Source organism: Arthrobacter sp. B0316-5-4 (assembly GCF_059090325.1).
Genome location: NZ_JBNHFN010000003.1, coordinates 445,815 through 503,275, shown reverse-complemented (window position 1 = coordinate 503,275; position 57,461 = coordinate 445,815). Strand labels below are relative to the sequence as shown.

Sequence of the window (57,461 nt, the reverse complement as noted above, 5' to 3'; positions counted from 1 at the left end):
AGCCCTGGAGTCGTTGGGGCGTTTGGCCACCAAAGCCGCGGCCATCACGGTTCGGCGCGCGGGCGCCAACCCGCCGACGTCGGACGAGCTGTTGGCCGAACTGCCCGAACACCAACCCGCCATCTGACCACCTCCACCACTCCAAGAGGATCCACACCATGTCCAGCAGCAACTACTACGACGTGACCAGCTGGCACGTCGGCAATCCCTCCGAAGACGTCGGCGAGGTCATCAACAGCATCATCGCCGACATCAAGGAACGCCAGACCGCCTCAAACGTGAACGACGGCGGCAAGCCGGGAGCCGTGATTTACCTCCCGCCCGGCGACTACCGTCTGCGGACACAGGTTTTGATAGACATCAGCTTCCTCAGGATCCAGGGCTCGGGACACGGCTTTACGTCCTCAAGCATCAGGTTCAACGTTCCAGAAGACGAATGGCCCGATCTGCACGAACTGTGGCCCGGGGGAAGCCGTGTCCTGGTTGACCTTCCCGCTGCTGACAGCGCGGACCCGGCGAGTGGAGCTGCGTTCCGTGTGGAGCGGGCCGGCAGCCCCCGGATCAGTTCGGTGGAGTTCGCCAACTTCTGCATCGACGGACTGCACTTCACCCCGGACGGCTCGGACCTGCCCGCGGAAAACACCTACGTCAACGGCAAGACCGGCATCCACGTGGCCAGCGCCAACGATTCCTTCCGCATCAACGAAATGGGCTTCATCTACCTTGAACACGCGCTGACCATCCACAACGCGGACGCCCTCTCCATCCACAACAACTTCATTGCCGAGTGTGGAAGCTGCATCGAACTTCGCGGCTGGGGTCAGGCCTCCAAGATCACGGACAACCTGATCGGGGCAGGCTTCAAAGGCCACTCGATCTTCGCCGAGAACCATGGCGGGCTGCTGGTCACGGCGAACAACGTCTTCCCCCGCGGGGCGAGCAGCGTCAACTTCAGCGGCGTCACCCGTTCGAGCGTCACCAACAACCGCCTGCATTCCTTCTACCCGGGCATGGTTGTCCTTGCAGACAACAGTTCGGAGAACCTCGTAGCCACCAACCACTTCCTGCGCGACCACGAGCCGTGGACACCGTTCCTGGGGATCGACAACGGGTTGGACGACCTGCACGGGATCCTCGCGGTCAGCGGCAGCAACAACTCCGTGATCGGCAACCATTTCTCGCAGATCATCGACTCGGCGAGCGTCCGTCCGGAAGGCGCGACGCCGGTCATCGTCCGGTTGCGCGAGGGGGCCGGAAACTTCGTGTCGAACAACCATGTAGTGGCCATGAACGTCCACTCATCAACGAGCGATGATTGCTTCGAAGCCCAGGTTGACGCCCTGCTGGCCACTGATGACGTAGAGGACCTGGCCGTGACCGCCGTCCTGGTGGATCCCGGCTCAGCGCGCAACACCATCCTCGACTCCGGCACTGACACGCAAGTAGTAGCGGACAGGGGCACCAACGCCGTCAGGGCCACCCCCACTCTCTGATCCGGGGCTTCCGCCCAGCTGATGCCCTTAAGATTCGTTCTTAGGGGCATCAGCTGCCCAAGAAACTCCGAGGGGGAAACGCATGACCGAGACCATCCGCACTGCAACAGCGCACGACGCCGGGAAACTGGCTGAACTGGCAGCCATCACCTTCCCGCTGGCCTGCCCGCCCGGTTCGTCGCCGGCGGACATCCAGGCCCACCTGAACAAGACGCTGAGCGAGTCCAGCTTCCAGGATTACTTCGCCGATGCGAACATCACCATCCTGGTGCTCGACGACGACGGTCAACTCAACGGTTACACCCTCCTGGTTGCCAAGCCGGCCAGCGATCCCGACGTCGCCTCGGTGCTCTCGTTCCTGCCATCCACGGAACTGAGCAAGTGCTACGTCCACCCGGATTACCATGGCCACGGAGCGGCATCGAGGCTGATGCACGCTTCCCTGGCCAACGCCGCGGACAAGGGCGCGGCCGGTGTCTGGCTTGGCGTGAACAGCGAGAACGCCAAGGCCATCCGCTTCTACGAGAAGAGCGGTTTCCAGAAGGTGGGCACCAAGTCCTTCAAACTGGGCAACACCGTAGAGCACGATTTCGTCATGGAACACGAACTCTAGGGAATTAGCCGAACAGCTCCCCGGTCAGGGGCGGCCGCGGATCGGACCTCAGTTCCAGCCCGGCAGGGAGGCCGGTGACACTACCCGAAGATCCGGATGCCTCCACGGTGATCCGCGAACGCCCCAGCAGCACGTTGTCGGCCTTGAAGGTCCCCAGCGAAGCCGGCAGGATCGGTGCCAGATGGAGCACACTACGGGTGAAGTCGGGATCGAACCGCAGCAGGATCCGGGCGAGTTGGACCGGAGCCGCAGCCGCCCACGCTTGTGGGGAACACGCCGTCGGATACGGAACCGGGTTGGTAAAGTCGCCGCGGTCGAAGCCGCAGAAAAGCTCGGGGAGCTGACCGCCGAAGTGTTCGGCGGCGTCGAACAGTCCACCCGCTACCTTGCTGGCCTCCTCCACGAAGCCGTACCGCATGAGCCCGGTGGCGGCGAGCGCGGTGTCGTGCGGCCAGACGGAGCCGTTGTGGTAGCTGACCGGGTTGTAGGCGCCCATGTCCGAGCCCAGGGTGCGGATGCCCCAGCCGGTGAACATCTCCGGCGACATGAGGCGTTCCGCAACCTGCGGCGCTTTGTCCTCGTCCACGATGCCCACCCACAGGCAGTGGCCCATGTTGGATGTGCACGAGTCCACGGGCTTCTTGTCCTTGTCCAGGGCGAGCGCGAAATACCCGCGGTCCGGGAGCCAGAACCGTTCGTTGAAGGCAGCTTTCAGGGCTTCGGCCCGGTCGGCGCAACGACGTTCGACGGCGGTGTCGCCCGCCGCGCGCGCCAACAGCGAACGGCCCACGTAGGCCGCATAAGCGTAGGCCTGCACCTCGCAGAGCGCGATTGGGGTCTCAGCCAAAGTGCCGTCGGCGAAGTTGATGCCGTCCCAGGAGTCCTTCCACCCTTGGTTCACCAGCCCGTGCTTGTTGGCCCGCTGGTACTCGATGAACCCGTCCCCGTCCTTATCCCCGTACTGTTCCATCCAGTCGATGGCCCGGTCCGCGTGGGGAAGGAGGGATTCGATGATGTCTTCACCCAGGCCCCAGCGGCTGAGTTCGCCAAGCGTCGACACGAAGAGGGGTGTTGCGTCCGCTGTCCCGTAATAGGCAGTGCCGCCCAGGGACAGGCCGGCGCTCACTCCCAACCGGACCTCGTGGGGCATCCTGCCCGGTTCTTCCTCGGAATCGATGTCCACTTTGCTGCCCTGCAGGCCGGCCAGGGTTTGGAGAGTCCCTGCAGCCAGGCTCGGGTCGATCATGAGGGACATGTACGAGGCCAGGAGGGAGTCGCGCCCGAACAACGCCATGAACCAGGGCGCCCCGGCTGCGATCGCGGCCCGGCCGGGATGGTTGTCGTCGAAAATCCGGAGGGAGCCGAGGTCGCGCTGGCTTTGGTCCAACACGTCGGTTACGTTCTGGTCCGTCAGCCGGATACGCGGTACGTGCTCTTCCCATTGGACGTAGCGTTGGGCGGCCACGCTGTGGCTCAGGGGCGTGCCTGCGATGAATGGGTTGTCCGGCGCCTGACCGTTGATCAGTGGCAGGGCGATTACGGTGGTGGACCAGTGGCTGCGGGCCGGAATGGTGACGTTGAACGTGAGCCCTTCCTCAGTGGCCGTAGCGCCTTGGGCTTGGAATGAGACTCCGCGCCGCTGCCCATCGGCGTGCAGGGACTCTATGTGGAGGTCGGGGCCCTGGGCCCACCTGACGGTCTCGCTGGCGTTGCTTGCCCGCCCGCCCTTGACGTCGAAGAGGTCGGCCAGGTCCGCGTCGATCAGCAGTTCCATGGCGCACGTGGTGGGTTGGGCGGAGTAGTTCCGGATGGTGAGGTCGTCCCGCAGGCCAGAACCGACCGTGCGCTGATGCTGCACCAGCAGGGGGCTCTCGAACCGGCCATCCTCCGTGCACGCGCGTCCCACGTACTCGGCTTGGAAGGCCGTGGGGTTACGGGCGACCAGGGGTTCGCGGGGCTCGCCGTTGATGCGCAACACCCACCGCGAAACGACCCGGGTGTCCTGGTAGTACGCACCCTGGGAACCGCCTCCGTGAACGTCACCCGAGTGCGAGGAGATACAGAAAGATGAACCTTCGACGACGGTCACGGCGCCGAGCTCGGACGCTCCTGCCTCGGTGTCTTCGTTCCAAGCGGTCACACGTCCTTCTTCCGCAAACGTCCTGGCTGTCGATCACAGGTTGATGGGAGCTTGCCTCTGATTCTCTTGCAAGTTCCCGCCGACGGGAAGCCCTGGCTCCCCGAATTGTTCGATCACCCTGGCGTAGAGTTCCAGATGGTCCGCGGCCATCCTTGCCGCGCTGAAGGACTCCTCGACTTTTTGGCGGCAGGCTGCACGGCTCAGGGACGCAGCCGATCCCATGAATCCGGCCAGCTCATCTGCCGGCGCCACGTAGCCGGTGACGCCGTGGCTCACGATTTCCGGCGCAGCACCCATGGGTGTGGCCAGTACGGGTGTCCCGGTGGCAAGCGATTCAATCATCACCAGGCCGAAGGGTTCTGCCCACTGGATGGGGTTCAGGAGCGCGGTCGCGTCGCCCATGAGTTCGTATTTTTCGGGGTCGGACAGTTCGCCCAGGAACTCTTCGTCAGGGCCCAGTGCGGGCTGCACCACATCACGGAAATACTCCTGCTCGTCGGCAGCCTGCATCTTCGCCGCAATGCGGAGCGGCACCCCGGCTTCCCGTGCGATGGTTAACGCTTCCATCAGTCCTTTGTCCGGGCACATCCGTCCGACAAAGCAGGCATAACCACCGGTGCCACTGCCGACGCTCACTGCGGAGAGGTCGATCCCGTGGTGGATCACGGCGGAAACCTGGAGGTCCTTGACGCGGCTGCATTGGTCGTGGGAAATCGCGATGATGCCGGTGTCCCGGGCCATGTCCCGGTAGAGTCCCGCGGACCGTGGGGTCAGTTGGCCGTGGATGGTGGTGACCACGGGGATATTCGGTGGCCGATGGGCGTAGAGCGGGCCGGCAAGGGTGTGGTCGTGGATGATATCCACGCCCCGCAGCCCCTTGTAAGCCTTGATGACATGGGCCAGTTCGCTCAGGCTGAGGCCCACGTCCTCAGGTTCGCTGGGACCAAATCCCGGAAGCTGGGGCACAGGGCACGTACTGTCCGACGCTGTTGCCAGCAGGACATCGTGGCCGGCATCCGTGAGTGCGCACGCCAAGGCATCAACGACTCGTTCGGTTCCGCCGTACTTTTCGGGCGGGACGGTAAACCAAGGTCCAACAATGAGTCCGATTCGCACGAGGTCTCTCCGTGTAAACGTAAACCCCCCGTGAATAAGGCTGGCTGCACAACCTCCTTCTAAACATATTCTTGGAAGGGCCGCCCGGCAACACTCTTGGCGTGAGTGAGGAAACTAACAGCACGCTCCCGGAATGCCATCCCTCGCCGATGCGTTGCAGCCATCATGAAGATTGAGATCTGGTCAGACGTCGCGTGTCCGTGGTGCTACATCGGCAAGCGCCGTTTCGAGACCGCCCTGGCGCAGTTCCCGCACCGTGAATCTGTGGACATCGAGTGGAAGAGCTATCAGCTGGATCCGTCCGTTCCTGAGCACTATGACGGCACCGAACTGGACTACTTGAGCAAGCGCAAGGGCATGGCGCCGGAGCAGGTCAAGCAGATGTTCGGCCACGTCACGGAGACTGCCAGGGGCGAAGGGCTGGACTACCACTTCGACAAGGTGGTGGTGGCCAACAGCTTCACGGCGCACCGGCTCATTCACCTCGCCGCTGCCCACGGCAGGCAGGACGCCGCCAAGGAGCAACTGCTGAGCGACCACTTTGAGCACGGCAAGGACATCGGCAACACCGAATACCTCACGGAGCTCGGCGCCCGCCTCGAACTGCCGGCCGAGGAAGTCGCCGAGCTGTTCACGTCCGACAAGTACATCGACGAGGTCAACGAGGACATCAACGAAGCCCGCGCCATCGGCGTTTCCGGCGTCCCGTTCTTCGTGATCGACCGCAAGTACGGCATTTCCGGCGCGCAGCCCGCCGAACTTTTCAGCCAGGCCCTGAACCAGGCGTGGCAGGAAGCCAACCCCCTTATCCCAGTGGGCGCCTCCGACGCCGAGGCCTGCGGCCCGGACGGCTGCAGCACCAACTAAGTCAAACGCGGGGTCACTTACGGACCATAAATCCCTTCCGGATGGGCCGTAAGTGACCCCGCGTTGCTTGTGAATGGCCGCTAGGCTTTCACCACATCAAGCTCGACGACGGCCCAGGACAAGGCGGGCAGCGTCAGGCGCAGCTCGGAACCAGTCGCCTTCACACCATCCAGTGCCTTCAAGCCCACGCGGCCCGGCTGGTCCTGTGAGTTGATCGTGAAGCGGTCGCCGCCGTCGGGAATCTCCAGCACCTCGGCGCGAAGGACCTGGCGGGCGTCGAAGCCGCGAAGGGCCACCTCGACGTCGGCCGCTTCTTCCAGGCCGCGGTTCGCGAAGAACAGTGCCACGCGTCCCGTTTCCTCGTTCCAGGTGCCGCTGACATCCACCAGGTCCGTGTCACCGAAGCGATCGTTCGAGTACTTGTCCGAGTCGATGGAGAGCCGCAGGATCTGGCCCTTGGCGAGCTCGGCCATCCGCGCGAACGGGTGGAAGATGGTCTGCTTCCAGGCCGGGCCATTCTCTTCGGAGAGGATCGGCGCGATCACGTTGACCAGCTGGGCCTGGTTGGCGATCTTCACGCGGTCGCCGTGGCGCAGCAGCGAGTTGAGCAGCGTCCCAACCACCACGGCGTCAGTCACGTTGTACTTGTCCTCGATCACGCGGGGGTGCTCGCGCCATCCGGCCTTGGCCACGTTGTGCGGCTGGTCCTCGGTGTCCAGGCCGCGCTGGTACCAAACGTTCCACTCGTCGAAGGACAGGTTGATGTGCTTCTTGTGCTTGCCCTTGGCGCGCACTGCATCCGCGGTGGCGATCACTGACTCGATGAAGTAATCGGTGTCGACGGCGGAGGCCAGGAAGCTGCCGACGTCGCCTTCGTGCTCCTGGTAGTAGGCGTGGAGGGACACGTAGTCCACCTCGTCGTAGGTGTGGGTGAGGACGGTCTGCTCCCAGGCTCCGAAGGTCGGCATGCTGGAGCTGGAGCTGCCGCATGCGACCAACTCGAGCGAGGGGTCCACGAAGCGCATGGCCTTGGCCGCTTCCTGCGCCAAGCGGCCGTATTCGTCGGCTGTCTTGTGGCCGATCTGCCACGGCCCGTCCAGCTCGTTGCCGAGGCACCAGAGCTTGATGTTGAACGGGTCCTTGTGGCCGTTCTTGGCACGCAAGTCAGACAAGTAGGTGCCGCCCGGGTGGTTGGCGTATTCCACGATTTCGCGGGCTGCGTCCACTCCCCTGGTGCCCAGGTTGATGGCTTCCATGATTTCGGTGCCGGCCTGCTTGGACCAGTCCACGAACTCGTGCAGGCCGAAGGCGTTGGTCTCCACGGTGTGCCAAGCTCCGTCCAGGCGGCGCGGCCTGTTTTCGCGGGGGCCAATGCCGTCTTCCCAGTTGTAGCCCGAGACGAAGTTGCCGCCCGGGTACCGGATGACAGTGGCTCCGAGTTCTTTGACGAGCTTCAGGACGTCCTGGCGGAAGCCGTTCCCGTCTGCTTCGGGGTGGCCTGGCTCGTAGATGCCGGTGTAGACACAGCGGCCCATGTGCTCCACGAAGGAGCCGAACAGTCGGCGGGGAACCTCGCCAATGGTGAAGTCGCGGTCGAGGGTGATGCGTGCGCGGGACATGTATCTCCTTGGTTGTGTTTCAGGTCTGGTGTTGGGTCGAAAAGGCGCCGATTATGTACCGGCGAGTCCCGTCGTCGCGACGCCCTTGATGATCTGGCGTTGGAAGAACAGGAAGACAAGGATCAGTGGCAGCGCCGCAAGCAACGCGGACGCCATGTTCTGCGCGTACTGGATGCCGTAGGCGCTCTTGATGGTCTGCAGGCCAACCGGGAGGGTCAGCAGTCCGCCGTCGTTGGTGGCGATGAACGGCCACAGGAAGTTGTTCCACGCGCCGATGAACACGAAGATCGCGACGGCGGCCAGGATGGGCCGGGACAGCGGCAGGATGATCTGGGTGAAGATGCGCAAACGGCTTGCGCCGTCCATCACGGCCGCTTCCTCCAGTTCGCGCGGGATCTGGTCGAAGAACTTCTTCAGCACGAACACCATGGCCGGGTGGATGACCTGCGGCAGGATGATGGCCCACGAGGTATCGATCAGGTTCAGCGCCAGCATTTGGTAGAACAGCGGGATGATCAGCACGGGCGGCGGGATGATGATGGACGCGATGATCACCGTCATCAGCACCTTCTTGCCCTTGAAGTCGATCCTGGAGAGTGCGTACGCCACCAGTGCCGAGATCACCAGGGTGATGGCCGTGATAGCCGCGGATGTATAGAGCGAGTTCCACGTCCAGAGCGGGATGTTGCCGTCCTGGAACACCTTGACGAACGCGTCAGGCGTGAAGCCCGACGGCGGCAGCCAGGTCACGTCCGGAGCCGCGGCATCCGTCTCGGTCTTGAAGGCGGTGGCCGTGGCCCAGGCGAAGGGGATCAGCCACAGCACCGCGAGGAAGCCTGCGACGACGATGGCTGCGATCCGGCCGACCGTCATCTTCTTGCGGGGCTGGCGGATCCTGGGTTTCTTGGCGGGGGTGGTTTGTGGTGCGGGACGGGTGATCGTTGCTGTGGCCATGGTTATGCACTCCTGCGGCGGGTGATGACGAACTGCATGACCGAAACAACCACGATCAGTCCGAAGAAGATGTAGGAGATGGCTGCGGAGTAACCCAGCCGGTAGCCGGTGAAGCCGGTTTCGAAGATGTACTGCACCACGGGCCGGGTTGATCCGGCGGGACCGCCTGCAGTCATCTGGTACACCTGGTCGAAGATCTTCAACGACGCCAGGATCTGGAGCAGCACGATCATCACCGTGGTGGGGGTCAGTTGCGGCAGGGTGATGGAGAAGAACTGGCGCCAGGCTCCGGCACCGTCCAGCGAAGCTGCCTCGTAGTGCTGGGCCGGAATGTTCTGCATCGCGGCCAGGTAGAGCAGGAAGTTGAAGCCCACGGTCCACCAGAGCGTGGCGATGACGATTGCCCACATGGCCACGTTGGGGTCATTGAGCCAAGCAACGCGCGGGAGCCCGATGCCCGTGAGGAACTCGTTGATCAAGCCGAGCTGCGGGTTGTACATCCAGGTGAAGAACAGGGAGACCACAGTTGATGCCAAGAGGTACGGGGCAAAGTAGGAGAGGCGCCACAGCCATTGCGCCGGCAGTCCGACGTTCAGCAACGCAGCCATCACCAGGGCCACAAGCACCAGTGGGACAGTGCTGATCACCGTGAAGTACAGGGTGTTGCCCAGGGAATGCCACATGTCCGCGTCGGCAAGGGCCTCGGCATAGTTGGCGAAGCCGATCAGGCTGTCATTGGCGCCGGTAAGGGACTTGCCCGTGAGGCTCATGTAGAAGCCGTAAAGGATGGGCCAGACAAGGAAAATGAGGAAGAACACCAGGAATGGCGTGGCGAAGGCCCAGCCGCTCAGGTTGTTGTTGGTGCGGCTCAGTGATTTGCGGAGATTCTCCGGCCTCGGCCGGGACAGCGTAGAGGTACTCATAAAGGACTCCTTTGTCGCTCGGTGTGCTGGGTCCGGCTAGACGGGGTTGGGACGGGAGAGGAGGGTGTTGGTGCGCTGCTCGAAGGCGTCCCAACCTACGGATGCCTTGTCCCTTCCAAGGAGTACGTTCTGCACGTTCTCCGCGAAGTAGGTCTGCCAGTCCGAGCCGGAGCCGCTGAACCAGGCTTCGGGATCGTAGGCGATGATGTCCGCCGCGTTGGCGTAATGGATCTGCGGGGTGAGTTCCCGGTAGGCCGTTGATTGCACCACGGGCTGATAGCCGGGAATGTGTCCGGCCTCCGCCCAAGACAGTGATCCTTTGAGGACGTCCGTGACGAACTTGTAGACATCCCGGCGTTTGTCCTCGTTCACGGAGAGTTGGCGAGGGAGAACGAAGGAGTGGGAGTCCGCGTACGACGCCGGAGTTCCGTACAGCGTCGGGATGGTGGCCGCATCGACCGGTATGCCGGCCTTCTTCATGGTGGGCAGTTCCCAGACGCCGCTGAACAGCATTCCCGAGCCGCCGCGTGCGAACTCGGCAATGCCTGTACTGATGTCCCCGGCCTGGGCAGCGATGGTGTCATCGAAGAGCGATGCCATGAACTCCAGGGATTCGATGGCCGCGTCCCGGTCCACCTTCATGGGCTGGCCCGGCGTCAGCACCATGTCCACGCCGTGCTGCTTGTAGAGGGTGTAGAACAGGCGCCACATCTGCGAACCACTGCCCAGGTATCCGAAGGACAAGCCGTGGGCCTTGGTGACCTTCTGCATTTCCAAGGCCACGGCTTTGAATTCCTCCGGCGAGCCCACCTCCTGGAGCTGGCCGTTGCTCCCCAGGACGCCTGCTTTGCCGGCGACATCCGTGTTGTAGAACATGATGAAAGGGTGGGAGTCCAGTGCGATGGAGAAGACCTTGCCGTCGTACTGGCTCTTCTCCCAGATCCTGGGGGCAAAATCAGAGGCCGTCACGCCGTTCTCGGCGAGGAGGTCCAGGTCCCAAGGATCAATAAGGCCGCCCGGTGCATAACCCGGGACCCTGCTGGCGTGCATGATGGCAACCTCGGGAGGCCGCCCTCCTGCCGAGGCCATGGCCAGTTTGGTGTAGTACGGAGGCCCCCAAGCCAGCACCGTGGGGTGGACTTTGAAACCGGGGTTGGCTTGGTTGGCACTGTTGATCATGGCCTGCATCTTGATGCCATCACCGCCGGACAAGAGGTGCCAGAAATCGATGTCCTGCACTGCCGCGGCCTGGGCCGCTCCGCCACAGCCCGTGAGGCCGGTGGCCAGGAGGCCTCCGCCAAGGAGGGCTGATCCTGTCAATAACTGTCTCCGGGACAACTGTTTCCCGGTCAAAGATTCAAACTGCTTCACCCGTCACTCCTTTGGATGGGTCCGCTGAAAGGTCATTGCTTCGCTGCGCAAAATCCGGCTCCGGCGCGTCCCCACTCTCGGGTAAAGGTTGGCCCGGGGGTGACGCAGGTCTCACATTACATCGATGTAATAGCGAGGGCAAGAGAAAATTGTTAGCGCACACAATTTAGGGGACTGCTCTCGTTTCAGCCCCTGCTGCTGTCCCGCTCCACAATGCGGTACTCGATTTCAACGAGCTGCTGCGCATGGGACCGGTCAGACATGCGTTCGGTCAGCAGGCGCAGGGCCTCGGTGGCAATGGCACGTTTGTCGAAGGACACGGTGGTCAGGGACGGCACCGCAAACCGCCCATCAATGACGTCGTCGAAGCCGGCGACCGCAATGTCCTCGGGAACGCGCACTCCCCTCTTCCACAGCGTGTTCAGCGCGCCGATGGCCATGGAATCCGTGAAACAGAACAGCGCCTCAGGCAATGGGTGCGCGTCCAGATACTCCCCCAGCGCTTCGGCGGCCGAAGCAGGCGTCCAACTATCGCACGAGATCAGCAACGACTCATCCCTGGCGATTCCCAGCGCCTGGAGTGCTGCCTCGTACCCACCAGCCCGCTGGAGCGCCGTGGCGGACTGCCTCCCACGGTTGACTCCCAACGCGGCGATACGCCTGCGCCCGGGCCTGGCCAAAGCGAGGGTCATGTCACGCGCCGCCGCAAAGCTGTCCACAAAGACGCGGTCGGCCAACTGCTGCGTGACTTCACCCAGGAGGACCACCGGAGGCAGCGCCACACCCACCTGCACTGCGCTCTCCTTGAGCACCACAGGATTGAGGATCAGCCCGTCAATGAGGTTGGCCCGCGCACGAGTCATCAATTCCTGCTCACGGTGGGGATCAGAGCCGGTTTCCTCGATCTGCACACTCCAGCCTTGCTCGTGGGCGACTTCCACGATGCTCTGGGAAATCTCCGCCGAGAACGGAGTGGCCAGATCGGGCAACGCCAGCCCGATGACACCCGAGCGGCCGTTGCGGAGGCCCCGCGCGGAGAGGTTGGGGACATAGTCGAGTTCCGCCATGGCCTGCTCAACCCTGAGCCGGGTGGGAGCACTGACTGGAACGATTCCATTCATCACGTTCGACACCGTCTTGGGTGAAACCCCTGCCCGGCGCGCTACGTCCTTGACCGTTGCCCGCAACAGTCCCCCTAGAAGATTAGTGTCCGGTTCCCCCGATATTACGCGAGTTTTTGTACACCTCATGGCCTTAAGAAGCCTCCAAAAAAGCATGAGGTGTAGAGAAACCCGAACTACTTAGTGACAGATCGCTGTAAAGTGTCTGTATGCCCAGGATCACGGCCGCCACGAACGCTGCCCAACGCGCCGAGACCCAACGTAGGATTCTGACGGCCTTCGGCGAACTGCTCTTCACCCACGGACTTCCGGGGCTCACCATGACGGACGTCGCCAGGCATGCCGGTGTGGGCCGGACCGCCGTCTACAACTATTACGCGGACATGGAGCAACTGCTCATCGCGTACGCCCTGGACGAGACCGAACGCTTCATTGTGGATTTGAGGGATTCACTGGCCGCACTGGAAAACCCGGTGGACCAGCTCGCCCTCTACGTCCGGGCGCAGGTGGAGGACCTCAGCCGCCGCCACCTGCCGCCGGGGCCTGCCATGGCCGCTGTCCTGTCGCCCGGCTCCTTTGCCAAGCTCGCAGACCACGTGGGCGACCTGAACGTCCTTCTCCAGGACATCCTCCGGGACGGTGTCCAGCAGGGCTACCTTCCGGACATCGACGTCGCACAGCTGGCGCGGCTCATCCACGGAACGCTTTCGGCCAGCGCCGCACGACGCAACCGAACGCCCGACGGCGACACCCCCGCGCCTGCCCCAGCCCCCGACGTCGAGCTTCCAGCCGCGCAAGAGGCGCACACGGAACAAACGGTGCGCTTCATCCAACTGGGAGCGGGAGCGCGCTTCGACGACACCGGAAACCCGGTCCGCCTCGAGCGCCCGGTCCTCGATGTCCTCGCCGGGCAGGAAGCTACTGCGCTGCCGGCAGGGTAGGCACCACCGGCCACTTGGAGTTGTCAGCGATCCGCAGGTCCTCACGCGGGCAAAGGAGCTTGCCGGGCGTCTGGTCCACCAGTTGCGGTTCCACCAGGCCTTCGTAGCCGGGAGTGAGGATCACGTCCACGGAATCGTCTTCGCGGTTGTCCTGGAAGTAGTCCGTCCCCGCCAGGTTCCGCTGGACGTTGAACGCCGCCGCCTGTCCCTTGACGCCGGAGACAACCACGCCCACCCCTGAATAGGCTGTGTTGCTGTTGTCCACCGATGCCACCTTGAACCCACGGGCAGCGAATTCGTCGGCGACCGTGCCAGCCAAGCCGCCGCGCGACGTCGCATTGAAGACGTTGAGGTTCACGGTTTCGTTGGGCACGTAGTCGAAGGTGGTGGTTGGGCACAGGCTGGCGGGGGCCTTGCTTGCGATAGCCGTGGGGACCTTGATGACGCCGTTCATGATCGCCCATGCGCCCACCGCACCAGCGGCAATGACGCCAACCAGCAGGACCAGGACAATTCCATGGAACAGCCGGCGGCCGAAGCTGCCCTTGGGAACCCTGACATCGTCGGCAAACGTTGCCCGCAGTTCCGGTCCGGTCACCACGTGGTGGCCGTGCAGTTGCGTCACATCCTTGGGACGCTTAGGTTTTTTTGGCCGCTGGGTGTCCTGGTCCGAAGCGGCGGGCCTAGCCATCGATCACCAATACGCGGGCGTGGATGGCCGTCCTCTGGTGAAGCGCGGTACGGACCGCCCTGTGCAGGCCGTCCTCGAGGTACATGACGCCCTGGTATTGGACGACGTGCGGGAACAGATCGCCAAAGAATGTGGAGTCCTCTGCCAACAATGCCTCCAGGTCCAGGGTCCGTTTGGTGGTTACAAGGTCATCCAGGCGCACCGGGCGCGGAGGCAGGGCAGCCCAGTCGCGTGGCGCGGAGTATCCATGGTCAGGGTACGGGCGTCCCTCGCCCACAGCTTTGAAGATCACCCTGCAAGCCTATGGAACTTGGCGCCCTAACGGAACTTGTGACCCGCAGCACAGGCAGGTTGTGGCCAAAAGGTGACTATCCTTCGTGGGGCGTCACAGCTGTGATGCAGGGCGCGGGGACTGACAGAATAGGGGCATGACACACCCGCTCCAAGGTACTGACCGGACCGCTGCCCTGGCCACGCCCGAGGTGGCGCTGTTGCTGGACGTCGACGGCCCCATCGCCAGCCCTGTGACGCGCGACGTCAAGCCGGACATCATCGCGGACCTGGTGGCGCTGGCCTCGGCGGGCATTCCCGTCATCTTCAACACAGGCCGCTCGGACGCGTTCATCAGTGAGCAGGTCATGAAGCCCATGATCGCCGCCGGGATGCCGGCACACACCGTGATCCATGCCATCTGCGAGAAGGGCGCCGTGTGGTTCAGCTATACGGCGGAAGGCCCCGGTCCCATCCATGTGGACCACGAACTCGCGGTACCCAAGGCCTACGGTGACGACATCCGCAGGCTCGTCGCGGAAGACTACTCCGCCCACATGTTCTTCGACGAGACCAAGCGGGCCATGGTTTCCGTGGAGCAGCACCTGGAGGTGTCCAGCGAGGACTACCTGGCCGAACAGAAACTGTTCGACGCCGACGCCCTGGACATCATGGGCCGCCACGGCCTGAGCGCCGCGATTTTGGACCACCACGCCCCCGAATCCGACGACGCCGCGGACTACCGCCTGGACCCCACCATCATCTCCACTGACATCGAATCGGTCCGGCTGGGCAAGGACCTCGGAGCGAGCCGCGCCGTCGAACTGCTGGCGGCCCAGGGCATCACTCCCCTGTCATGGCGCACCGTTGGCGATTCCCGCACGGACTATGCCATGGCAGACTGGCTTCACCACAACGACCACGATGTGAAACACGTGGATGTCCGGCCCGCAGACGGCGTACCGGTGAAGCCCTACACCATCCTGACGGCCGCTGACCTTGAACTGGCGGACGACGTGATCCACGACGACGCCGGCGGCGCTTTCCTCCGCAGCTGGCGCGAAGCACTTTCCATCTAGCTCCACCACCCAGACGATTCCGGAGAACAGCCATCACACAAGCACAGGTCGATCCGATCTACCACGGCAGCCCTTCCATTGAAGAAGACACGATCGCCGAGGCGGTCTCGCCTGCCGTCGTCGCGCACCTGAAGCACAGGTCCGACGTCGTCCGTCACCGCGGGCGGTACGCCCTGGTCAACAGCGACCTCACCCCGCAGCAGGCCATGGTGTCCGACCTCCTGGCCGTCCGGGCTGCCTTGGACGCCGCTGGTGTCGACTTCATCCTGGTCCGCGGAAACGACGAGCGGCCCGTCATCGCCGTCGATTGGGAGTCCCGCAAGGTGGTCCGGGAGGCGCTGGTTGCTGCGTTCCGGAACGAGCCGTTCTACTCCATGACCGTTGACGCCAAGAAAAAGACCTCAGTGCTGGTGGCCGACGGCGAGCTGACCACCAACCGGAAGTCCCGCATCTTCAGGCTGTACCGCCCCCGGGTCGAGACCGGCGGCGGCCTCTGGTACGGACCTGCACTGGGTGTGCAGCTTGAGCTGTGGAGGTTCGAAGGCGACCACCTGGAGCTGCCGGTGGAGAATTCCCTGACCCGCCGCACCATGCTCCGGCAGGACGCCGTGCGGGGCACGGTCCAGCGGCACGGCCTCTCCTGGCCCACCATCGAAAACATGTTTGCCGACCACGCAAGCGACATCGACTTCGACGTCGACATCGTCTTTTCCTGGGTTGATGGCAGCGACCCCGAGTACATTGCCCGGCGCCGCGCCCAGCAGGCCGGCGCCGTGCTCGGAGAGGGCGATGACCATGAAGCCCGCTTCCGCCAGATCAACGAACTGAAGTACGCGCTGCGCTCCGTGCACATGTTTGCGCCGTGGATCCGCAGGATCTTCATCGCCACCGATTCGCCCGCCCCGGCGTGGCTGGCAGAGCACCCGTCGGTGACCGTGGTGCGCAGCGAGGAGTTCTTCGCCGACCCCTCAGTCCTTCCCACGCACAATTCGCAGGCCGTGGAGTGCCAGCTCCACCACATCGAGGGCTTGTCCGAGCACTTCCTGTACTCCAACGACGACATGTTCTTTGGCCGTCCCGTGGGTCCGGACATGTTCTTCACCCCTGGCGGCATCACCAAGTTCATCGAAGCGGACACCCGCATTGGCCTGGGCGAGAACGACGCCGAACGCAGCGGCTTCGAGAACGCGGCCCGCGTTAACCGCAAACTGCTCTGGGAGCGCTTCGGCCGGATCACCACCCGGCACCTGGAGCACACTGCTGCCCCGCTGCGCCGCAGCGTCGTGGCCCGGATGGAGAAAGAGTTCCCCGCGGAATTCGCCAAGACGGCCGGCAGCCGCTTCCGCGCAGCTGACAACATCTCCGTGACCAACTCGTTCTACCACTACTACGCCCTGCTCACGGGCCGCGCAGTGACGCAAACCAATGCCAAGGTCAGGTACGTGGACACCACCATGTGGGCGGGCCTGCACTACCTGCCCAAGCTGTTGGCGAAGCGCCACATGGACTTCTTCTGCCTGAACGACGGCAGCTTCCCGGAGGTCGCGTCAGATGAACGTGCGGAACTGGTGACCGATTTCCTGGAGAAGTACTTCCCGGTCAAGGCACCCTGGGAGAAATAAGCGGCAGGGACGAGGTCAGCGTGCCAGGGGAAGTGTGCGCCCCCACCCGGGACTCGTGCGGGATGCGGATGCCGGCTTCGGCCAGCCTCCGCTGCACCTCTGCAGCATCCACGGGCTCGCCAACGGTTACGCCCCCGGACATCGGAACCACTGAGTGGACGATCGTGTGCTCGTAGACATGGATCATGTTGTACGACTGAGCACCATCGCGGCCACGCTGTCCGCCAGCACGCACTGCCAGGTCCTGGGTGTAACAGGTGGCCGAGGCGACTGACACCGGGATGCCGGCGAAGCCCGCCGTCGTGGAGTAATGCAGGTGGCCACCCAGGATGGTGCGAACGTCCGAATTGCGGACGACGGCGGCCAGCGCGGCTTGGCCGCGCAGCTCCACCAAGACAGCAAGGTCCTGGACGCAGGGAACCGGCGGGTGGTGCAACGCAAGGATGGTGCCGTCCGGGGCCGGGGTGGCCAGTTCGGCAGCCAGCCAATCGAGCTGGGATTCGGACAGCTCGCCGTAGTGGTGGCCGGGCACCGTGGTGTCCAAGGTGATGATCCGGAGCCCGTTCACGAAGTAGCTGCGGTCAACCGGGTCCTGGGGCCTGCTGGTCTCGGAAGCGTCCCGGAAGGCTGCACGGAAGTTCGCCCGGTTATCGTGGTTGCCCATGGCCCAGATGGCTTTGGCCCCGAGCGCGTCGCAGACGGGTTCGATCATTTCGCGGAGCCGCTCGTAAGCGTGGAGCTCGCCCTTGTCCGCGAGGTCTCCAGTGAAAATGATGGCCTCAGGCCTGATCCTGGAAGCGATGATCTGATCGCAGATTTCCTGGAGCCTGGCTGCACTGTCCACGGACCCGTGGAGCGTGTTTGGACCACCCACCAGGTGAAGATCACTCAGGTGCAACAGCACATGACCTGGTTTGGGGTATTCAGCCTCGATGAGCTCCATAGCTTGCCTTAGCGTTTGGTGGGAGGCGGCGCCTCCCGTGTCAATCCAGTAGGGCCAATCCAACCAGACAACAAGCCAACATCTGGCTAATTTCCGGCGGAATGTTGGAAAATTACTTTTCCTCCCTTCGGAATTGGTGGCTTTACGCCAACGCTTCTTCCACTGCTTTTATCAGGTCTTCGGAGTCGGGCTCCACTGCGGATGGGAATCGTGCCACGACTTTTCCGTCGCGGTTGATGACGAACTTCTCGAAGTTCCACTTAACTTTGACGGGCTCACCGTCGGCGCCCCGGGTCAGCTCGGTGAAGAGGGGGTGCTGTTCCTTGCCCAGCACGTTTGCCTTGCTGGTCAGCGGGAAGGAGACGCCAAAGTTACGCTCGCAGAACTCGGCGATCTCCTCGTCCGCGCCCGGTTCCTGGCCGCCGAACTGGTTGCACGGCACACCCAGGATCTCCAGCCCCTGCTCCCGGTACTTGCCGTACAGCTCCTCCAGGCCCGCGTACTGCCTGGTGAAGCCGCATTCGGAAGCGACGTTGACTACCAACACGGCTTTCCCTTCGAAGCGGCCGAAATCAGCGTCGGAGCCGTCGTTGAAGGTGAGGGGAATGCTGTACAGGCTGGTCATGGGATTCGCTTCCTGACGTCGTCGGCTGGCGGGATCGCCGCCATCGAGCTTACGGGAGCTTGCCGGGTGGCGAAACCTAGGGCGTTGGAATGATGAGCGTGGACAACGGCACGATCACACCGTCCGGGCGCTGGACCTTGTCCGTCCCGATCAGGATGTACCCAGGCGGAAGGACCACAGCCGGGAGCGTCGTTGGAAGTACGGCAGCCGGCGTGGGCACCGGCGCGACGGGAGCGGCCGGCGCGGGGGCCGGGGCTGGTGCCACCACTGGAGCTGGTGCCGGGGCGACCACTGCCGGGGCTGGCGCGATGACTGCTGGAGCCGGCGCAGGAGCCGCTGGTGCGGGCACTGCGGGAGGCACGACGACGGCGGGCGCCGGGGCTACTGGGACCGTCACCGTCGGCGCCACGGTAGTCGTGGACGGAACAGTTGTTGTCGGCGGCACAGTTGTTGTGGGCGGCACAGTCGTCGGTGCGGGCGTCGTCGGGGTCGGAGTGACCGTCGGGGTCGGAGTGACCGTAGGCGTCGGCGTCGGCGTAGGTGTCGGCGTCGGCGTCGGGGTGACCGTCGGCTTGGGGGTGACCGTCGTCGTCGGCGTAGGTGTCGGCGTCGGCGTGGCCGTCGCGGACGGTGCCGGTGTCTGCGTGGTGGGCGGCGTGCTGGTGCCTGGGGCGCTTGGTGTAGCCGGCGGGGTGGTCACTGGTGGAACGACTACCGGCAGTGCCACGGGTTCTTCGTGTTCGCCGCCGATGACTGCGCGGTTGGTGCCATCGGCCACTGGTACAGCCCACTGCGGGGTGGCCGTGGTGCCCGTTCCGACGCCTGGCTCGTAGCTCACCATGGTGATGGGCTGCAACGGATCAACCTGCTTGATGGGCAAGTAGATCCAGCCGTTCGGATTGGTGTGCAGTCCGTTGACGATCGTCTCGAAGTGGAGGTGGCAGCCAGTGGACCAGCCAGTGGTGCCAACCTCAGCAATGACTTCGCCGACGCGGACCGACTGGCCCTTCGTGACGCCGATCGCCTGCAGGTGGTTGTAGGTGGTCACCAGGCCGTTGCCGTGCTCAATTTCCACACGGTTGCCGCCACCCCAGATGTGCCATCCGACGGCCCGGACAATGCCGGCATCGGCGGCGTACACCCGGGTGCCGCATGCTGCAGCGTAATCCTGGCCCCAGTGGAATTCACCGGGGAGGCCGGTCAAGGGACTGTAGCGGTAACCGTAAGGCGAGCTCGGATTGAGGACCTCAAGAGGCGCGTACAAGCTCCCCGCGGGCGGGCGTGGCATACCCGCTGAGGCGACCGTCAAGCCCGATGAACCATCCTTGCTGACGGTCCGGACCACAGCCCGGTCGAAGTACACCATGGGCGTTCCGGCTTGTTGTGCCGGGGGCTCGGGGGCCGGATCGATGACGGTAGTCTCGGCCTCCGGCGCCACCAGGGTGCCCAACGCCGTCGGTTCAACAACGCCCTGCGCCAGGGAACCGCCAATGCTGCTGGTCGGCACGGAAGTGAGTGGCTGGAAGCCAAATGCGATAAACGCCAGGATGGCGAGGCTTCCAGCGATAAGAACGCGGTGGAAGCCTATGGCACGGATCAGTTTTACTGCCCGGTTTGAATCATGATGCTTGCCCACAAAACACTCCCCAAAGCCAGCGGCACCAAACCCCAGCCTGGCGTGCAAGCACCATTGTTGCGGGAATCACAGCAGAAATAAAGGCTTCCCGGGCCCTCGCGCGAGAAAGGTTCCATCAGTTTTTGCTCAAGGCGTCTTGAGCAAAGAGACGGCCGGCCTCAGCCCAGGTTTTCCTTCAGCAGCGCCCGGTGTTCCACCGCGGCGGTGGTGTGCAGGGCGCGGCCAGCCTCGGTCAGTTCCAGGAACAACGAGCGGCGGTCGTCGGCGCAGGTCTGGCGCGAAACGAGGCCGGCTTTTTCCAGCCGGTCCACCACCTTGGAGACGGCACTTTGGGTCATGGGCGTCCGCTCCCCCAGCGACTTCATCCGGCACGAAGACTCTTCGCTGTCGGCTACGAGATCGAGGATTTCGAACTCATTCAGGCCGATATCGAACTTGGCTTCCAGGGCGCGGTCGATCGCCGCTGCGGTGCGGAAGTACGAGTCCTGGATGCTTCGCCACTGCTCAACCAGTTGGCGATCACGCGTCGTTGCCATGTCCTGATTCTAGTTCATTACGCACTTAGAATCCACGTCATAATATTCCTTGTCATTGAATGACGCGTCATATACATTGTTGATCATGACATCACCCACCACCCTCAAAACGTCTGCCGAGCCTCTGGCATCAGCCGTCCGCTGGACGCGGGCACAGTGGCTGCTCCTGATGGTCGTGTGCACCGTCCTGGCCCTGGACGGGCTGGACGTCTCCATGGTTGGCGTTGCTTTGCCCTCCATCGGACATGAACTCAACCTGGGTACCGATTCCCTGCAGTGGATCGTTTCCGCTTACGTCCTCGGCTACGGGAGCCTGCTGCTCCTTGGTGGCCGCCTGGCCGACCTGCTGGGCCGCCGTCGAATCTTCCTCATCGCCTTGACGGTGTTCGCGGCAGCGTCGCTCCTTGGCGGACTGGTGGACGATCCCGCCATCCTGATCGCTACCCGGTTCGTCAAGGGCCTCGCCGCCGCCTTCACCGCCCCCACCGGCTTCTCCATCATCACCACCAACTTTGCGGAGGGACGCGAGCGCAACAAGGCGCTGTCCATCTTCACCACCTTCGGTGCCAGCGGCTTCTCGCTGGGCCTGGTGGTTGGCGGTCTGATGACCAGCCTGAGCTGGCGCTGGACGTTCCTGGTCTCGGTGCCGATCGCCGTGATCGTGGTCCTGCTGGGCATGAAGTTCATTCCCAAGGACAAGCCGTCGGTGGAAGACAGCGGGCACGATATCTGGGGTGCCGTGACGCTCGCCCTGGGCATGCTCGGCCTCGTCTACACCTTGGTTTCAGCACCTGAACACGGCTGGGGATCTGTGGCAACAATCGCCGGGTTCGCAGTTTCTGTCGCCGTGCTGGTGGCCTTCGCAATCATCGAGCGCAAGGTCAAGCACCCGCTGATCCGCTTCGGCATCCTCAAGGAAGGCTGGGTGGCCCGGGCGAACCTGAGCGCAGTGGGCCTGTTCGGTTCCTACCTGAGCTTCCAGTTCATCGTCACCATGTTCCTGCAGTCCGTGCTGGGTTGGACGCCCTTGGGAATGGCACTCGCTTTGCTGCCCGCGGGCTTGCTGGTGGCCACCAGCGCACCGTTCGCTGACCGGCTCATCGAGAAGTTCGGGGCCACGCAACTCATCCTCACCGGCCTGACGGCCCTCGGCCTGGGCTACGTCCTGTTCCTGCGGGTGGGAACCACGCCCAATTACGCGCTGGACATCCTTCCGTCGGTGGTCCTGCTGGGCATTGGCTTCGCATTGGCCTTCCCATCCATCAATGTCCAGGCCACCGCCGGCATCCGCGACTCCGAGCAAGGGCTCGCGGCAGGACTGATCCAGACCAGCACCCAGGTCGGTGCCGCGTTGGTACTGGCCGTCACCACGGCCTTGGTGAGCGGCCACGGACACGCTTCGGGTACGGTCAGCGCCCAGGCCATGCTGGAACAGTACCGTCCGGGACTGATCCTGAGTGCCGCCGTCGCCATTGCCGCCTTGCTGGTGGCAGCAGCGCCTTCCCGACGCCGGGTCACCTCCTAGCCCTCGCGTCTTTCCCCTGTACACGGGCGTGATTGCGAGGTCGAATGGACCATGAGGAATTACCTCACCGAGTACAGGCACGAACTCCAGCGCACGTTCACGGGGACGTCGGGGACGCCGCCTGAGTGGGTGCCGCGCCTGGCCGAAGGGAACGACGCCGGATATCACCTGCCGGGGTCGGCCGTCTGGGCGGTTCATGGTCACGTGGCCACGATCGTGGCCGGGATCAGGGTGCTGCTGATGCAGGCGCTGCACCCCGGCGCGCTGGCTGGGGTATACGAGCACTCCGGTTTCCAGAAGGATCCGCTCGGACGGTTGGCCAACACCGTCAGGTGGATCTTCACCGTGACCTACGGATCCACGGAAGCTGCCGAAGCCGCAACGGCCCGTGTCCGGAAGATCCACGAGCGCGTCCGCGGGACGTACGTAGACGGCAACGGAGTCCGGCGCGAATACGCGGCGAACGATCCCGAACTCCTCCGCTGGGTACACGTCACCTATGCTGACTCCTTCATTACTGCCAACCGCATCTGGGGCCGGCCCATCCCCGGCGGTGCCGATGCCTACGTCCGTGAGTGGGCCGCGGCCGGCAGGCTCATGGGCGTGGACAATCCCCCGCTCACCGAAGCCCAGGTCCATGACGAACTGGAGCAGTGGTATGCCTCAGGAGTCTTGCGGGCCGACGAACGCCTGGCCGAGACGGTGTGGTTCATTCGCCATCCGCCCCTGAGCCCGATGCTCCAGCCGGGCTACCGCATCCTGTTCGCGGCCGCCGTCGCAAGCCTTGAACCCCGATACCGCGACATGCTTGGGCTCCGGGCGCCCCGGCTCGGGCCTATCCCCCTGCCAGTCATCACCGCTGCCAGGGCGGTGCTGGGCATGGTCCGGTTGGCCCTCGGATCGCACGGGCCCAGCGAACAAGCAGCCCGGAGACGGTTGCAGAGACTCGGGTACGCCACATAACCGCGCACCTCGAAAGCCCGCCTAGTGCGGGCTTTTCTTTTGAGCGAGATGTTTCTTAATGCAACACAACCGTTGACTGGTGATCAACCTCACAGTTACAGTTACGGCACCCCAACGGCCACGACGGCCCGACAAATTCCCCGTCGAATGCTTCGGAGCGAAAGGTGCGCGCAACCCGCCGCCGACAACTACCCGCGCATTCTTCGGGATGTATCCCCAGCACAACGCCCGTCTCCCCCTTGGTCCGTCTTGTCAAACGGAGCCTTGACGTTGGCGTCAATGAAAGGCAATGAAGCCATGACTGAATCCCGATCCCACGTTTTTGACCGCCGGCAGATCCTCAAAGCAGCGGCACTGACGCCGTTCGCCGGACTGGCACTATCCGGTTGCAGTTCCAAGGCCCCCGAGAGTGCCGCAGCCAACAAGACCGTCACAGTCACTTCCTACGGCGGCTCCTACAACGATCAATTCACCCAGACCATCCTGGATCCCTTCGCCAAGCAGACGGGCATCCAGCCGACGCTCCTGGCCAACACCAGCCTTGCCTCCCTCAAGGCCCAGGTTCAGTCCGGCGACGTGCAATGGGACCTGGTGGAAATCACGGCACCGGAATACGAAACGGCCGTGGCCGAGGGACTCCTGGAAAAGTTCGACTACGACATCATTAGCGATAAAGGCCTTCCCAGCTACGCCAAGGCTGAGTACGGCATCAAATACTTGAGCTTCCTGTTCGTCATGGCGTGGGACCAGAACGCCATTCCGGACGCCCAAGCACCCAAAGACTGGGCGCAGTTCTTCGATCAGGACAAGTTCGCCGGCAAGCGTTCCGTGTACAACCAGTTGTCCGACAGCTCAGTACTGGAAGCAGCCTTGCTGGCTGACGGTGTGCCGTTCGAGAAGATCTACCCGCTTGACGTTGACCGGGCGCTGCGGGTCCTTGGCCACCATCCTGGCAAAGACCGCCTCCTCTACCACTCGGCCAACCAAGAGCCCATCCAGCAGCTGACCTCGGGAGAGGTCTCGCTGTCCACGAGCTTCAACAACAGGATCAACGCCGCCCGCAAGGACGGCGCGAAATTGAACTTCACAGCCGAGAACGCGGTCCTGGCGGGCGATTATTTTGTGGTTCCCAAGGGGGCAAAGAACAAGGAAGCTGCTTTCAAACTGATGAACTTCATGTCCAACGATGCTGAGGCTGGAGCGGCGTTCGACTCCGTCACCAACCTGACCCTTGCGAACACTCCCGCACTGTCCAAACTGCCCAAGGAGGTTGCAGACACCCTGCCTACCAGCCCGCTTCTTGCGGACAAGATCCTGATCCGGGACGACAAATGGTGGTCCCAGAACCTGAAGAAGACCGAGCAGCAATTCAAGCTGTGGCAGGCCAGCTGACATGAGCGCAGCGACTCTTCAAAGCCACAAGGCGAAAGGCCGCGGGACGCCGGATCCGCACGCGGCAAAGCCACGACGACGAAAAAGCGGGTGGTGGTTGCTGTTGGCACCCGTCCTGGTATTCGACGTCGTTCTATTCCTGACTCCGCTGGGCAAGTTGGTAGGTTCAAGCTTTTCAGACAATGCGTACCAGCGCGTATTGGAGGATCCACTGGTCATTCGTTCGCTCGTGAACACCCTGACCATCAGCCTGGCATCCACCGTGGTGACTGTGGTTCTGGGCTATGTCATTGCCCTGGTCCTCTGGCGCGCAGGGAACGTCCTGCGGGTAGTCCTGTTCGCCGTGGTCTTGCTTCCGTTCTGGACCGGCATCCTGGTAAAGAACTTCGCCTGGGCGGTTTTGCTCCAGGACAACGGCATCATCAACGCGTTCCTCCAGGGCGTCGGGCTGACAAGCGCTCCGATCGAGTTGCTCCACAACCGCTTCGCAGTCATCATCGGCATGGTTCATTGCCTGTTGCCCTACGCCGTTTTCCCGATCTTTTCGTCCTTGACGGCCATCGATGAACGCCTCGGGCTTGCGGCGCGGTCGCTCGGCGCCAAAGAAGCCCCGATTTTCCGCCACATCACCCTTCCCCTTAGCGCTCCAGGCGTCTCGGCGGCCGGTCTGCTGGTCTTCATCATGAGTACCGGATTCTTCATCACACCCGTGGTCATGGGTGGCCCCGGCGACATGATGATCGCCAACCAGATTGACTACTACGCGCGACAGTTGACCGATTTCCCAGGCGCCGCGGCCTTGGCCGTGATCCTCACCGCCCTGGTCAGCGTCCTGGTAGCGGTCTACCAAAGGGTCCTCAAAGCCGGAGGCCAGCATGAAGACAACTAACCCCCAGCACCGCCTGGTTCCCCTGGTGTCACTGCCAATCTTCCTGTTCCTGGTGGTGCCTACCCTCATTGTGGTCCCCGTGGCTCTCAATGACAGCCGCTACATCACGTTCCCGCCCGAGGGCCTGTCCTTCGCCGCAGTGGCCGGCTTCTTCGCAGACCCGGCATGGACATCCGCCCTGTGGGCCAGCCTGCAGTCAGCAGGCATAGCCGTGCTCATCGGCCTCCTGATCGGTTCCAGCGCGGCCGTCGCACTTCACGGCCGCAAGTTTCCAGGGAAGTCGGTGGTGATAGGGCTGATACTCGCGCCGATGATCGTGCCCACAGTGGTGCTGGCCCTTGCTTTCTACCAGTTCTTCATCTCCGTTGGCATGGTTGGGAGCATCATCCCCATCGGTTTGGCGCACGCCATTATCGCCACGCCCTACGTGTTCCTCACAACCCGTGCCAGCCTCGCCGGGCTCAACCCGGCATTGGTGCGTTCGGCGCAAAGCCTCGGAGCGGGTGCCTTGTCCATCTTCCGCCACGTGTATCTGCCCGTCATCCTTCCGGGCCTGATCTCAGGGGCATTGTTTGCTTTCTCCGTATCCATTGACGAAACCGTGATGTCCCTGTTCATGCAGTCCCCCGGCGCCACCACGTTGCCCGTGAAGATGTTCACCGACATCCAGTTCAACCTGACTCCAAAGATCGCCGTTTCCTCGGCCCTGCTGGTCAGCGTGGCCACCATTGGACTCCTGCTCCAGGTCATGTTCGTCCTGAAACGCCGATCGACCTCCCGGATGATGCCCCTGGCCGTCTCCGCCCAAACGTAAGGAACAACGATGACCGCATCCATGACTTCCACCGCAACCCCTCCGGCGTCGGCCGCCCAGGCCCAGGGTCTGCTTGAGCTTCGGCAGGTCCGCAAGAGCTACGGCGAGTTTGTCGCCGTCGACCAGTTGGACCTGACCGTCCAGCCCGGCGAATTCGTAACCCTCCTCGGGCCCAGTGGATCGGGCAAGACCACCACCATGATGATGGTGGCCGGGTTCGAAGAACACACCTCAGGATCAGTCCTGATAGATGGCCAGCCGGTAGACACACTCCCCCCTCGGGAACGGAATCTGGGCGTCGTCTTCCAGAACTATGCCCTCTTTCCACACATGACTGCCCTCGAGAATGTGGAGTTCGCACTTCGCATGCGAAAGGTACCTGTAGCGGAACGGCGCCAGCGGGCACGCGAAGCGCTGAAGCGCGTGGGCCTTGGCGCCTTGGGTGATCGCAAGCCGCGCCAGCTCTCCGGTGGCCAGCAACAACGCGTGGCGCTGGCACGGGCCTTGGTATTCAACCCCGCGGCCCTGCTGCTGGATGAGCCCATGGCGGCCCTGGACAAACGGCTCCGCGAGCAGATGCAGGAAGAGATCAAGACCCTCCAGAAGAGCCTGGGGATCTCCGTTCTGTTCGTTACCCATGACCAGGAAGAAGCCATGGCGATGTCGGACAGGATCGTGGTGATGAAAGACGGGCGCATCGTGCAGTCAGGGCCGCCGGAGGAGGTGTACAACCACCCGCTCACGGACTGGGTGGCCGGCTTCCTTGGCGACACAAACCTCATTCCGTGCAAAGTGCTGGAGCGCAACGGCAGGGAAGCCAGCGTGGATCTGGGTGGCTTGGGAGTGGCACGTGTGACGGACCAGGGTGCTTCCGGGACGGACTATGCAGTCTCCATTCGCCCCGAGCACCTCAAGTTCAGCTCAACCCCGCCGGCGACCGGCGGTTGCCAGGCTGTCATCACCTCGTCCACCAACCTTGGCGCTACGGTGCGGTACCGGCTCACGGCGGGTGGGCACGATCTGATGCTGAGGGAAATGAGCTCCGAGTCGGGCACCCGTTCAACAGGTGATCTGTGGGTCAGCTGGGACTCGGATAAGGCCCAGCTGCTGGTCCTGGAGTCCTAGAGGAACGCGTAAAGCCGGGCAGGACGACTTTTCAGCGTCCTGCCCGGCTTCTTTGCGGACTTCAGGGAACTAGATCAACGCGTCCGACAGGTGGTTCGGGGTACCGAAGCGGTGGGCCGTGATGGATACAGCCTGCTCGCGGAGGAACGGCAACATCTCGATCCGACCGGCCTGCGTCACTGCGCCGTGGTAAACCGCAACGTCCGGACGGCCACCCATGGCCGCGCTCAGCGCGGCGAAGTCGCCACCGATCAAGCGGATGCGGCCGCCGTCGAACTTTGCCGCACGGGACAGCCACGCGGCGTCGTCCTCAACCCGGACGCTGACGCCCAGGTTCGCGAACACTGTCACCACGGCGTCGGGAAGTACGACGGCGGAGCTCACCGTCAGCTTTGAGCCAGCCACTGCACCGGCTGCTACGACGCGGAGCAGCTCAGCGAGTCGCTCGCCTTCGGAGAGACGGATGGTGACAGGGAGGGAGCGGTAGCGGAAGACGTTGCGCTCTGCGGAGAGGGCGGAAACATCCTGGCGCGTGCCGAACTCGGATTCCCAGGCGGCGGCGTCGCTGAAGAGTGCCTGCTGGAGGGTCTGGAGTTCCCCGGCAGTAACGTCAGCGGACTTGGCAGCGGCAAGGATCTGCGAGGCCGCACCCTGAAGGACGGTGCCGCGCTTGGCCTTTGCCTCGGCCGGGAGCCAACTGCCCAGGCCGATCAGGTAGTTCGGTCCACCGGCCTTGGTTCCGGCGCCAACAGCCGACTTCTTCCAGCCACCGAACGGCTGGCGCTGCACGATCGCACCGGTGATGCCGCGGTTGACGTACAGGTTGCCGGCCTGGATGGTGTCCAGCCAGACGCCCATCTCGGCGGAGTCCAGGGAGTGCAGGCCGGCGGTGAGGCCGTACTCGATCTCGTTCTGGATGGCGATTGCTTCCTCAAGGGTTTCGGCGGTCATGACACCCAGCACCGGGCCGAAGAACTCGGTCAGGTGGAAGTAGGAGCCACGCTTGACGCCCGAGCGGATACCCGGGGACCACAAACGGCCGGTCTCGTCGAGGCGCTCGGGCTTGATGGCCCAGGTCTCGCCGTCGCCCAGGGTGGTGAGCGCGTTCAGGAGCTTGCCGTTGGCCGGTTCGATGATCGGCCCCATCTGGGTGGTGGCATCCTCCGGGTAGCCGACGGTCAGCGAGCGGGCGGCGTCGATGAGCTGGTTGTGGAAGCGGGCGCTCTTCGCCACCGAGCCCACCAGGATCACCAAGGACGCGGCAGAGCACTTCTGTCCGGCGTGGCCGAATGCCGAGTACACGACGTCCTTCGCGGCAAGGTCCAGGTCGGCACTCGGGGTGACGATGATGGCGTTCTTGCCGGACGTCTCCGCGAGCAGCGGCAGGTCCTGGCGGAAGGAACGGAACAGTTCAGCCGTTTCGTAGCCACCTGTGAGGATCACGCGGTCAACGCTGGGGTGTGAGACCAGCTGGGTGCCAAGCTCACGCTCTTCGAGCTGGACGAGTGCCAGCACTTCACGCGGAACACCGGCTTCCCACAGGGCGTCCACCATAACGGAACCGGAGCGGCGGGCCTGCTTTGCAGGCTTGATCACGACGGCGGACCCTGAGGCGAGTGCTGCGAGGGTGGAGCCTGCGGGGATCGCCACAGGGAAGTTCCACGGCGGGGTCACCACGGTGAGGTTCGCTGGGACGAACGTGGCGCCGTCGACCGTTTCCAGGTCCTTGGCGCGCTCGGCGTAGTAGTGCGCGAAGTCGATTGCTTCGCTGACCTCGGGGTCGCCCTGGTCGATGGTCTTGCCGGTCTCGGAAGCCATGACTTCCAGGAGTTCGGCGCGGCGGGCCTCCAGGACCTCGCCGGCACGGTGCAGGATGGCTGCGCGCTCGGCGGCCGGACGTGCACCCCAGGCCTTACCGTGATCCACGGCGGTGGCGATGATGCGGTCCAGTTCGGCTGCGTCGGAGACCTTGGTGGACTCGACGATCTTGTTGCCGGCGGTGGAACCGGGGATGCGCTTGAGGATGTCGCGGCCCCAGGCGCGGTTGGCCGGAAGCGCGGGGTCCGTGTCAGGGGTGTTGCGGAAGCCCTCAAGTGGTGCCGGATCGGCGGGGAGGCGACGGTCCTGCTTGCGGTTGGGGCCCGGGACCTCGTCCTTCATGTTGGCCAGGGAGTCCAGGAAGCGCTGCTGCTCGCGCTTGAACAGGCCCTCGTTTTCGCTGAGCTCGAAGACGGCGGACATGAAGTTTTCCTGGCTTGCACCCTCTTCAAGGCGGCGGATCAGGTACGCGATGGCGACATCGAACTCGCCCGGGTGGACCACCGGTGTGTAGAGCAGGAGGCTGCCGACATCCTTGCGGACCGCAGTGGCCTGGCCGGTTGCCATGCCCAGGAGCATTTCGAACTCAATCGCTTTCTGCCCCTGACCGGCAATCCCACGCTGCTTGGCGAGCAACCACGCGAACGCGACATCAAAGAGGTTGTGGCCGGCAACGCCGATTCGGACAGCGTCAACGTGCTCCGGGGTGAGGGCGTAGTTGATGACGTTCTTGTAGCTGGTGTCCGAGTCCTGCTTGGTGCCCCAGGTGGCCAGCGGCCAGTCGTGCAGGGAGGCTTCGACCTGCTCCATGGGAAGGTTGGCGCCCTTGACCACGCGGACCTTGATGGGAGCACCGCCCTGGGCACGGCGTTCGGTGGCCCACTCCTGCAGTTCCTGCATGGCGCCAAGGGCGTCCGGAAGGTAGGCCTGGAGGACGATTCCGGCTTCCAGGTTCTTGAACTCGGGCATGTCCAGGATGCGCTTGAACACCGCGATGGTCATGCTGAGGTCCTTGTATTCCTCCATGTCCAGGTTGATGAACTTGGGCTTGGGGAAGGACGCGGCGAGGCGGTAAAGCGGGGTGAGCTTCTCCACCACGTGCTCGACGGCTTCGTCGAAGGCCCATGGGGAGTGCGGGGCCACGGTGGAGGATTCCTTGATGGAGACGTAGTCCACGTCTTCGCGGGCCAGGAGTTTGAGGGTGCCTTCGAGGCGACGCTGCGCTTCGTGTTCGCCCAGGACGGCTTCGCCGAGGAGGTTCACGTTCAGGTGCACGCCGTCCTGGCGGATCTTCGCAATGGCCGGGCCGAGCTTTGCGTCGGTGGCGTCGACGATGAGGTGGCCCACCATTTCGCGGAGCACGCGGCGGGCAATGGGGATAACGACCTGCGGGAGGATCGGAGCCATGACGCCGCCCACGCGGACAGCGCTGCGCATGTACCAGGGCAGGAACTTGGGGACCTTCGGGGCCAGCTCGGCGAGTTTACGGCCGGCGACGGAAAGATCCTCAGGGCGGATGACGCCGTCGACGAATCCGACCGTGAAGTCCAAGCCGTTGGGGTCTTTCAAGACGCCGGCAAGGCGCTGGGCGGAGACGTCCACGGGGATCTTGCTGGCTTCGGTCAACCAGTGGCGGACCAAGGCAATGGCTTCCTGGGCAAGATCATCGAACTGTCCGGAATCCTGGGTGCTCGGGGCGGTGGCATCCGGGATGGTGCTGGTCATGGGGGCTCCTTCTGAGGCAGAGAAGTTTGTTTCTTTCCATCAGTATGGATCTACAATCACGTTAGGAAAAGCGATCTTTTCCGACGAATATTCGTTATCCATTCCGATCTTTTGGAGGCCGACTTGCTGGATGTCCGCAGGCTCCGTTTGCTGCACGAGTTGAAGATCCGCGGAACGCTCGCCGAAGTGGCCGACGCGATGCAGTACAGCCCGTCATCGGTGTCGCAGCAGCTGACCCTCCTGGAGAAGGAGGCCGGGGTCGAACTGCTCCGCAAAGCCGGGCGCCGCGTTCAGCTGACCCCGCAGGCGGAGATCCTCGTAGCCCATACCGCCGCCCTTTTGGAGACCCTGGAAAAGGCCGAAACCGACCTTGCCGCCTCATTGTCGATGGTGACGGGAACCGTGCGCCTGGCCGTATTCCAATCCGCCGCACTGGCCCTGCTCCCGGACTTCCTCAGCATCATGCGTAAGGAGTACCCCGAGGTCCGCGTCGAAATGACCCAGCGCGAACCCGAAACGGCCCTGTACGAAACGTGGGCCCGGGACTTCGACCTGGTAGTTGCCGAGCAATACCCAGGCCATGCCGCCCCGCACCACAGCGGCCTGGACCGCGTCATCCTCACCAGCGACGCCATCAGGCTGGCTACTCCCCCCGTGGGGCTCGGTGGCGAAACCGTAGCCACCCTCGCGGACACAGCGTCGATGCCCTGGGTCATGGAGCCCCGCGGCGCGGCCTCCCGGCATTGGGCCGAGCAGGCCTGCCGGTCCGCAGGTTTCGAACCCGACGTCCGGTATGAAACAGCCGATCTCCAAGCCCAAATCCGGCTCATCGAATCCGGAAACGCTGTAGCGCTCATGCCCGATCTGGTCTGGACGGGCCGAACGCGGACTGTTCAGTTGCTGGACCTCCCCGGGCTGCCGAAGCGGACCGTGTTCACCTCCACCCGAACGGCCGGGCGCATCCACCCAGCCACCGCGGCGTGCCGTGAAGTGCTGGAGCGCGTCGCAGCGGCACAACAATTGGACGCGGAACAGCAGGCGGACGCTGGGTAACTCCCGGAAACGCAAAAGGCCCCAGTCCGAGGACTGGGGCCAAACGCGGAGAATGGGGGATTTGAACCCCCGAGGGCGTTAACCCAACACGCGTTCCAGGCGTGCGCCATAGGCCGCTAGGCGAATTCTCCTTGCTTCCGATTCGAAAGCAGATACTACTGTACCTGAGAATTTCGGCATCGTGTAATCGGCCCGGGCTGGCGTTCTCGGACAGGGTTGTCGAAGTGCCGCTTAACGGAAAAATGGACGCCCCCAACGCGCCCATTCTTGCGGTACCACCGTTGAGCTACCGGGTCCGGCCCCTCGCCCCCAGGCCCCGCAGCTCACAACCTTGAGATTGCCCCAATCGGTGTACATACCCATGGTCCGCCGCGAACCTCGGATTTGCAATGGTTGAGACCTGTTTGTAGCCGAAGTTGCTGACAAGATGTCTGCATGACGCAGCTTCATGCACTGGTGGTTTACGTACCTGAGACGCATATTGAGGAAGTTCTCCTGGCCATCGGAGACGCCGGCGCGGGTCGGATCGGCGACTACTCCCACTGCGCTTTCACCTCGCCGGGCACAGGCCGCTTCACACCGTTGCCGGGGGCGCGGCCGTTCGTTGGCGACGTTGGGATTGAAGAGCAGGTGCCGGAAATTCGGGTCGAGTGCGCGGTGCAGGAGGAAATTCTCGACGGCGTTGTGCTGGCTTTGCGGGCATCGCACCCTTATGAGGAACCCGCCTTCATGACGTGGCCGGTGAACGGTTGGCGATGATGGGCAGGCTACCGGCCACCCGCCGTCGAGCCTCATCCACAGCCCCCGGCGGCCGATTCGAACCCCGCCCCGAGTTCGGGTAAGCTTGTCGACGGCCCCTCATGTGGCGTCATCCTGTTGAACTCCCCCAGGACCGGAAGGTAGCAAGGGTAGATGGGCTCTGGCGGGTGCATGAGGGGTCTCTTATTTAAATGTCAGTCCCTATAGGTAGGTTTCACTTGTGACTGTTACAACTGCCCTGTATCGACGGTACCGGCCCGACTCTTTCGCGGACGTTATCGGGCAGGAACACGTCACAGAGCCGCTGATGACGGCGCTCCGCAAGAACCGCGTGAACCACGCCTACCTCTTCTCCGGCCCCCGCGGCTGTGGCAAGACCACGTCAGCGCGCATCCTGGCCCGCTGCCTGAACTGTGCAGAAGGACCCACTGACACTCCCTGCGGCAAGTGCCCCAGCTGCATCGAACTGGCGCGCGGCGGATCAGGTTCCCTCGACGTCATCGAGATCGACGCCGCCAGCCACGGTGGTGTGGACGACGCCCGCGATCTCCGCGAACGGGCAACCTTCGCCCCGGTCCGCGACCGCTACAAGATCTTCATCATCGACGAAGCCCACATGGTCACGTCGGCCGGCTTCAACGCCCTCCTGAAGATCGTCGAAGAACCGCCGGAACACATCAAGTTCATCTTCGCCACCACGGAGCCGGACAAGGTCATTGGCACCATCCGTTCGCGGACGCACCACTACCCCTTCCGGCTGGTGCCGCCCGAGCCGCTGATGAAATACCTCGAGCTCCTCTGCCGGCAGGAGAACGTCCCCGTAGCCCCGGGAGTGTTGTCGCTGGTCATCCGCGCGGGTGGCGGTTCAGTCCGTGACACCCTGTCCGTGCTGGACCAACTCATGGCCGGCGCCGGACCCAACGGCCTGGACTACGAGCTCGCCGTCGCGCTGCTCGGCTACACGCACGCTTCCCTGCTGGACGACATCGTGGATGCCATTGCCGCGGCCGACGCCGCCACTGTGTTCCGCGCCGTGGATCGCGTCATCCAGACCGGGCACGATCCCCGGCGTTTCGTCGAAGACCTTTTGGAACGCTTCCGCGACCTGATCATCGTTCAGGCGATGCCCGAAAGTGCGCAGGCAATTCTTCGCGGAATGCCCGCAGACCAGATCGCCCGCATGCGCAACCAGGCAACCAACCTTGGCGCAGCGGAACTCTCCCGCGCGGCGGACGTCACCAACACCGCACTGACGGAAATGACCGGCGCTACTTCGCCACGGCTTCACCTTGAACTCCTGTGCGCGCGCATCCTCCTGCCCAGCGCCGAGCAGACCGAGCGGGGCATCGCTGCCCGCATCGACCGCGTGGAACGTCGTCTCAACTATGCGGGCGACGCCGGAACGCCAGCTGTTGCTGGCGGCCCACCGGCCGCCGTGGCGTCGTCGGAGGTGGGTGCACCGTCCGCGCCTGCAGTCGTTGCTGCTCCGGAGCCGACCCGGCAGGAACCGACCCCGGCTCCAGTCGCGCCGGCCCCAGTCGCGCCGGCGGTCTCCCAGCCATCGGCTCCTGCTCCTGAGCCGGCCATCGCGGGCACCAACCGCGACGCCATCACGGCACCACGCGTGTCCACCAACGATTGGCCTGTGGAGGAGCGGTCGGCTGCCGGCCGCACACCGCAGGCTGTCGCACCTCAACCAACGCCAGAGGCTCAGCCCGCGGCCCCGGTCGCGCAACAAGCGCCTGCGCCGCAGTCCGCTGCTCCTGCGCAGGCTGCGCCGGCTCCCGCTCCGCCACAATCTGCACCGGCTCCCTCAGGGGGTGGGGAAGTAGAGGCCCTTCGCCGCGCCTGGCCTGACGTTCTCCAAACGTTGACAAAGATCAAGCGCAGTACCTGGGCGCTCGTCGAGCCCAACGCCCAAGTGGCCCAGTTCGACGGCCAACTGCTCACTTTGGCGTTCACGACCGGCGGGTTGGCCGGTGCCTTCGGGCGTGCGGACCACTCCGAAAACCTTCGCCAAGCAATCCACAAGACCCTGGGCATTGATTGCCAGATCGTCGCGGTGGCCGGCGGCAACAGCTCAGCGAGCTCTGAGCCAAACCCAAAAGCGCCTACTAGTCGGGAGACCCCGGCGTCGGCAGGCGGTGCAGCAGTAAGTGTTGCGCCGGTGCCCGATGCAACGGCACCAGCGGGAGCCTCTCCATCCGCCGCGATGTCAGCGGTCGACTCTGCGTGGGGTCTCGCGCCAGCCGCCGCTCCCGCGTCGGAGGCATCGCCAGGTGCCCCGTCGCCAGAACCCGTACGCCCCCCTGCGAGCCCAGCTACGCCGGAGCCTGCTTCGAGCCCCCGGGGGCTGGCTGATACCCCGGTGAAAACCGAAGCTACGGCGCAGGTTGCATCCGGGTCGCCAGCCGAAGCCGCTCCGCAACCCTCAACGCAGGGAGCCACTCAAGCCTCCTCCACCTCGGCCGGCGACTACTCCTACCCGGACGACGATTGGGGCCCACCCCTCGACGAGGATGCCCCTCCACTGGATGAGGAGCCCCCAGCGGACTGGGAGCCGCCGTCCGGATATGGCCGTCCTGGCACAGGTACAGGCACAGCACCGTCCCCGGTTGCAGCACCAACTTCGGCTGGAGAACCGTCCCCGGCCAAGCCTTCACCGGCCACGGCACCCAGTACTCCGGCGGCGCCCTCCGGCACCTCCGACGACCCTTGGTCCAGGGCGGTCGAGCAGGCGCCGGGAACTTGGGTAGTAGGCACGGAGTCGAACGTGGGCAGGCAGCCGCAGGCCACGGAGGAGACCGCTGCCGTTGCAGTGGACACCCCGGACTACGAGCCCGCCGCGGCCCAGGTTCCTGAAGCTGCAGCCGGAACGTATGGCCACCCAACCGGACCGGACGCTGCCGCAGGCTCGAGCTGGGACGTCGCTCCGGCGTCGAACTGGCCCTCAACGCAAGCCGCGGCGACGCAGGCGACCGGCAGCGCACCCCCAACGTGGCCGTCCCTGGCCGCGCAGCCGGTTGAAGCGCATGGTTCCGTTGCCACGCTCGAGGAGGGCCCGGCGTCGGGCAGTCCCAATGGTCGTCAGAGCCTGTATCAGCGCCTGACCAACAGCCCTGAAGCACAGGCTGGTCGCGTCCAGGCGCCCGCCAGGACGCAGGCAACCCCCACGGTGAGTGCGGAGGACATCCCCAGCCCGGAGGACGAAACCATCGAGGAATCGAGGGTCTTTGGGCGGGCTGCGGTGGAGCGTATTCTGGGCGGAAAGCTGATCGAAGAGCGCGCCTTGGACGGTTCTCCCCTGCACAACCGCTGATTGCAGCATTGATTTCAACCAAATGAGGACATTGTGTACGAAGGTGCAGTTCAGGAGCTGATTGACGAGCTCGGCCGGCTTCCCGGTGTGGGCCCCAAATCAGCGCAGCGCCTGGCGTTCCACATCCTGGAGGCTGATCCAGAGGACATGAAGCGTCTGGTTACGGCCATCACCACGGTCAAGGAACGGGTGAAGTTCTGCTCGGTCTGCTTCAACGTGACCGAGCAGGAGACCTGCAATATTTGCCGCGATCCGCGCAGGGACCCGTCGGTCATCTGCGTGGTTGAGGAGTCCAAAGACGTCCTGGCGGTTGAGCGGACCCGGTCCTTCCGTGGCCGGTACCACGTGCTGGGTGGCGCCATCAATCCGATCGCGGGCATCGGTCCGGAGCAGTTGCGGATCCGCGAGCTCCTGACCCGATTGAATGATGGCGCCATCCAGGAAATCATCATCGCCACGGACCCCAATCTTGAGGGTGAAGCCACGGCTACCTACCTGGCGCGCATGTTGAAGTCGATTGGGATCGCGGTGACGCGGCTGGCTTCCGGGCTTCCCGTGGGTGGCGACCTCGAGTATGCCGACGAAGTCACGCTGGGCCGGGCCTTCGAGGGAAGGCGCAACGCGCTGTTGTAGCTTCGGTGGCCCGCCAGTAGTCAGCCGACGAAAGTGGTGCCGTCTTCGCGGGTATAGATAACCCGGCCCTTCTCGTCCACGGGGAAGTCTTCGATCACCTTGTCCGTGGCAGTGTCAATAATGACGATGGAGCTGGCTGGCCACGTTGGGTCCGGCACCACCACGTAGGTGGCATCTGCGGCTGTGAGCACTTGTCCGGCTGCGTTCTTCGCCATGTTGGAGTAGTCAACGATCTTGCCGGTTTTCGTGTTGACCGCAACGGTCTCTGCCGGGCCCGCCGGAGTGCCGTCCAAATGCGTTGAATTCCACCACCCTTCGTAGCCCCCGATGGGCCGATCCGCCACCGGCCCCTTGAACTGGGAAACGCCATCTTGAACGGTGGTTGCGTTCGTTTGGATTCCGACGGCGACAACTGCCGCCATCGCAACGGCCGTGCCCACTGCACCCAGTACCAGTTTCATGTTTTCCCCCTTGATAATGCGTGACATGATCATGCCGCCACGACGTTTTAACTCGTGAAGCCTGGACGTCACCGACGAACTCGCGGCCCCAAAAAGCACCGCAGAAGTGGAAATGCCCATTCCCCGGTCCGTCAAGGAGATCGGCCCTCCATTGCTCTTCCCGTACAGACCGGAGGTGCGCCGGCGTCAGCGCCAGGCAGGCGGTCAGGATCGCCGCGCTCAGCCTCACGTGGCCCTCCAGGTACCCTCGCTGAAAGCCGGGGTCGGACGTGCCGCCGATACCGCTTTGGACCTTTGGGCCCTGACGAACTCCTGCGCCAGCGGACGTGCCTCTGCAACGAGGCGGTAATAGCGTCGCCGAGGTCCCTTTCGGTCTTCCGCCGTTTCCCATTCCCCCTGGACCCAGCCAGCGCCTTCCAGCCGCTCCAAAATTGGATAGACCGTGCCGGGCTTTTTGCCGGTGTCTTTGACTATCTGAAGCCCCCACACGCTTTCGGCGGAGAGCAAGGCCTCCAGAACAAGCGCCGTGGCCGGCGTGACCCGCCCCAAACTTTCCATGGCTCTAATCTAGCTATATAGATTTAGAAGTCAAGGAGAAACCTGGGCAGTCAGGAGACACCGGCTCTCCGCGCCGCCCGCCACCGCCCCGAAATGGTGAGTAGCGCAGCAAATGCGGCCTGCACTGCAAAGCCGACGAAAGCCACGGGCACCTGCAGCGCGAGCCCGTCACTTGATTCTCCGTCAAGGCAAGGGACGTCGCGGGATGGACCATCGGCGGCGTACTGGAGGCCGGCCAACATCCATCCGACGGTGTGGTCAGGGGGCACAAACTGGGCCCCAATACTCCCCAGGAGCAGCGCAGGGTTCGATGCCGCAAGCCATGCCACGCGTTCCGTATGCACCACCTCCACCTCGTGCAGGCTGCCAACACACTCGTATGCAGTGATCCTCCCCGCGTCGTCCCTCTCCACGTTCACGGGCACTGACGCGCCGCCCATCTCACTGGTTCCGGCAAGCAGCAACACAGTGAGCAGACCATTCCCGAAGCAAAGGAACACCGTCACCACCCCAGCCAGGACGCCCGCCGGAACCGTTGAGGCAAAGCACGCCCGCGCACCTCCGCCCATCAGCCCGAATAGTCCCACCTCCAGGACAATCACGACGGCGGCCGCGCCAGCCAGCGCTGGCGGCCCACCCGTGTTGAGACCCACGATCAGCAGAACCATACATGACGATGCAGCGAATACGACTCCGCTGATGGTCGCCGCGAGGAAGCTGACCAGAATGCTGGCCTGGGCATGCCGGAAGCCCCAAAGGGCACCCAGCATCGCGGCCGCCAACGCCAGGAATCCAGCCATGAACACGTATGTGGCACTGGAGACGTCCGAGTCGAACCCGCCGAGCGATTGCACCCACGCAACCATTGCAGCGGCAACGCCACCAGCAGAGGCGATGGCGCAACAGCAGCCCAGCCAAAACCACCAGGAGGACAACGAAATCCGGGCATCCCGCCAAGCCAATTTCAGGGCAGTTTTGACGACGGCCGCAGGCGGTGGTTCCGAACCACGTCTGGATGAAGTCACCCGCGGCTGATCGTCAACCAATCCACCGCCGATGACCTCGTACTCCGGCTCGTTTGCACCGGCACCCCGATTGCCCGAATAGTCAGGAACGTCGACCAAGGCGCCACGCAATCCTCATGACGTGGATGGTACGCCTGGGCGTCATGCATCAACAGAGATTCCCGGAAGAAGGTGGGACCATAGTTCATGGCCCAACTCCCCCGTTTCCCCAAACGTCCGCAGCCCGTCACCCCGCTGAGCTGGCAGGAGTCGGTGTGGGATTATCCAAGGCCTCCGGTGGTGCAGCACCGCTCGGAAAGGATTGTGGTCCGGCTTGGCGGCCGGATCATTGCGGACACCGTGGATTCGGTCAGGGTCCTCGAAACCAGCCACCCTCCCGTCTACTACCTGCCCTTCGAGGCGTTCCCTGCCGGAGTATTGATCCCGGTGGAAGGCGGAACTTTCTGCGAATTCAAGGGGATGGCGGATTACTTCGACGTCGTGGCAAACGGTGTGGTCGCATCCCGCGGCGGGTGGACCTACCCGGAACCCACGCAGGGTTTCGAGGCTCTCAGAACACGGGTTGCCCTGTACCCGGGCCATATGGAGTCATGCGAAATTGACGGCGAATCAGTAACGGCGCAATCAGGCGGCTTCTACGGGGGTTGGATCACTCGGCGCATTGTGGGGCCTTTCAAGGGTGAACCCGGCTCCGCAGGCTGGTGAGATCCCGAACACTGCCACCCCCCGCGAACGCGTCAATGGAGGCCACTTGAACTGTTATGCTATTCGATGGATAAACCATTCGTTCGGGGGATTCGGTTATGGGGATTGCTTTGGATGACGGCGCGGCCGATGCTCTAATCAGTGCTGCCGATTCCGCGGATGAGGCTCTACGCTCCGAGGGAGGGTTCCTGTCGGGAGCCATTGATCGTGTCATGGAGGATTTCAAAGGGGGCTACGCCCGCTTGTTCCTCCAGGCCTGTGCCGTCAGGGCTGATGACCGTGTCCGCCTTGCCAGTGTTCTCGCCGCGTTGGCGGAGGACGTCCAGGAAGCGAAACTACGGGCCGCGCGGGAGAAGTCGCGGCTGAAGAACCTCGCCGACTGGCAGCAACGCGCCGACATCCGTGAACAGAACTTCCAATCTTTCCTGAACCCGTTGGGTGATCCAATGCCCGCGGAGTGGCCGTTGCCCGCACCGACGGTTTCAGCAGTATTCTCCCCAAGGGAGCGGGCAAGGTTCGCCGGTGGATCAGAAGCCGGAACAAGCGCGGCGGACCCGGGAAAGCTGCGCGACTTCGTGTCCCAATCCCGAACCTTCACAAACATCCTCAGCAGTGAACTCGGACGTGTCCGCCACGCCTGGGGTAGTTTCACCGCTGCTTGTTCCTGGGTGAACAGCGGCAGCGTCACCTTCGTGTCCGGTTTCGAGCAGCTGCTCAGTGAGAACACTGCTGATGCTGGGTGGGTCGAACACATCGCCGCAGCATTTGAAGCAGCTGGCAGCGGCTCCATGGCTGACACCATCCTCAACAGCGTTCTCATTCAGTACGCCCCGCCACGCCAAGTGAGTTTGACCGACATCGGGGCCCTTAACGCCGAACAACTAAAGGCGTGGCTGGCCACCCCAACCAACAAGGAACGGCTTCAGGGGCTGCTCGAGAAACCAGGGCTGGACCCTGTGATGATTGCCAAGTGGTGGGCCGGACTCGGCCAGACGGTCGCCAGCGGGAAAATCGAACCCGGCGAGGCCCAGCTTTTTCTGATCCAGACCCTTCCCGGGGTCATCGGGAACCTGAACGGTGTCACCGCCACTGCCCGGGACAAGGCCAATCGCATACGCCTCGCCACCGAGGACGAGCGCATCAAAGACGAACTCACCAAAACGCCTCAATTCCTGCCCGCCAGCCAAGGCCTGTCCGTGACCAACCCTGCTTGGACACGGCTGCAAACCCAGCAAAAGGCCCTCAGTGGCATTAGTCAGGCCATTAGGAACGCGGGCGGAACCAGTGCTTTCCTGCTCGGCTTCGATCTCAGCGACGGCTCACCCAAGGCCCAGGTCTCTGCGGGTAACCCCGACACAGCTGACAACGTGACCTACGCTGTGTCCGGTATGAACATCACCCCGCAGAGCGGCTTCAACGACTGGGCAGCGAACGCCAAAAACCTGAAACGTCAGCAACAACTGCTATCTGGGGGCAAGTCCTTCGCTGTCGTGGCGTGGATCAATTACGAACCGCCCACTGTGCCGACTGTGAACAGCGGCGATGCCGCTCGTGCCGGCGCCGACCGATTCATCGCAGACCTTCAAGGGTTCAACGCCATCCGTGAGAGCTTGGGCAACAGGACCCCGGAGACACTGAACGTGCTGGCTCATTCCTACGGCACCACCGTGACCTCCGACGCCCTTGCCGCCGCGGAATTGAACGTCGCTTCCTTCACGATGCTCGGCTCCGCCGGCATCGAAAAGGAGATCCGAAACGCCGGTGAACTCCACGTGCGTCCCGGGCAGGTCTACGCCAGCCACGCCAGTGGTGATGGGCTGGCCCAAATGGGCCGCTTCCTGCGCCAGGATCCGCGCATTGAATCCTTCGGCGCGAAAGTGTTTTCCTCGGAATCGGCCACAATTGACGGGACCCAATACCACGGCACCACCGAACACAACACCCTGGTACACAGAAAAGACGGCGACGGATACGGCTACCTGGACAAAGGAACCACCGCCGTGTACGAAGCGGCCCTCACAACTACAGGCCACGGAAACCAAATCCTGCCAGCGGCGCGGCCCATGCCGGCTCCACATGGATTTGCTGGCCGGTGAACAACACAGGAAGAGTAAACCGCATGCCTCATGAACCCAAAGGCCGTCTAAAGGCCTGCAGTATTCTTGCCGCCATGTTCTTTGCTGCTGTTTCGCTGAGCGCCTGCACACCCACCACCACGGAGAAACCGATGCCGGGCCCAAACAACCCCAGCGACCCTGCCACCGTCAAAGCCCAGGTCGAAGAACTCAAACAAGCCCTCGCCGATGTCCACGCCTTCAAAACCGAAACCCAAAAGGCCATCGGACCCCAAAAATGGGCCGACACGGACATGCCTGTCAACAGTTCCTGCACCACGACCGACGGGCAAGACGGCGTGAACTACAGCATCCTGACCCAAACCCCCGACCCCGTCGACCTAGAAGCCTCAGTCAACGTCGTCAAAACTTTCTGGGAATCCAGGGGCTTCACCACCCGCACCGAGACCAACCCCAAAGACCCGGGCCTCATCCGCCTCTACGCCGATCAAAACGGCGGACGACTCATGTCCTATTTCGCAAATGTCAAAGGCTCCGGCCTGGAAATGGACAGCGCCTGCATCGCAGGAGACCTCGGCTCGATTTACGAAGAGCTGGACAGGCAGGAAGCAATCGCCAGTCCACCACCCACCACCAAGTAAGTACATCGCCGAGAAGGTGAAGCTCATGTCCTGTGAACCCCCGGCCCGTCCCAAGACCCGCTATATCCTTACCGGCTTGCTATGCATGCTCTTTGCGCTGAGCGCCTGCACCCTCACCCCCACGGAGAACCCCATGACCGGAACAAGCAATCCTAGTGATCCCGCAAGCGTCAAAGCCCAGGTCCAAGAACTCAAACAAGCCCTCGCAGACCTCCACGCTTTCAAAACCGAAACCCAGAAAGTTATCGGGCCTCAAAAATGGGCCGACACGGACAAACCTGCCAACAGTTCCTGCAGCACACCCGACGGGCAAGACGGCGTGAACTACAGCATCCTGAGCCAAACCCCCGACCCAGTCGACCTTGAAGCCTCCGTCAACGTCGTCAAAACGTTCTGGGAATCCAAAGGCTTCACCACCCGCACCGAAACCAACCCCAAAGACCAGGGACTCATCCGCCTCTACGCCGATCAGAACGGCGGACAACTCATGTCCTACTACGCAAACATCAAAGGCTCCGGCCTGGAAATGGACAGCGCCTGCATCGCAGGAGACCAAACCGCGATCTACAAAGAGCTCTATCCCGAAAACTTCGGCCTCCCGTCCAATCCCAGCCCCTCCACTACTGACAAATAGACCCTCAGGTAGAAGACGTTGCAGAAAAGCTGAAGCTCATGCCCTTTGAACCCAAGGCCCCGGTAAGGGTAAGCCGCATACTCGCCGGACTGTTCTTCGCGGCCATGGCGCTGAGCGGCTGCACACCCGCCACCAGGGATTACCCCATGACCGGAACAAGCAATCCTAGTGATCCCGCGACCGTCAAGGCCCAGGTCGAAGAACTCAAACAAGCCCTCGCGGATCTCCACGCCTTCAAAACCGAAACCCAACAAGTCATCGGAACCCAAAAATGGGTCGACGAGGGCCTCCGAAACGGCCCCTGCAGCACACCCGGCGGGGAAGACGGCGTGAACTACATCGTCCTGAGCCAAACCCCCGACCCCGTCGACCTTGAAGCCTCGGTCAGCGCCGTCAAAACGTTCTGGGAATCCAAAGGCTTCACCACCCGCACCGAAACCAACCCCAAAGACCCCGGCCTCATCCGCCTCTACGCCGATCAGAACGGCGGACAACTCATGTCCTACTACGCAAACATCAAAGGCTCCGGCCTGGAAATGGACACCGTCTGCATCGCAGGAGACCAAACCGCGATCTATAAAGAGTTGTATCCCGAAAACTTCGGGGCCTCTCCCACCGCCAAGTAGAACCGCGACTCGATGCCCACAGGGATGCAGCACTTCCCACCGCCAGCGGCCGCCATGTGGTCACAATTCCTGCCAGCACTGTTCCCGGCGATAAACTGGGCAAATAAGCTACGCAGGCGTGCTCGAATTGGAAATTAGCGCGCCGCGTTCGAACCCTATTGATGCAGTGAGGGTGCGCGCATGACTATGCCCACTACCGAAGTGAAGATCGAAGAGCTCTCCAACGAGGCTGCCATTACCAAGCAGCTGATCGTTCAGAAGTTCGGCGGTTCCTCGGTTGCCGATGCTGATGGCATCAAACGGGTCGCACAGCGCGTCGTGGATGCGCAGAAGGCCGGCAACGAGGTTGTGGTTGTTGTCTCCGCGATGGGCGACACCACCGATGAACTCCTGGACCTCGCGAGCCAGGTCACGGACTCCGCTCCGGCCCGTGAGATGGACATGTTGCTGTCCGCCGGCGAACGTATTTCCATGGCCCTCCTTGCCATGGCTATCAACAAGTTCGGTGCTTCGGCGCAGTCCTTCACGGGCTCTCAGGCCGGCATGATTACGGACGGCATTCACGGCAAGGCGCGAATTATCGACGTCGACCCCCACCGCATTCGCACTGCGCTGGACAAGGGCCACATCGCCATCGTCGCGGGCTTCCAGGGCATGAGCCGGGCAACCCATGAGATCACCACGTTGGGTCGGGGCGGCTCGGACACCACTGCCGTTGCCCTGGCGGCGGCCCTCGAAGCCGACGTCTGCGAAATCTACACGGATGTGGACGGCATTTACACTGCCGACCCCCGCGTAGTGACCAGCGCCCAGAAGATCGACCGTATTTCCAGTGAAGAAATGTTGGAGTTGGCTGCTTCCGGCGCCAAGATCCTCCACCTCCGTTGCGTGGAGTATGCACGTCGTTTCGGTGTGCCGCTGCACGTCCGTTCGTCATTCAGCCAGAACGAGGGCACCTGGGTCATCCCGGGCGCCGAAGAAAAGTTCACGATTCAAGAGGGAGTTGCCTTGGAGCAGCCAATCATCTCCGGCGTTGCACACGACCGGTCCGAAGCCAAGGTCACCGTTGTGGGCGTCCCGGACATCCCCGGCAAGGCTGCTGCGATCTTCCAGGTGATCGCCGACGCGCACTCGAACATCGACATGATCGTCCAGAACGTCTCGACGCACGGCACCGGCCGCACGGACATCTCCTTCACCCTCCCCATCGTTGAGGGCGCCGACGCACTGGCCGCCTTGCGCGCTGCTGAGGGCCAGATCGGCTTCGAAAGCATCGAATACAACGAGCACGTCGGCAAGCTTTCGCTGATCGGCGCGGGCATGCGTTCGCACCCCGGTGTCTCGGCCACGTTCTTCAAGGCCCTCTCCGACGCCGGCATCAACATCGACATGATTTCCACCTCGGAGATCCGCATCTCCGTCGTGACCAGCGCTGATGCGCTGGATGACGCCGTCCGCGCCATCCACAACGCTTTCGAGCTCGACGGCGACGCCGAGGCTACCGTTTACGGCGGCACCGGCCGCTAAGGAAACGCTTCGGGCCAGGGGCCCAAGAGAGCAACAGATAACGCCGTTCTGGTCCTTCAGAACGGCGTTATCTGTTCCTCAGTCAGATGCTTGCGGGGGCAGCAGCAGCACATCGATGAGCTGCCGCAGTCCTTCGGCCATGTCGACGTCCTTGTCGTAGAGCCACTGCAGTTGGAGTCCATCGAAAGCGGCAACTGTCAGCCGGGCCAGCATGACGGGGTCGACGTCGGTGCGGACTTCTCCGGCAGCCTGGCGCCGCTGAACGTCGGCGGCAATGTCTCGCACCACTGTCTCGTAGCGCTCTTTGAAGTAGCCGTGCGAGTCGTGTTCCGGGTGGTTGGCGGTGGCTGAGGCAACTGCATAGAGCGTCGTCAGCCCCGGCTCCCGGCGGTTGCGCTCTGCAATGGTGGCCATGAGGCCCAAACCAACGTCTTCCTGTCCGCTGCCGGCCAAGGACCGGCGGTCGCGTTCGGCCAGGACGGCCGTGAGGAGTTCCTGTTTCCCCTTGAAGTAGTGGAACAGGGTGGCTTCCTTCACTCCCACCAGCTCGGCCACGCGCTTGAGTGCCGTACCTTCAAAGCCTTCCGTCGCGAAGACGTCTGTTGCTGTCTGGATGATCTGTTCGCGGCGTTCCGCTCCCTTGGCGTACTGGCCGCGGGCCCTCGAAGTAGGCATTGCGTCAGTCTATTTCACCGTCATTTCCATGAAAACCTAGTCATACTAGATTTTTATCGCTACAGTCTTCTCCAGAGACCCAACGGTGGGTCGCCGTTTACAGGAGGCAATGTGGCCCTCGATATCACCCAGCAGGCTCCGGCCGCCAGTACCGATTCCATCCCCGGAGCACCCCGAGCAGCTTCGCGCGCCTACGTCATCGGCATGCCGATCGCGAGCGCCGGCCTCTGGATGGCCGTCCTCGCCCCAGCCCTGGTGGTCCTCGCCATCAAGGTTTCAGAAATCACCACACCGGATACCAGGGCCGGCGCCCTCAGCCTTGTGGCAGGAGTCGGAGCGGCCGTGGCCCTCCTGGCGAACCCGTTCTTCGGGCGCCTCAGTGATCGAACAACTTCCCGCTTCGGCATGCGAAAGCCTTGGATCGTCGGCGGTTCCCTGGTTGGCCTGGCAGCACTGTTCCTGCTGGGTTCGGCCGCAGAAGTGGGCACCGTCCTGGTTGCCTGGGTTGTAGCACAGCTGGGCTTTAACGCCGCGCTGGCAGCCCTCGTAGCCACACTTCCCGACCAGGCTGGCCCCGCCGAGCGCGGGCGCCTCTCCGGGCTCATCGGCATGACACTTCCCATCGGCCTCGTGGCCGCAGCCTTCTTTGCCCAGATGTTCGACAACGCCCTGCAGATGGCCGTCGTCCCGGGAATCGTGGGCACGGCCGTGGCAATCGCTTTCGCCTTCACGTTCAAGGACCGCGTCCTGACGGAGAAGCCGGCTCCGCTGAACTTCAAGGAGATCCTCGGCTCGTTCTACTTCAACCCCAAAACTTACCCCGGACTGGGCTGGGCTTGGCTGACCAAGTTCATGGTCTACGTTGGTTACTGCGCGGGCCTGCTGTACCTGCCGTACTTCTTCACGGACCACCTGCACATCGCGGAAAGCCAGGTCACCAGCCTGGTGTTCCAAGCAACGCTGGTGAGCTCAGCAGGCACGGTCATCACCAGCCTCGCCGGCGGCTGGATCAGCGACCGCATCGGCAAGCGGAAGGCCATGGTGATCATGTCCGCGCTGATCATGATGGCTGGCCTCATTGTTATCGCCTCCAGCACCGGCGCCGGCCAGGTATTGGTTGGGCAGGGCATTCTCGGTTTGGGCTTGGGTGTCTTCAGCGCGGTTGACGTGGCCCTCATCACGGACCTGTTGCCCAAGGACCAATCCGAGAACGCCAAGACGTTCGGTGTCTTCAACATCGCCCAGGCCCTCCCACAGTCCTTGGTCCCCGCCGTCGCATTTCCTGTCATCGCGCTGGGTGGCTATCCCGCCCTGTTCCTCGGTGGTGCCGTGGTTGGCATCATCGGAGCACTTCTCGTCACCCGCATCAAAGGAGTCAAGTAAATGAACCCCACCCTGTCGGCGGCCGTCACCGCCCCCGCAGCAGGAAGCCCGGACGCGGAAGCCAAGATCCGGGAAATCGCCCGGAACCTGTCCCTGGAGCAGCAGGTACAACTGCTCACAGGTGCTGACGTCTGGTCCACGCACGCCATCCCGGAAATCGGCTTGTCCCGCGTCGTGATGTCCGACGGCCCTGCCGGCGTCCGCGGCGAGGACTTCGATGAACGCCATGACTCCGTCTCCCTCCCGTCGTCGTCCGCCTTGTCTGCAACGTGGAGCGTCGAAACCGCCCGCCGCTACGGCCAGGTCCTGGGCCAGGAAGCCCGACGCAAGGGTGTGCACGCCGTCCTCGGCCCCACCATCAACCTGCACCGTTCCCCGCTGGGCGGCCGCCACTTCGAGTGCATGAGCGAGGACCCCCGGCTCACCGCAACCATGGCCGCAGGGTACGTCGCTGGCGTCCAGTCCATGGGTGTTGGTGCGACGCCCAAGCACTACCTGGCAAATGAGGCCGAAACCGAGCGCTTCACCGCGGACTCCGTGGTGGACGAGCGACCCCTGCGCGAGCTCTACCTCGCCGCCTTCGAAGACGCTATCACCGAGGCCCGCGCCTGGTTGGTGATGAGCTCCTACAACTCCATCAACGGCACCACTGCCAGCGAGAACAAGCTGCTGGAAACGCCGTTGTCCTCCGAGTGGGGCTTCGACGGCGTCGTGGTCTCCGATTGGACCGGCGTGCGCTCCATTGACGCCGCCAACGCCCACCAGGACCTGGAGATGCCGGGCCCGGTAGGCCATTGGGGACCCAAGCTGCTGGCCGCCGTCAATGATGGACGGGTCAGCCGGGAAGCCATCCTGGAGAAGGTGACCCGCATCCTGCGCCTGGCAGCCCGCGTGGGCTCTCTGGAAGGGTTCACGCCAGCGGTCACTGAGCTTCCCGCGCAACTGGACGGTGCCGCCGTCGCGCGTGAAGTCGCCGTTCGCGGCGCGGTACTGGTCCGCAACAAGGGCCTGCTGCCCCTGGACGCCAAGTCGCTCAGCAGCGTGGCCGTGATTGGCCACAACGCCGACGAAGCCCGCACCCAGGGCGGCGGCAGCGCCACGGTGATGCCCAAGTACACCGTGTCGCCGTTGGCGGGGCTGCGGAAGGCACTGCCCGACGACGTGAAGGTCACCTACGCGCGCGGCGCCAAGGTAGCGGAGGGCATCCAGGCATTCCCCCGCACATCCCTGCAGAACCCTGTGTCCGGCGTACCCGGCATCCGGGTGACCTTCCTCGCGGAGGACGGCACGGAGATTTCCGGTGAAGACCGCCTTGCCTCGCACCTGATCTGGTTTGGCGTCGGAATTCCCGACGGCGCTGCCTCCATTCGCATGGAAGCGGACTGGACCGCCGAAACAGCGGGCATCCACCACCTTGGTGTCGGGACCGTTGGCCGGATCCGCTTCGTCCTGGACGGCACCGAGGTCTTCAACGGCGAACTTGAGGACGATACCGAAGTCCTTGGCGCGGCGCTCTTCGATCCCCCCAAGACCGTCCACGCCATAGAAACCAGCCCCGGCCAGAGTGTCCGGATCGAGGCCGAATACCAGCTGCCCGGGGAACAGGTCATTCCGTTCACGGCGATCCTGCTGGGTGAAGAAACGGTGGTCGCCGAACCGCGGGCCGAAATCGACGCGGCCGTGGCCGCTGCCCGGGCTTCCGACGTCGCCGTGGTTGTGGTGGGCACCAACGCCGCCATCGAATCGGAGGGCTTCGACCGTAAGGACCTTGACCTCCCCGGCTACCAGAACCTGCTGGTGGAGGCTGTCGCGGCGGCCAATCCCCGGACGGTCGTGGTGGTCAACTCCGGCTCGCCTGTACTGATGCCCTGGCTCGACACGGTTGACGCGGTCCTGCTGGGCTGGTTCGGCGGCCAGGAGTTCGGCAATGCCATCGCGGACATTCTTTTGGGCCTCGAAGAGCCAGGCGGACGCCTGCCCACCACTTGGCCGGCCGCGCTGGAGGATGTCCCTGTCCTCAACACCACGCCCGTGGACGGCAAGGTTGCCTACTCCGAAGGAATCCACATCGGATACCGTGCGTGGTTGAAGCAGGAAGCCGAGGGCGGCGCGGCTCCTGCCCTGCCGTTCGGTTATGGACTGGGCTACACCACGTTCGAACTCGGCGCAGCCCACGCCCCGCAGGCAGTGCAGGCAGGGAACGACGTGGTGGTCCACGTGCCGGTCAAGAACACCGGTACCCGTACCGGCCGGGAAGTGGTGCAGGTTTACCTGGACCGCGCCGAATCCGCCGTCGAACGTCCTGTCCGCTGGCTGGCCGGCTACGCCGGAACGCACCTCGCCGCGAACGGAACCGAGAGCGTGGAAATACGCATCCCCGCCAAAGCGTTTGCACATTACGACGGCGGATGGCAGTTTGAGCGGGGTATGTTCCGTATCCTGGTTGGTCGCCACGCCATGGACGACTTCCAGTCGATGGAGATCGAACTCCGGTAATGCGGTGTTGAAAAGCGCTGGGTGACGGCTTTTTTGGGCCGTCACCCACGTGGTTTTCGCCACAAGCTGTAGAACTGGGGTATGGTATGGAATTTTCGTGGCATGCTGTACGTTGCATACCCGGTAACCCCCTAACACGAAGAGGCATTAAAAAGTGGCAGCCGATTACGACGAACTCCGTACCGATGTAAAAGAGAACCAGGAGCAGTCCCTCCAGGCTCTCCAATCCGCCAGCGCTCCCACGGCCAAGAGTGTCGTGCTTGAACTGGACGAAACCGATGGCCTCGATGCCAACGGCCCCGGCGGCGAAATCGTCGCTGAAGAACTGGTTATCCAGGTCATCCCGCAGGCAAGCGATGAGTTCACATGCAACTCTTGTTTCCTGGTCCGCCACCGTTCGCAGATTGCCCGCGAAAAAGATGGCGTCGCCTACTGCACTGACTGCGAAGGCTAAGACGACCCACCACCCCGGCGGACTGAACGTCGTCAGGGAGTGCCGCCGTCGGGATTAAATTGCGGAAGGACCGGAGCGATTGCTCCGGTCCTTCCGCACTTAAGGCCAGGCTACTGTGGCGTTCCTGGCCCGGTCATGGCTTTCTGGCGCCGGTGGTTGCTTAGCCTGAGCTGGAGGATCCTGGCTCCCCCGGCCAAGGCAACAAGGACGCCCCCACCGACCGCTGCGATGAACAACGTGGTGCCCAGTGCCAGGGTCCCTTCCAGCCCGAAGAACCGGACGGTGATCATGTCCTGGTTCTGGACAAAGAAGACAATCAACATCACAAGGACCACCAGTCCAACTGCCACCGCCACCCAAAGGGCAGCGGTGCGCGTCGGACGGCTCCGCCCTGCCGCCGGTGGCTGAACCACCCGCTGCCCAGGGGGCGCGGTGACTCGCTCCCCCGGCTCAGAACCGGCGGGAGTTCTTGCTGCATCATCCTGGAAACTCATGGTTGGACCCCTACCCGTCGCCTGATGTCGTTCGTAAACATCATAAGCATGCTTACTTATTTGAGGACAGGGGCGTAACTAAAGTGGGGCGAACCAGTGCCTACTTCATTGAGTAGTCGGTGCTGGTTGGACCTGGATCGTTGTTGCGTACAGCGTAGTGATGCCCCTGAGAGTCGGTCTCGACATCGAAGTTCTTCAGGTCTTCCTCCGAAGCAGTCTCGAAGTCATCGTGCCTGTGCACCACGGGACTGTCCGTATCGCCGTGCGTCGCGGGTCCAAAGACGTATTGCAGCCGCTCTGTGACGTGTTGGAAGCCTTCCAATCTGCGTCCCATCATCTCCACCCCCTTTCCACAGGAGAGAGAAGCGCGGCAGGGCTGACGCGGTGCCGTTCAGTGAGGCAATTTTACGCCTGCGTCCGGGAAAAGGCTCTGGCCTGCCGTGCGCTAGAACGCCTGCCCGGTGGCGCGGACCATGACCTCTGAAACGTCGACGCCGGGTGGCTGGGTCAGTGCCCACAGCATGGTCTCGGCCACCGACTCGGGCGCGATCGCCGCGTCCGGCGCTTCCTTCCACAGTGGGGTGTCCACATGGCCCGGCGCGATATGCAGCACCCGCACACCGGTGCCCACGAGTTGCTGCCGGAGAGACTCCGCATAGCCGGTGACAGCCCATTTCGTAGCGGTGTACAGATTCCCTGGATAGACCTTCCGGCCCGCGGTGCTGCCGATTAATACCATGTGGCCCCGGTTCGCGATGAGTTCCGGGAGCGCTGCCTTGGCCAGAATGGCGGGCCCATAAACGTTGGTGAGAACCATGTCCCGCCAGCGATCAGGGTCACCGTCCCTGAGATCACCGGGCGCCGAGAATCCCGCGTTGGCCACCGCGACGTCGACCCCGCCCAGGAACGCGCAGGCCGCTGAAACGGCGTCGCGGGTCTGCTCCCAGTCCCCGGCATCTGCAACGACGCCGCCCATTTGACCCAAGTCCGAACAGGAAGCCAGGAACGCAGCGAGCTTCTGAGGATCCCGGCCGGTAGTGAACACCGAATGACCGGCCAGGAGGGACTCACGCACCAGGGCGGCACCAATTCCGCTGGTGCCGCCCGTGACGAGTACCCGAAGCATCAGGACGGATCCGCGATACCGATGTAACGGGTTTCCAGGAACTCCTCGATGCCTTCAATGCCGCCTTCACGGCCCAGGCCGGATTGCTTGACACCGCCAAACGGCGCCGCCGGATTGGAAACGATACCCGTGTTGAGGCCGAACATTCCGACGTCAACTTTCTCGGACAAGCGGATTCCGCGGTTGAGGTCCCGGGTGTAGGCGTAGGCCACCAAGCCGTACTCTGTGTCGTTGGCCAGCGCTATGGCTTCGTCCTCCGTTGTGAAGCTGACTATCGGTGCCACCGGGCCGAAGACCTCTTCGTGCAGGATGCGGGCGGAGGCAGCCACATTGGTCAGGACCGTGGGCGGGTAGAAGTACCCTGGGCCGTCAGCGGAGGCACCGCCCGTCAAGACAGTTGCGCCGGCCCCAACAGCGTCCGCTACGAGTTCATCAACCTTGGCGCGGCTCTTGGCGTCAATCAGCGGACCTATGTTGGTTCCTTCGGCGGACCCCCGTCCAACCACCAAGGAAGACATCCGTTCAGCCAACCGCTCGCTGAATTCAGAAGCCAGGGATTCATGGACGATGAACCGGTTAGCGGCTGTGCAGGCCTCGCCCATGTTCCGAAGCTTGGCCACCATGGCACCGTCAATGGCCGCATCCAGGTCCGCGTCCTCAAAGACCAGGAATGGCGCATTGCCGCCCAACTCCATGGAGGTCCGCAGAACTTGGTGCGCGGAGTCTGCGATGAGCTGCTGCCCTACACCGGTTGATCCGGTGAAGGAGAGCTTTCGCAGGCGGTTGTCCCGGATCAGCGGACCCGTGACGTCGCCGGGGCGGGTGGTGGGAATGACATTCAGCACGCCCGCAGGAAGGCCCGCTTCCGCCAGGACCTGCGTGAACAACAAGGCGGTCAGCGGGGTGAGGTTGGCTGGCTTAAGAACCATCGTGCAGCCGGCGGCAATGGCTGGGGCAATCTTTCGGGTAGCCATGGCCAGGGGGAAGTTCCACGGCGTGATGAACAGGCAGGGACCCACGGGCCGCTTGGTCACAAGCAGGCGGGACTTACCGTCCGGGGCCGTCGAGTAGCGGCCCGAAATACGGACGGCTTCCTCGGAAAACCACCGCAGGAACTCCGCACCGTAGGCAACTTCCCCGCGGGACTCGGCCAGCGGCTTGCCCATCTCCAGTGTCATGACCGAGGCGAAATCCTCGGCGCGGGCGGTGACCAGCTCAAACGCACGGCGAAGGATTTCGCCACGCTCGCGGGGCGGCGTTGCTGCCCACGAATCCTGAACCCGGGCAGCAGCTGCAAGGGCCCGTTCTCCGTCGGTCGGGGACGCGTCAGCGATCCTGGTAAGCACTGCGCCAGTGGAGGGGTCCTCCACAGCCGATGTCCCGCCGTCGGACGCGTCTGTCCACTGGCCGTCGAGGTAAAGCTGAGTGGGCAGGCCAGCCACGAAGTCCTGCTCTGCGGCCGTCAGGGTATCGGATTCGAAAGAGGTTTCCACTTAGAGCGCTTTCTCGAGGATCGTGCGGATTTCGACGGCGGTGGGCGGCACCGGGGTGTTGTTGATGACCGAATCGGCCAGGGTGTCCTCAACCAGGGAATCGAGGTCGGCCTCGGTGACACCGAAACCGGTCAGTCGGGCCGTCATGCCCACTTCCCGCGCCAAGGTGGCGACGGCATCGACCGCGGCATCAGCGTTCTGCTCGACGGTCGCCGCGGTGTCGCCGACACCCAGGGCGAAGGCAAGCCGAGCCGTCCGATCCAGCCGGTTGCGGAGGTTGAGGCGCAGGACGTCCTCGATCACCAAACACAACGCCAGGCCGTGCGGAATGTTGAACCGGCCGCCCAGTGGGTGCGCGATGGCGTGGACCAGGCCCAAGCCGGTGTGGGAGAAGCCAACGCCTGCAATGTGGGACGCAAGGAGAAGCTGGGAGCGTGCCTCGATGTCGCTGCCATCCGCCACGGCGCGGGGAAGGAACTCAGCAACCATGGAGACTACTTGAAGGGCAATGCCGTCCGAGTACGGGTTCTGCCGGATGGATGAGTAGGACTCGATAGCGTGTGTCAGCGCGTCCATTCCGGTGGCCGCGGTGGCCTTCGGCGGGAGTCCGAGGGTTAGTTCAGGATCCAGCACGGCGGCCTTTGGCAGAGCGGACTTATGGCCAACATAGAACTTCCGGTGCGCGTCCACGTCCGTGACCACGCCGAAAGCGTTGACTTCGGCCCCGGTGCCCGCGGTAGTGGGTACCGCAACAATGGGCAGTGCCGGGTTCTCGAAGTGGTTGCTGTAGTCCAGCCCCGCTCCCCTGGCCGGGTTCACGGCGCCCAAGGAAATACCCTTGGCGGCATCCATGGACGATCCCCCGCCCACCGGAACAAGGACATCGACTCCGGAGGCCTGGGCCTGGTCCGAACCCGCATCGACGCACGTGGTGGTGGGGTTCGGGGTGACCCCGTCGAACACGGTAACAGTAAGCCCGGCAGCTTCCAAGGAAGCCCGCACGGCCGCGACCACATCAGTGGTGGCAAGGAAAGGGTCAGTGACGATCAGGGCGGATGTGGCACCAAGGCCGGCAACAATCCCGCCTATTTCCTCTACACGACCCCGCCCAAAGTAAGCGGTGGGCTTCGGATCGAGCGTCAGTTCCGTCGAGGCCAGCTCGGCGTGGACCTGCATACGTGTCTGCATGGTGATCAAGCTCCTTCTGCTGCGATGCCAGCGGCGCGTGCGGGCGTCCGCAGTTGCACGCCAATCGCGTCTTCGTAAAGTTTCACGGGGGTCATCTCGCCGGCTTTGTCGCCGTAGAGCGCTTTGGCCCTGCGGTAGAGCTGCTCCACCAGACCGGACAGTTCCATGGGAACACCGACTGAGCGGGCAAGGTCCACGGACAATCCAAGGTCCTTGCAGGCCAACGCAATAGCGAACCCTTCGTCGTAATCGCCGTGGTTGAGGATGGACAGGACATCGTTCTGCACGAAGTTGGAGTTTGCCGGGCTGGCAATAAGCGCCTGCCGCAGGGTTTCCAGATCGACTCCAGCCTTCACTCCGGTGCTCAGGACTTCCGCAGTGGCTACGAGGTGCGAGAACCACAGCTGGTTGATCATGAGCTTCACGGCGTATCCTGCACCGTGGCCGCCCACGTGCAGGATCCGCTCAGGGTCGCCCATCGCCTCGAACACGGGCCGAAGACGTTCGACGTCGATCGCCTCACCACCTATGAAGATCTGCAGCATGCCGTTCGCGGCACCCACGGACATGCCACTGACGGGCGCATCCAGGACGCGGATACCCCGTGTGGTACCCGCTTCACGAACCCTGTTTGCCACCTCCGGAACCGAGGTGGACATGTCCACCCAGGTGCCGCCGTCGGGCAGTCCGGCAAGGATGCCGCCGGGCCCCATGGCCACCGTCTCAACGTGCTTGGGCGTAGGGAGCATGGTGATGACGACGTCGGAGCTGGCCGCGACGCCCGCGGCATCGTCTGCCCACTCTGCGCCGTTGGCGAGGAGCCCAGCGGCGGATTTTTGACGGACATCGTTGACGATCAACTGGAATCCTGCGGCTTGGAGATTGCGGGTCATGCCCGAGCCCATGTTGCCGAGCCCGATAAAGCCGATTCGGGAGGTACCAGGCGTGAGGGGTTTTGTTTCCGTGGCGGAAACGTGCGTTGTTGCAGTCATTGGGAGTCTCAATTCAGGCTGGGTGGTCAGTCGTCCAGGGCGGCGTCGCCGAGGTTGATCCAGGTCGTTTTCAATGCGGAGTAGGCGTCCAGGGCATGCAGCGAACGGTCCCGGCCAAAGCCGGATTCCTTGAAGCCGCCAAAAGGTGTGATGATGTCCGCGACGTCGAAAGTGTTCACCCAGACAGTGCCTGCACGCAGTTCCCGGGCAGCGGTGTGGGCCTTGGTGATGTTCTGCGTCCACACACTCGCGGCCAGCCCATACTTGGTGTCGTTGGCCATTCGGATGCCCTCAGCGGCGCCGCGGAACGTTGAAACTGCCAGCACCGGCCCGAAGATCTCTTCCTGCCCGATGCGGCCGGCGTTATTGACGCGGTCCAGGACCGTGGGCTCCAGATAGTAGCCATTCTCGACGCCGGCCGGGTGCACCTGGGTGCCGCCGTTCGCGACCACGATGCCCTCTCCTTCGGCGATGGCGTAGTAGCCGAGGATGCTCTCAAGCTGCCGGTCATCAATGATTGCGCCGATCTGGGTGGCAGGGTCCAAGGGGTCGCCAAGCTGCAGCGAGCGCCCCACCTTGATGACTTCTTCAAGCAACTCATCGTGGACACGCTCGTCCACCAGGAGTCGTGAACCTCCGTGACAGGTCTGCCCGGCGTTGTAGAAGATCCCCCAGGCCACCGCCGAAGCACAGGCGGCAATGTCACCGACGTCGTGCAGAACCACCTGCGGCGATTTGCCGCCCAGCTCCAGGGCCACCTGCTTGCCGTTCGATTCGGATGCGTACCGCTGGAAGAACCGGCCGACTTCGGGTGAGCCAGTGAAAGTGATCTTGTCCACGAGTTCGTGCCGACCGAGTGCCGCGCCGGCGACATGACCCAGCCCTGGGACCACATTGAACACGCCGTCCGGCAGGCCAGCCTCTGTGGCGAGCTCAGCAAGGCGCAAAGCCGTCAGGCTGGTCTGCTCAGAGGGCTTGAGCACCACCGAATTCCCGGCCGCGAGCGCAGGAGCTACCTTCCAAGCGGTGATGATCAGCGGGTAATTCCACGGCACCACTGCGCCGATGACTCCCAGTGGCTCACGCGAAATGATGGCGAGTGCGTTGCGCGGGGTGGGTGCGACGTCGTCGTAGACCTTATCCAGCGCCTCCGCGTACCAGCGGAACGTCCGTGCACAACTGGGAACGTCCACGGCCAGGGAGTCGCTGATCGGGTGACCGGCGTCCCTGGACTCAAGGAGGGCAAGTTCCTCAAGGTTTTCCAGGATGAGATCCGAAAGCCGGGTGAGAACTGCTTGCCGGTGGCGCCGGTCCGTTCGGGACCACACGCCATCTTCGAAGGCGCGGTGCGCAGCCCGGACAGCGTCATCAACGTCCTGATCCCCTGCCGCCGCTATGTGAGCCGTGACGGAGCCATCCCGCGGCGAAACCGTGGGAAATGTTTCGCCGCTTCGGGCGGCGCGGAAACCGCCGTTGATATACAGTCCCGTGGCCGGCTGCTGGGCTGATGCCCGATGGATCCAGTCATTCTTTGTCAGTGCCATGGCGGGGTTCCTTAGACCGAGTACTTTTTGACGGCGTCGTAATCGATGACTGCACCGAGGCCCGGCAGATCGGGTACGCGGAGCGCGCCATCGTCGTCGATGTCCAACGGCTCCATGAAGAAGTCGCGGCGCTCCGGAGTCCAGCCCGGCGGGTCATAGGGGAATTCCAAGTATGGCCCCGCGTCTACGCCTGCGGCCACGTGCAAGTTGGCCAGCAGGCCCAAGCCGTTGCTCCACGTGTGCGGCGTGAAGAAGCGGTGCTTCAGGTTCGCCGTTTCGGCCACTTGGCGTGCCCTGTACATGCCCACCGCCAAGGCGACGTCTGGCTGGTAGATGTCGAAAGCATCGGCTTCGATGAGGGCCATCATCTCAGGCATGCTGCGGACCATCTCGCCGCCCGAAACCTGGATTCCGGTCTGTTCACGGATTCGCTGCGCCCCCTTGATGTCAGCCTGCGGCAGCGGCTCCTCTAGCCAGCGGACATCCAACTCCGCCAGTTGCGCTGCCAGACGGTGCACCTTGGCAAGTTCCAAGGCGGGTTCGATGTCGCCGCTCATGCGCCACATCTGGTTGAGGTCCACCATCAGGTCGAAATCCTTGCCCACGGCTTCCCTGGCAGCGCGGACGGACTCAACGCCTTCGTCCAGGTGATCACGGGAGATACGGATCTTCATGGCTTTGAAGCCACGTTCCTTGGCTGCCAGCGCGGATTCTGCCCGGGCTGCGGGGGCCTTGAGTTCGCCCGAGGAAGCGTAAGCCACGAGCCTGTCCTGTGCACCGCCAAACAAT

52 protein-coding genes, 1 tRNA gene and 1 other RNA gene (2 of these 54 cut by a window edge) are annotated in these 57,461 nt (G+C 63.5%); 27 read left to right on the top strand and 27 right to left on the bottom strand.

Translation table 11 applies throughout. The features are described 5' to 3' along the window. From AC5RU9_RS10930 to AC5RU9_RS10920, 3 genes are all read left to right on the top strand, one after another. Positions 1-127: the 3' end of a carbohydrate kinase family protein gene (locus AC5RU9_RS10930; RefSeq protein ID WP_494016457.1), read on the top strand. It extends 815 nt beyond the left edge of the window; 127 of the gene's 942 nt are visible here — the last part of the coding sequence; its start codon lies beyond the left edge, outside the window; its stop codon occupies positions 125-127. A gap of 31 nt (positions 128-158) precedes the next feature. Further along, entirely contained in the window at positions 159-1,493 is a 1,335-nt protein-coding gene (locus AC5RU9_RS10925) for a NosD domain-containing protein (RefSeq protein WP_494016456.1), read from the top strand. Positions 1,494-1,575: 82 nt separating this feature from the next. Then, positions 1,576-2,106 (top strand): GNAT family N-acetyltransferase, encoded by a 531-nt coding sequence (locus tag AC5RU9_RS10920; RefSeq protein ID WP_494016455.1) that lies wholly within the window; start codon positions 1,576-1,578, stop codon positions 2,104-2,106. 4 nt (positions 2,107-2,110) lie between these two features. Here AC5RU9_RS10920 and AC5RU9_RS10915 read toward each other — a convergent pair whose 3' ends face one another. Then, positions 2,111-4,246, bottom strand: coding sequence for an amylo-alpha-1,6-glucosidase (locus tag AC5RU9_RS10915; RefSeq protein ID WP_494016454.1), 2,136 nt, complete (start codon positions 4,244-4,246; stop codon positions 2,111-2,113). Positions 4,247-4,279: 33 nt separating this feature from the next. Beyond that, positions 4,280-5,362 carry a glycosyltransferase family 4 protein gene (locus AC5RU9_RS10910; protein ID WP_494016453.1) on the bottom strand — a complete coding sequence of 361 codons (1,083 nt, stop codon included), beginning with the start codon at positions 5,360-5,362 and terminating at the stop codon, positions 4,280-4,282. A 165-nt stretch (positions 5,363-5,527) separates the two neighbouring features. Here AC5RU9_RS10910 and AC5RU9_RS10905 point away from each other — a divergent pair, with 165 nt between their 5' ends. Beyond that, positions 5,528-6,229 (top strand): DsbA family oxidoreductase, encoded by a 702-nt coding sequence (locus AC5RU9_RS10905; protein WP_494016452.1) that lies wholly within the window; start codon positions 5,528-5,530, stop codon positions 6,227-6,229. A gap of 80 nt (positions 6,230-6,309) precedes the next feature. On the opposite strand, the gene arfA is transcribed toward AC5RU9_RS10905, so the two are convergent. The 5 genes from arfA to AC5RU9_RS10880 all read right to left on the bottom strand — a co-directional run bounded on the left by arfA (position 6,310) and on the right by AC5RU9_RS10880 (position 12,283). Further along, positions 6,310-7,848 carry an arabinosylfuranosidase ArfA gene (arfA, locus tag AC5RU9_RS10900; protein WP_494016451.1) on the bottom strand — a complete coding sequence of 513 codons (1,539 nt, stop codon included), beginning with the start codon at positions 7,846-7,848 and terminating at the stop codon, positions 6,310-6,312. Between the two features lie 51 nt (positions 7,849-7,899). Continuing rightward, complete coding sequence (locus AC5RU9_RS10895; RefSeq protein WP_211713938.1) at positions 7,900-8,802, bottom strand: carbohydrate ABC transporter permease; 903 nt, start codon at positions 8,800-8,802, stop codon at positions 7,900-7,902. Positions 8,803-8,804: 2 nt separating this feature from the next. Next, positions 8,805-9,725, bottom strand: coding sequence for a carbohydrate ABC transporter permease (locus tag AC5RU9_RS10890; RefSeq protein ID WP_494016450.1), 921 nt, complete (start codon positions 9,723-9,725; stop codon positions 8,805-8,807). Between the two features lie 36 nt (positions 9,726-9,761). Further along, the gene (locus tag AC5RU9_RS10885; RefSeq protein WP_494016449.1) at positions 9,762-11,096 is read right to left on the bottom strand and encodes an extracellular solute-binding protein; all 1,335 of its coding nucleotides are present in this window, start codon (positions 11,094-11,096) and stop codon (positions 9,762-9,764) included. A gap of 185 nt (positions 11,097-11,281) precedes the next feature. Next, complete coding sequence (locus tag AC5RU9_RS10880; protein WP_494016448.1) at positions 11,282-12,283, bottom strand: LacI family DNA-binding transcriptional regulator; 1,002 nt, start codon at positions 12,281-12,283, stop codon at positions 11,282-11,284. Between the two features lie 143 nt (positions 12,284-12,426). Between AC5RU9_RS10880 and AC5RU9_RS10875 the strand changes: the two genes are divergently transcribed. Next, complete coding sequence (locus AC5RU9_RS10875; RefSeq protein WP_494016447.1) at positions 12,427-13,158, top strand: TetR/AcrR family transcriptional regulator; 732 nt, start codon at positions 12,427-12,429, stop codon at positions 13,156-13,158. On the opposite strand, the gene AC5RU9_RS10870 is transcribed toward AC5RU9_RS10875, so the two are convergent. Together AC5RU9_RS10870 and AC5RU9_RS10865 are read right to left on the bottom strand one after the other, a co-directional pair. Beyond that, positions 13,136-13,783 (bottom strand): LytR C-terminal domain-containing protein, encoded by a 648-nt coding sequence (locus AC5RU9_RS10870; protein WP_494016446.1) that lies wholly within the window; start codon positions 13,781-13,783, stop codon positions 13,136-13,138. The two genes, AC5RU9_RS10875 and AC5RU9_RS10870, sit on opposite strands and share 23 nt — an antisense overlap. Positions 13,784-13,841: 58 nt before the next feature. Further along, entirely contained in the window at positions 13,842-14,141 is a 300-nt protein-coding gene (locus tag AC5RU9_RS10865) for a type II toxin-antitoxin system VapB family antitoxin (RefSeq protein WP_018778077.1), read from the bottom strand. 136 nt (positions 14,142-14,277) lie between these two features. Between AC5RU9_RS10865 and AC5RU9_RS10860 the strand changes: the two genes are divergently transcribed. After that, positions 14,278-15,198: a Cof-type HAD-IIB family hydrolase gene (locus tag AC5RU9_RS10860; RefSeq protein WP_494016445.1), complete on the top strand. Its 921-nt coding sequence runs from the start codon at positions 14,278-14,280 to the stop codon at positions 15,196-15,198. Positions 15,199-15,230: 32 nt separating this feature from the next. After that, positions 15,231-16,820 (top strand): stealth family protein, encoded by a 1,590-nt coding sequence (locus tag AC5RU9_RS10855; RefSeq protein ID WP_442789717.1) that lies wholly within the window; start codon positions 15,231-15,233, stop codon positions 16,818-16,820. Here AC5RU9_RS10855 and AC5RU9_RS10850 read toward each other — a convergent pair. The 4 genes from AC5RU9_RS10850 to AC5RU9_RS10835 all read right to left on the bottom strand — a co-directional run bounded on the left by AC5RU9_RS10850 (position 16,798) and on the right by AC5RU9_RS10835 (position 20,560). Beyond that, on the bottom strand, positions 16,798-17,763 hold the full coding sequence (locus AC5RU9_RS10850) for a phosphodiesterase (RefSeq protein WP_494016444.1): 966 nt from the start codon (positions 17,761-17,763) through the stop codon (positions 16,798-16,800). The genes AC5RU9_RS10855 and AC5RU9_RS10850 overlap by 23 nt on opposite strands. A gap of 142 nt (positions 17,764-17,905) precedes the next feature. Then, positions 17,906-18,388, bottom strand: coding sequence for a glutathione peroxidase (locus tag AC5RU9_RS10845; RefSeq protein ID WP_494016443.1), 483 nt, complete (start codon positions 18,386-18,388; stop codon positions 17,906-17,908). 76 nt (positions 18,389-18,464) lie between these two features. Beyond that, positions 18,465-20,024: a M23 family metallopeptidase gene (locus tag AC5RU9_RS10840; RefSeq protein WP_494016442.1), complete on the bottom strand. Its 1,560-nt coding sequence runs from the start codon at positions 20,022-20,024 to the stop codon at positions 18,465-18,467. A 158-nt stretch (positions 20,025-20,182) separates the two neighbouring features. Further along, positions 20,183-20,560 (bottom strand): MarR family winged helix-turn-helix transcriptional regulator, encoded by a 378-nt coding sequence (locus tag AC5RU9_RS10835; RefSeq protein WP_494016441.1) that lies wholly within the window; start codon positions 20,558-20,560, stop codon positions 20,183-20,185. Between the two features lie 85 nt (positions 20,561-20,645). On the opposite strand from AC5RU9_RS10835, the gene AC5RU9_RS10830 reads away from it, so the two are divergent. The 6 genes from AC5RU9_RS10830 (at position 20,646) to AC5RU9_RS10805 (ending at position 27,268) form a co-directional block, all read left to right on the top strand. After that, positions 20,646-22,085 (top strand): MFS transporter, encoded by a 1,440-nt coding sequence (locus tag AC5RU9_RS10830; RefSeq protein ID WP_494016440.1) that lies wholly within the window; start codon positions 20,646-20,648, stop codon positions 22,083-22,085. A gap of 51 nt (positions 22,086-22,136) precedes the next feature. Next, positions 22,137-23,048, top strand: coding sequence for an oxygenase MpaB family protein (locus tag AC5RU9_RS10825; RefSeq protein WP_494016439.1), 912 nt, complete (start codon positions 22,137-22,139; stop codon positions 23,046-23,048). Positions 23,049-23,345: 297 nt separating this feature from the next. Continuing rightward, positions 23,346-24,440, top strand: coding sequence for an extracellular solute-binding protein (locus AC5RU9_RS10820; RefSeq protein ID WP_494016438.1), 1,095 nt, complete (start codon positions 23,346-23,348; stop codon positions 24,438-24,440). A 1-nt stretch (position 24,441) separates the two neighbouring features. Further along, the gene (locus tag AC5RU9_RS10815; RefSeq protein ID WP_494016437.1) at positions 24,442-25,329 is read left to right on the top strand and encodes an ABC transporter permease; all 888 of its coding nucleotides are present in this window, start codon (positions 24,442-24,444) and stop codon (positions 25,327-25,329) included. Then, positions 25,316-26,143 (top strand): ABC transporter permease, encoded by an 828-nt coding sequence (locus AC5RU9_RS10810; protein ID WP_494016436.1) that lies wholly within the window; start codon positions 25,316-25,318, stop codon positions 26,141-26,143. Before AC5RU9_RS10815 ends, AC5RU9_RS10810 begins: the two co-directional genes overlap by 14 nt. Before the next feature lie 9 nt (positions 26,144-26,152). Next, complete coding sequence (locus tag AC5RU9_RS10805; RefSeq protein ID WP_494016435.1) at positions 26,153-27,268, top strand: ABC transporter ATP-binding protein; 1,116 nt, start codon at positions 26,153-26,155, stop codon at positions 27,266-27,268. A 69-nt stretch (positions 27,269-27,337) separates the two neighbouring features. On the opposite strand, the gene AC5RU9_RS10800 is transcribed toward AC5RU9_RS10805, so the two are convergent. Next, positions 27,338-30,811 (bottom strand): bifunctional proline dehydrogenase/L-glutamate gamma-semialdehyde dehydrogenase, encoded by a 3,474-nt coding sequence (locus tag AC5RU9_RS10800; protein ID WP_494016434.1) that lies wholly within the window; start codon positions 30,809-30,811, stop codon positions 27,338-27,340. Positions 30,812-30,934: 123 nt separating this feature from the next. Between AC5RU9_RS10800 and AC5RU9_RS10795 the strand changes: the two genes are divergently transcribed. Continuing rightward, positions 30,935-31,864 carry a LysR family transcriptional regulator gene (locus AC5RU9_RS10795; RefSeq protein ID WP_494016433.1) on the top strand — a complete coding sequence of 310 codons (930 nt, stop codon included), beginning with the start codon at positions 30,935-30,937 and terminating at the stop codon, positions 31,862-31,864. A 46-nt stretch (positions 31,865-31,910) separates the two neighbouring features. Here the strand turns inward: AC5RU9_RS10795 and AC5RU9_RS10790 are convergent. Next, positions 31,911-31,995: transfer RNA gene (locus AC5RU9_RS10790), tRNA-Ser, on the bottom strand. 304 nt (positions 31,996-32,299) lie between these two features. Here AC5RU9_RS10790 and AC5RU9_RS10785 point away from each other — a divergent pair. From AC5RU9_RS10785 to recR, 4 genes are all read left to right on the top strand, one after another. Next, a complete protein-coding gene (locus AC5RU9_RS10785) occupies positions 32,300-32,623 on the top strand; it encodes a hypothetical protein (RefSeq protein ID WP_494016432.1) in 324 nt (107 codons plus the stop codon). A gap of 90 nt (positions 32,624-32,713) precedes the next feature. Then, positions 32,714-32,810, top strand: an RNA gene (gene ffs / locus AC5RU9_RS10780) — signal recognition particle sRNA small type. Positions 32,811-32,843: 33 nt separating this feature from the next. Further along, the gene (locus AC5RU9_RS10775) at positions 32,844-35,942 is read left to right on the top strand and encodes a DNA polymerase III subunit gamma and tau (RefSeq protein WP_494016431.1); all 3,099 of its coding nucleotides are present in this window, start codon (positions 32,844-32,846) and stop codon (positions 35,940-35,942) included. Between the two features lie 33 nt (positions 35,943-35,975). Next, positions 35,976-36,575: a recombination mediator RecR gene (recR, locus tag AC5RU9_RS10770; protein WP_026541824.1), complete on the top strand. Its 600-nt coding sequence runs from the start codon at positions 35,976-35,978 to the stop codon at positions 36,573-36,575. Positions 36,576-36,595: 20 nt separating this feature from the next. On the opposite strand, the gene AC5RU9_RS10765 is transcribed toward recR, so the two are convergent. The 3 genes from AC5RU9_RS10765 to AC5RU9_RS10755 form a co-directional block, all read right to left on the bottom strand. Continuing rightward, entirely contained in the window at positions 36,596-37,036 is a 441-nt protein-coding gene (locus AC5RU9_RS10765) for a hypothetical protein (protein WP_494016430.1), read from the bottom strand. 225 nt (positions 37,037-37,261) lie between these two features. Next, positions 37,262-37,594, bottom strand: a complete 333-nt coding sequence (locus AC5RU9_RS10760; RefSeq protein WP_494016429.1) for a PadR family transcriptional regulator — start codon at positions 37,592-37,594, stop codon at positions 37,262-37,264. Positions 37,595-37,644: 50 nt separating this feature from the next. Further along, on the bottom strand, positions 37,645-38,718 hold the full coding sequence (locus tag AC5RU9_RS10755; RefSeq protein ID WP_494016428.1) for a hypothetical protein: 1,074 nt from the start codon (positions 38,716-38,718) through the stop codon (positions 37,645-37,647). 87 nt (positions 38,719-38,805) lie between these two features. On the opposite strand from AC5RU9_RS10755, the gene AC5RU9_RS10750 reads away from it, so the two are divergent. The 6 genes from AC5RU9_RS10750 (at position 38,806) to AC5RU9_RS10725 (ending at position 44,827) form a co-directional block, all read left to right on the top strand. Beyond that, the gene (locus tag AC5RU9_RS10750) at positions 38,806-39,324 is read left to right on the top strand and encodes a DUF427 domain-containing protein (protein WP_494016427.1); all 519 of its coding nucleotides are present in this window, start codon (positions 38,806-38,808) and stop codon (positions 39,322-39,324) included. Positions 39,325-39,422: 98 nt separating this feature from the next. Further along, complete coding sequence (locus AC5RU9_RS10745) at positions 39,423-41,420, top strand: alpha/beta hydrolase (RefSeq protein ID WP_494016426.1); 1,998 nt, start codon at positions 39,423-39,425, stop codon at positions 41,418-41,420. A gap of 23 nt (positions 41,421-41,443) precedes the next feature. Beyond that, entirely contained in the window at positions 41,444-42,040 is a 597-nt protein-coding gene (locus AC5RU9_RS10740) for a hypothetical protein (RefSeq protein WP_494016425.1), read from the top strand. Between the two features lie 25 nt (positions 42,041-42,065). Continuing rightward, positions 42,066-42,674, top strand: a complete 609-nt coding sequence (locus AC5RU9_RS10735) for a hypothetical protein (protein WP_494016424.1) — start codon at positions 42,066-42,068, stop codon at positions 42,672-42,674. Positions 42,675-42,712: 38 nt separating this feature from the next. After that, the gene (locus AC5RU9_RS10730; RefSeq protein ID WP_494016423.1) at positions 42,713-43,300 is read left to right on the top strand and encodes a hypothetical protein; all 588 of its coding nucleotides are present in this window, start codon (positions 42,713-42,715) and stop codon (positions 43,298-43,300) included. A 180-nt stretch (positions 43,301-43,480) separates the two neighbouring features. Continuing rightward, positions 43,481-44,827 carry an aspartate kinase gene (locus AC5RU9_RS10725; RefSeq protein WP_309995904.1) on the top strand — a complete coding sequence of 449 codons (1,347 nt, stop codon included), beginning with the start codon at positions 43,481-43,483 and terminating at the stop codon, positions 44,825-44,827. Between the two features lie 78 nt (positions 44,828-44,905). On the opposite strand, the gene AC5RU9_RS10720 is transcribed toward AC5RU9_RS10725, so the two are convergent. Continuing rightward, positions 44,906-45,502: a TetR/AcrR family transcriptional regulator gene (locus AC5RU9_RS10720; RefSeq protein ID WP_494016422.1), complete on the bottom strand. Its 597-nt coding sequence runs from the start codon at positions 45,500-45,502 to the stop codon at positions 44,906-44,908. Between the two features lie 111 nt (positions 45,503-45,613). Here AC5RU9_RS10720 and AC5RU9_RS10715 point away from each other — a divergent pair, with 111 nt between their 5' ends. The 3 genes from AC5RU9_RS10715 to AC5RU9_RS10705 all read left to right on the top strand — a co-directional run bounded on the left by AC5RU9_RS10715 (position 45,614) and on the right by AC5RU9_RS10705 (position 49,835). After that, positions 45,614-46,885 (top strand): MFS transporter, encoded by a 1,272-nt coding sequence (locus tag AC5RU9_RS10715; RefSeq protein WP_494016421.1) that lies wholly within the window; start codon positions 45,614-45,616, stop codon positions 46,883-46,885. Then, positions 46,886-49,381 carry a beta-glucosidase family protein gene (locus AC5RU9_RS10710; RefSeq protein ID WP_494016420.1) on the top strand — a complete coding sequence of 832 codons (2,496 nt, stop codon included), beginning with the start codon at positions 46,886-46,888 and terminating at the stop codon, positions 49,379-49,381. 154 nt (positions 49,382-49,535) lie between these two features. After that, positions 49,536-49,835: a DUF4193 domain-containing protein gene (locus tag AC5RU9_RS10705; protein ID WP_211713967.1), complete on the top strand. Its 300-nt coding sequence runs from the start codon at positions 49,536-49,538 to the stop codon at positions 49,833-49,835. A 110-nt stretch (positions 49,836-49,945) separates the two neighbouring features. On the opposite strand, the gene AC5RU9_RS10700 is transcribed toward AC5RU9_RS10705, so the two are convergent. From AC5RU9_RS10700 to AC5RU9_RS10665, 8 genes are all read right to left on the bottom strand, one after another. Continuing rightward, on the bottom strand, positions 49,946-50,329 hold the full coding sequence (locus tag AC5RU9_RS10700) for a LapA family protein (RefSeq protein WP_494016419.1): 384 nt from the start codon (positions 50,327-50,329) through the stop codon (positions 49,946-49,948). A 100-nt stretch (positions 50,330-50,429) separates the two neighbouring features. Beyond that, positions 50,430-50,663 carry a hypothetical protein gene (locus AC5RU9_RS10695; RefSeq protein WP_211714039.1) on the bottom strand — a complete coding sequence of 78 codons (234 nt, stop codon included), beginning with the start codon at positions 50,661-50,663 and terminating at the stop codon, positions 50,430-50,432. A gap of 111 nt (positions 50,664-50,774) precedes the next feature. Continuing rightward, entirely contained in the window at positions 50,775-51,455 is a 681-nt protein-coding gene (locus AC5RU9_RS10690) for an SDR family oxidoreductase (RefSeq protein WP_494016418.1), read from the bottom strand. Continuing rightward, a complete protein-coding gene (locus AC5RU9_RS10685; RefSeq protein WP_494016417.1) occupies positions 51,455-52,948 on the bottom strand; it encodes an NAD-dependent succinate-semialdehyde dehydrogenase in 1,494 nt (497 codons plus the stop codon). The genes AC5RU9_RS10690 and AC5RU9_RS10685 overlap by 1 nt, the downstream gene beginning before the upstream one ends. Then, positions 52,949-54,136, bottom strand: coding sequence for an iron-containing alcohol dehydrogenase family protein (locus AC5RU9_RS10680; RefSeq protein ID WP_494016416.1), 1,188 nt, complete (start codon positions 54,134-54,136; stop codon positions 52,949-52,951). A 5-nt stretch (positions 54,137-54,141) separates the two neighbouring features. After that, positions 54,142-55,128, bottom strand: a complete 987-nt coding sequence (locus AC5RU9_RS10675; RefSeq protein WP_494016415.1) for an NAD(P)-dependent oxidoreductase — start codon at positions 55,126-55,128, stop codon at positions 54,142-54,144. Positions 55,129-55,154: 26 nt separating this feature from the next. Beyond that, positions 55,155-56,672 carry an aldehyde dehydrogenase gene (locus AC5RU9_RS10670; RefSeq protein ID WP_494016414.1) on the bottom strand — a complete coding sequence of 506 codons (1,518 nt, stop codon included), beginning with the start codon at positions 56,670-56,672 and terminating at the stop codon, positions 55,155-55,157. Between the two features lie 11 nt (positions 56,673-56,683). Continuing rightward, on the bottom strand, positions 56,684-57,461 hold the 3' portion of the coding sequence (locus AC5RU9_RS10665) for a mandelate racemase/muconate lactonizing enzyme family protein (protein WP_494016413.1). It continues 326 nt past the right edge of the window; only the last 778 of its 1,104 coding nucleotides appear in the window; its start codon lies off the right edge, out of view; the stop codon is at positions 56,684-56,686.

Bases quoted from the DNA above. Each gene is read 5' to 3' on its own strand.
- AC5RU9_RS10925 (WP_494016456.1), top strand. From the start codon at position 159: ATGTCCAGCAGCAACTACTACGACGTGACCAGCTGGCACGTCGGCAAT.
- AC5RU9_RS10735 (WP_494016424.1), top strand. From the start codon at position 42,066: ATGTCCTGTGAACCCCCGGCCCGTCCCAAGACCCGCTATATCCTTACC.
- AC5RU9_RS10905 (WP_494016452.1), top strand. From the start codon at position 5,528: ATGAAGATTGAGATCTGGTCAGACGTCGCGTGTCCGTGGTGCTACATC.
- AC5RU9_RS10785 (WP_494016432.1), top strand. From the start codon at position 32,300: ATGACGCAGCTTCATGCACTGGTGGTTTACGTACCTGAGACGCATATT.
- AC5RU9_RS10860 (WP_494016445.1), top strand. From the start codon at position 14,278: ATGACACACCCGCTCCAAGGTACTGACCGGACCGCTGCCCTGGCCACG.
- AC5RU9_RS10670 (WP_494016414.1), bottom strand. From the start codon at position 56,672: ATGGCACTGACAAAGAATGACTGGATCCATCGGGCATCAGCCCAGCAG.
- AC5RU9_RS10805 (WP_494016435.1), top strand. From the start codon at position 26,153: ATGACCGCATCCATGACTTCCACCGCAACCCCTCCGGCGTCGGCCGCC.
- AC5RU9_RS10700 (WP_494016419.1), bottom strand. From the start codon at position 50,329: ATGAGTTTCCAGGATGATGCAGCAAGAACTCCCGCCGGTTCTGAGCCG.
- AC5RU9_RS10825 (WP_494016439.1), top strand. From the start codon at position 22,137: ATGAGGAATTACCTCACCGAGTACAGGCACGAACTCCAGCGCACGTTC.
- AC5RU9_RS10850 (WP_494016444.1), bottom strand. From the start codon at position 17,763: ATGGAGCTCATCGAGGCTGAATACCCCAAACCAGGTCATGTGCTGTTG.
- AC5RU9_RS10895 (WP_211713938.1), bottom strand. From the start codon at position 8,802: ATGGCCACAGCAACGATCACCCGTCCCGCACCACAAACCACCCCCGCC.
- AC5RU9_RS10750 (WP_494016427.1), top strand. From the start codon at position 38,806: ATGGCCCAACTCCCCCGTTTCCCCAAACGTCCGCAGCCCGTCACCCCG.
- AC5RU9_RS10725 (WP_309995904.1), top strand. From the start codon at position 43,481: ATGACTATGCCCACTACCGAAGTGAAGATCGAAGAGCTCTCCAACGAG.
- AC5RU9_RS10835 (WP_494016441.1), bottom strand. From the start codon at position 20,560: ATGGCAACGACGCGTGATCGCCAACTGGTTGAGCAGTGGCGAAGCATC.
- AC5RU9_RS10815 (WP_494016437.1), top strand. From the start codon at position 24,442: ATGAGCGCAGCGACTCTTCAAAGCCACAAGGCGAAAGGCCGCGGGACG.
- AC5RU9_RS10695 (WP_211714039.1), bottom strand. From the start codon at position 50,663: ATGGGACGCAGATTGGAAGGCTTCCAACACGTCACAGAGCGGCTGCAA.
- AC5RU9_RS10845 (WP_494016443.1), bottom strand. From the start codon at position 18,388: ATGACCAGCCTGTACAGCATTCCCCTCACCTTCAACGACGGCTCCGAC.
- AC5RU9_RS10740 (WP_494016425.1), top strand. From the start codon at position 41,444: ATGCCTCATGAACCCAAAGGCCGTCTAAAGGCCTGCAGTATTCTTGCC.
- AC5RU9_RS10675 (WP_494016415.1), bottom strand. From the start codon at position 55,128: ATGACTGCAACAACGCACGTTTCCGCCACGGAAACAAAACCCCTCACG.
- AC5RU9_RS10745 (WP_494016426.1), top strand. From the start codon at position 39,423: ATGGGGATTGCTTTGGATGACGGCGCGGCCGATGCTCTAATCAGTGCT.
- AC5RU9_RS10810 (WP_494016436.1), top strand. From the start codon at position 25,316: ATGAAGACAACTAACCCCCAGCACCGCCTGGTTCCCCTGGTGTCACTG.
- AC5RU9_RS10765 (WP_494016430.1), bottom strand. From the start codon at position 37,036: ATGAAACTGGTACTGGGTGCAGTGGGCACGGCCGTTGCGATGGCGGCA.
- AC5RU9_RS10730 (WP_494016423.1), top strand. From the start codon at position 42,713: ATGCCCTTTGAACCCAAGGCCCCGGTAAGGGTAAGCCGCATACTCGCC.
- AC5RU9_RS10820 (WP_494016438.1), top strand. From the start codon at position 23,346: ATGACTGAATCCCGATCCCACGTTTTTGACCGCCGGCAGATCCTCAAA.
- AC5RU9_RS10875 (WP_494016447.1), top strand. From the start codon at position 12,427: ATGCCCAGGATCACGGCCGCCACGAACGCTGCCCAACGCGCCGAGACC.
- AC5RU9_RS10710 (WP_494016420.1), top strand. From the start codon at position 46,886: ATGAACCCCACCCTGTCGGCGGCCGTCACCGCCCCCGCAGCAGGAAGC.
- AC5RU9_RS10920 (WP_494016455.1), top strand. From the start codon at position 1,576: ATGACCGAGACCATCCGCACTGCAACAGCGCACGACGCCGGGAAACTG.
- AC5RU9_RS10800 (WP_494016434.1), bottom strand. From the start codon at position 30,811: ATGACCAGCACCATCCCGGATGCCACCGCCCCGAGCACCCAGGATTCC.
- AC5RU9_RS10720 (WP_494016422.1), bottom strand. From the start codon at position 45,502: ATGCCTACTTCGAGGGCCCGCGGCCAGTACGCCAAGGGAGCGGAACGC.
- AC5RU9_RS10680 (WP_494016416.1), bottom strand. From the start codon at position 54,136: ATGCAGACACGTATGCAGGTCCACGCCGAGCTGGCCTCGACGGAACTG.
- AC5RU9_RS10830 (WP_494016440.1), top strand. From the start codon at position 20,646: ATGACATCACCCACCACCCTCAAAACGTCTGCCGAGCCTCTGGCATCA.
- AC5RU9_RS10760 (WP_494016429.1), bottom strand. From the start codon at position 37,594: ATGGAAAGTTTGGGGCGGGTCACGCCGGCCACGGCGCTTGTTCTGGAG.
- arfA (WP_494016451.1), bottom strand. From the start codon at position 7,848: ATGTCCCGCGCACGCATCACCCTCGACCGCGACTTCACCATTGGCGAG.
- AC5RU9_RS10690 (WP_494016418.1), bottom strand. From the start codon at position 51,455: ATGCTTCGGGTACTCGTCACGGGCGGCACCAGCGGAATTGGTGCCGCC.
- AC5RU9_RS10890 (WP_494016450.1), bottom strand. From the start codon at position 9,725: ATGAGTACCTCTACGCTGTCCCGGCCGAGGCCGGAGAATCTCCGCAAA.